Raw genomic sequence first — 56,213 nt, 5'->3', positions numbered from 1 at the left:
CGGCCGGCGAGGTCGTCGAGGTCAAGGACGGCTACGCCCGCAACTACCTGGTTCCGCGTGGCTACGCCATCCGCTGGACCAAGGGCGGTCAGAAGGACGTCGACGCCATCCGTCGCGCCCGCAAGATCCACGAGATCCAGACCCTCGAGGCCGCCAACGAGGTCAAGGGCAAGCTGGAGGGCGTTCAGGTCAAGCTGGCCGTTCGTTCCGGCGAGGCCGGCCGTCTGTTCGGCTCGGTGACCCAGGCCGACGTCGTCGAGGCCATCAAGGCCGCCGGCGGCCCGTCGGTCGACAAGCGCGCCGTCGCGATCGCCTCGCCGATCAAGACCGTGGGCACCCACAAGGTCTCGGTCAAGCTGCACTCGGACGTCCAGGCCAACCTGGACATCGCCGTCGTCGCCGCCTGAGCCACGACCACGCCTCGGTAGCGTCAGCTCCGCAGCAGTGGCCCGAGGGCCGGTCCCCCTTCGCGGGGGACCGGCCCTCGGTCGTTCGCCGAGCGGGGCCGCTCAGCTCCGCACCGCGCCGGTGACCAGCCACCGGCCGCCGCGGGCCCGCCAGGCCAGGAAGCCGCCGCGGACCAGCATGAAGAGGTTCATCGCCCACCAGAGCCCGGCGAGCCCGGTGCCGCTGGCCGGTACGGCGAGCGCGGCGGGCGCGAAGACCGCCAGCGTGGCGAGCATCGCCCGGGCCAGGAACGGGCCGTCCCCGGCGCCCATCAGGACGCCGTCCAGGACGTAGACCAGGCCGGAGACCGGCTGGCAGAGCGCGAGCAGCAGCAGGACGGTGTTCAGCTGGTGCTGCACCGCCGGGTCGGGGGTGAACAGCGGGACGTACAGCGGCCGGGCGAGCACCACCAGCAGGCCCAGCAGCACGCCGGAGCCGATGCCCCACTCGATCATCCGCCGGGTGGCGGCCCTGGTGCCCGGGACGTCCCCGGCGCCCAGGTGGCGGCCGATGATCGCCTGGCCGGCGATCGCGATGGCGTCCAGCGCGAAGGCGATGAACAGGAAGACCGTCATGGCGATCTGGTGCGCGGCGATCTCGTCGTCGCCGAGGCCGGCGGCCACCGCGGTGGCGATCATCAGGACGGCGCGCAGGCTCAGGGTGCGGACCATCAGCGGGCCGCCGGCCCGGGCGCTCGCCCGTATCCCGGCCGGGTCCGGCCGCAGCGAGGCCCGCTCCCGGCGGGCGCCGCGGACCACCACGAAGACGTAGACGGCGGCCATGCCGGTCTGGGCGACGACCGTGCCCCAGGCCGAACCGGCCACCCCGAGTCCGGCGCCGTACACCAGGGCGGCGTTCAGCCCGAGGTTGGCGGCGAAGCCGGCGACGGCCACGTACAGCGGCGTCCGGGTGTCCTGGAGGCCGCGCAGCACGCCGGTGGCGGCCATCACCATCAGGACCGCCGGGATGCCGAGCGCGCTGATCCGCAGGTACGTCACGGCGTACGGGGCGGCCGTCGGCGAGGCGCCGAGCGCGTCCGCCAGCTGCGGGGCCAGCAGCAGGGTCAGCGCGACCACTCCGACGGAGAGGGCCAGCGCCAGCCAGATGCCGTCGATGCCCTGCTGGACGGCGGCCCGGCGGTCCCCGGCGCCGATCCGGCGGGCGACCGCCGCGGTGGTGGCGTAGGCGAGGAAGACGAACACCCCGGTGGCGGTGGTGAGCGCGGCCGAGGCGACGCCGACGCCGGCCAGCTGCGCGGTGCCGAGGTGGCCGACGATCGCCGAGTCGGCCATCAGGAACAGCGGCTCGGCGACCAGGGCGCCGAAGGCGGGGACGGCGAGGGCGAGGATCTCGCGGTCGTGCCGGCGGCGGTCGGTGGTGAGGGTCATGGGAACCAGGCTACTCATCCACAGGTAAGTGACAAAACGCCATCAGGACACTTACTCGCACGAGCGAGCGACCGGGTCGTCCGGATGTGTGTCCACCGCCACCCGGCTGTGTGTGAAGAATTTCTCATGCACAGGCCCGGGACGGGGGAATCGCAGGTCAGCGGGTTGACGGTGGATCGATCGTCTGGTTATCCACAGGGCTTTCCACAGGGGCGTCCACAGGTTTGCGGCACTTCTCCACAGTCATCGGCCACTCGTCCACACCCCCTGTGGATAACCGCCTTGGCTGAAGGCCGTCCGGCGCCTTAGCGTGGGCCGTCCGTCCGACACTCCCACCCGCCCCGGCGTCCGATTTGTCGGTGCGGTGGCGTAGAAAATGCGGTGGCGCGGAGTCGGGTTCCGCACCATCCCAGCCACCGGCAAGGCCCGCTCCAACTCGCACCACTCGCTGAACGGGGAACACGCGTGACCGGCCCCCAGTACGACGACCACGACGCCCCGCCGCCGGAGGACGACTGGCAGGGCGCCGACGACCCCTTCCCGGTCGGCGCCTTCGCCGACGCCCCCTTCCCGGACGGCCCCGGCGACCGCCTGCCGGTCTCGCGCGGCCGCGGCCAGGGCCAGGGCCAGGGCGGCGGCTTCCAGAAGGGCGGCAAGGGCGGGTCCGGCGGTTTCCAGCGCGACGGCGGCAAGCGGCGCCAGGGCGGCGAGGACGAGCGCGGCGAGGGCGGCCTGGACGGCTTCGAGCGCGTCCCCCCGCAGGACCTCGCGGCCGAGCAGTCCGTCCTCGGCGGCATGCTGCTCTCCAAGGACGCCATCGCCGACGTGGTCGAGGTGCTCAAGCCGGCCGACTACTACCGGCCCGCGCACGAGCTGATCCACGGCGCGATCCTCGACCTGTACGCGCGCGGCGAGCCGGCCGACCCGATCACCGTGGCCGGCGAGCTGACCAAGCGCGGCGAGCTCCAGCGGGTCGGCGGACCGGGCTACCTGCACACCCTGGTCAACTCCGTCCCGACCGCCGCCAACGCCGAGTACTACGCGCAGATCGTGCACGAGCGCGCGGTGCTGCGCCGGCTGGTCGAGGCCGGCACCCGGATCGCCGGCATGGGCTACGCGGCCGAGGGCGACGTCGACGAGATCGTCAACGCGGCGCAGGCCGAGATCTACGCCGTCACCGAGCAGCGCACCAACGAGGACTACGCCCCGCTCGCCGACATCATGGAGGGCGCCCTCGACGAGATCGAGTCGATCGGCTCCCGCAACGGCCAGATGTCCGGCGTCCCGACCGGCTTCGCCGACTTCGACGCGCTCACCAACGGGCTGCACCCCGGCCAGATGATCGTCATCGCGGCCCGCCCCGCGATGGGCAAGTCCACCCTGGCGCTGGACTTCGCCCGGGCCTGCTCGATCCACAACAAGCTGCCGAGCGTGATCTTCTCGCTCGAAATGGGCCGCAACGAGATCGCCATGCGCCTGCTCTCCGCCGAGGCCCGGGTGGCGCTGCACCACATGCGCTCCGGCTCCATGACGGACGACGACTGGACCAGGGTGGCCCGGCGGATGCCGGACGTCAGCGAGGCCCCGCTGTTCATCGACGACTCCCCGAACCTGTCGATGATGGAGATCCGCGCCAAGTGCCGCCGGCTCAAGCAGCGCAACGACATCAAGCTGGTCGTCATCGACTACCTCCAGCTGATGCAGTCCGGCGGCTCCCGCCGGGCCGAGAACCGCCAGCAGGAGGTCTCCGACATGTCGCGAAACCTGAAGCTGCTGGCCAAGGAGCTGGAGGTGCCGGTGATCGCGCTCTCCCAGCTGAACCGTGGTCCCGAACAGCGCACCGACAAGCGTCCGATGGTCTCCGACCTGCGTGAGTCCGGCTCCATCGAGCAGGACGCCGACATGGTCATCCTGCTGCACCGCGAGGACGCCTACGAGAAGGAGTCCCCGCGCGCGGGCGAGGCCGACCTCATCGTCGCCAAGCACCGAAACGGCCCGACCGCCACCATCACCGTGGCCTTCCAGGGCCACTACTCCCGCTTCGTCGACATGACCCGCGACTGACCTCCGGTGCAGGGGACGGCGCCCGGTCCGGAGGCGGTGCGGAACTCCCGCAAAGACCGTTCACGAAGGGGTGGTGCGGAGCCCGCCCCGGACATGGACTAGCCTCCGGCGCGTGATGACACTCATATCCCGCTCTCGGCGAGAGGCCACCGGAGCAACCGGCGCCGGATCCGCACCCCCCTCGTCGAACCGGCTCGGCTGGCTGGACGCGCTGCGCGGCATCGCGGCGCTGGCCGTCGCGGCCCATCACTTCGAGATCCTGAGGATCGTCCCGTTCGGCGGCGAGATCGCCGGCCACTTCGACCTCGGCTTCTACGGGGTCATCGTGTTCTTCATCGTCAGCGGCTACATCATCCCGGCCTCGCTGGAGCGCCGTGGTGACGTCCGGGCGTTCTGGATCGGCCGGATCTTCCGGATCTACCCGGCGCTGATCGTGGCGATGCTGCTGTCCGAGTTCATCCTGCCGCCCGCCTACCAGGTCCTGACCTTCGACAGCTACCACCACGACAAGCTCTGGCTGGTGGGCAACGGCCTGATGCTGACGGACATGCTGGGCGTGTGGAACGGTTTCGGCGTGAGCTGGACGCTCACGTACGAGATGCTCTTCTACTTCCTCGTCAGCAGCCTCTTCGCGTTCGGCTGGCACCGGCGCAGCACGCCGATCGCGGTCGGGGCGGGGGCGGTCGCGCTGGTGATGGGCGTCTGGATCCCGTCGCACAGCCTGCAGAACAGCAACCAGGAGGTCTACAACCTCGTGACCGCCGCCCTGGCCGTCGTGGTCATGGGCGTGCTCTGCATGCTCAGCGGCAACGCGTCCCTGGCCCGGACCGGCGGTCTGCTGCTGGGCGGGCTCAGCCTGTACCTGGTGTGCACCAACGGCCGGGTGCCCGCGTTCGAGACCTTCACCATCCTCGCGACGATGTTCGCGGGCACGGTGATCTACCGGGCGCAGCACGGGCAGATCGAGCGCATCGAGGCCTGGCTGGCCATCGGCTTCGTGGCGGCGGCGGGCGCCCTGGTGGGGTGGATGTTCAACCGGGGCCCGATGGCCGACGCGACCTCGACCTTCACCTGGCAGGCGTGGACCTACGCCTACCTGGGGGCGTGGGCGTCGTTCGGCCTCTTCTTCCTGCTGCGCAAGCGGCGGATGCCGCGCGCGATGGTCTGGCTGGGCGCGGTGAGCTTCTCGCTCTACCTGCTGCACTGGCCGGTGAAGAGGTTCCTGCTGTGGCGGTTCGGCTGGGACCCCAAGTACTACTGGGCCAAGCTGCAGGAGCTGCCGTTCGCCGAGCGGTGGGCGTGGGTGGCCATGTACCTGGCGGTGCTGCTGGTGGTCTGCTGGGTGGTGTACCGGCTGGTGGAGATGCCCTTCCAGAACCTCGGCCGCAAGCTGACGAAGGCGATGAACCGGCGGTGGCCCCCGCAGTCCCTGGAGGCCCCCGCGGCGGTGGCCGCGGTCCCGGTGCCGGCCGTAGGAACGGCGGAGCCGGCCCTGGTGGGCGCGGGCACCGCCGGCGCCGGGGGCCCGGCGAAGACGGACTGACCGGCGCCGCCGCGTGCGGCCGGGGTCAGAGGGTGACGGTCGCGCGGAAGACGGTGGCGCCGGCGCCGTCGAGCCGGGTGGCGGTGCCGTCGGCCGGGAGGAAGGCGGACTCGCCCCGGGCCAGCTCCAGGACGGCGCCGTCCGCCGCGGTCAGCCGGGCGGCGCCGGCGGTGCAGAGCAGGATCTGCGGGGCGTCGCCGCCGACCGTCCGCTCCCGGCCGTCCAGCACGAAGCGGGAGAGCCGGAACTCGTCGATCGGCACGGGGTACAGCTCCTCGCCGGGCGTCCCGTCGACGGTGACCGGCAGCAGCGGCTCCGGCGAGCAGGCGGCGAACTCGACCACCCGGAGCAGCTCCGGAACGTCGATGTGCTTGGGGGTGAGCCCGGCCCGCAGCACGTTGTCGGAGTTGGCCTGGAGCTCCACGCACAGGCCGTGCAGGTACGCGTGCGGGACGCCGGCGCCCAGGTAGAGCGCCTGACCGGCGCGCAGCAGGACGTGGTTGAGCAGCAGTCCGGCGATCAGCCCGACGTCCCCGGGGAAGTCCCGGGCGATCCGGGTGTACGGCGCGTACGGGCCCTGCGGGTCCTCGGCGGCGGCCTTGCCGAGCGCCTCGGCGGTGTCCCGGACCGCCTCCGCGGCCTCGGGCCCGGACAGGGTGAGCACGGCGGCCAGCGCGGTGCTGAGCGCCTCGGACTCGTCCTCGGCGCCCAGCAGGGCGATCACCGGCGCCAGCGCGGGCACCCCGAGGCCGGCCAGCAGCGCGGCCGCGTCGGCGGGCCGGCGGAAGCCGCAGAGGCCTTCGAAGTCGCCGAGCGCGCAGATGAGTTCGGGCTTGTGGTTGGCGTCCCGGTAGTTGCGGTGCGGGGCGTCCAGCGGGATCCCCAGGGCGTTCTCGGCGGCGTACCCGGCGCGGGCCTGGTCGAGCGAGGGGTGGGCCTGGATGGAGATCGGGATGCCCGGGGCGAGGATCTTGAGCAGGAACGGCAGGGTGGGCCCGAACCGGGCGACCGAGGCGGCGCCCAGCTCGCCCCGAGGGTCGGCGGCGATCAACTCGTCGAGTCGGCGCGGCCCCTCGCCCCGGTCCGCCCGCGACGGGTCGCCGGGGTGGGCGCCCATCCACAGCTCGGCCTGCGGTTCGCCGGTCGGCTCCTGCCCGAGCAGCTCGGGGAGCGCGGTGACCGAACCCCAGGCGTACGGGCGGACGGTGTTGACGAGCTTGTCCATGGGCGCGGTCCTGCTCCTTGCTGCAGTGGCTGGTGGGCCTCGCCGCCGTCAGGCGGCTGCGGGCGGGGGCGGACGGGTTCGGGCATCCGGGCAAAGGCCGGGCATCGACCCTAGCCGACCTGCACCTCCGCCGGTGAAACGGCGGGCGCCGGTCGGGAGTGCCTCAGGAGGAAGGTCGGCCCGAGGACGCGGTAGTAGGATGCCAGGACCCAGTGTTTTCCACGGTGTCGTCCGGGCCGGCGGGGTGTCGGCCGGGACTGTGTCTTCCGATGAGTGCGGGCAATGGTGACCGGCACGTCCCGCCACCGGCCGAGAGGTTAGTACGTGACCGTCAACCAGCAGGGCTTCGCCGATCTCGGCCGGGTGCTGGTGATCATCCCCACCTACAACGAGGCGGAGAACGTCGAGCTCATCGTCGGCCGGGTGCGTGCCGCGGTGCCCGAGGTGCACGTCCTCGTCGCCGACGACAACAGCCCCGACGGCACCGGTGAGCTGGCCGACAAGCTGGCCGCCGAGGACCCCCAGGTGCACGTCATGCACCGCCGGGGCAAGGAGGGGCTGGGCGCCGCCTACCTGGCCGGGTTCCGCTGGGGCATCGACGAGGGCTACGACGTGCTCGTGGAGATGGACGCCGACGGCTCCCACCGGCCCGAGGAGCTGGACCGGCTGCTCACCGCGCTGCGCGGCGCCGACCTGGTGCTGGGTTCGCGCTGGGTCCCCGGCGGCCGGGTGGTGAACTGGCCGAAGTCCCGGCTGCTGCTCTCGCGCGGCGGCTCGACCTACTCGCGGCTGATGCTGGGCGTGCCGATCCGGGACGTCACCGGCGGCTACCGGGCGTTCCGCAAGGAGACCCTGCTCGGCCTGGGCATGGACCAGGTCGCCTCGGCCGGCTACTGCTTCCAGGTCGACCTGGCCTGGCGCACGGTGAAGGCCGGCTTCAAGGTCGCCGAGGTGCCGATCACCTTCGTCGAGCGGGAGCTGGGCGCGTCCAAGATGAGCCGGCAGATCGTGGTCGAGGCGCTCTGGCGGGTCACCTCCTGGGGCGTCGCCGACCGCGTCGCCAAGCTCACCGGCCGCCAGGGCTGACCACCGCGGCGAAGAGTCACCGCCCCGACACGCGACCGGGAAGGCGCGCCCCCGCCGGGCGCGCCTTCCGCGTTTTCCGTGCGCCGTGCTCCCATGCTGTAGGGCGCGAGGTCCGGCCGCCCGGTACGGTCCCCGGCCGGGCGGCTCCCGCCGTCACGGCCGTGCGCACCACCGACACCGAGCCGGAACGGGACCGGGACCGCCGAAGCAGAGGGAGCAGCCAGTGACGTCGTCCCCGTCCGAGGAGAACGCCGGCGCGGACCCGGTCGACGGGGCGCCCGCCGCCGGGGCGCCGGTCCGGCCGCTGGAGGTCGAGGTCTTCACCGGCCCCGAGTCGGCCTTCTTCGCCACCTCCACCCTGATCCTCGGCGAGCACACGGCGATCCTGGTCGACGCCCAGCTCACCCGCAGCGCCGGTCGCGAGCTGGCCGAGTGGGTGGCGGGCAAGGGCCGGCGGCTGCTCGCCATCGTGATCACCCACCAGCACCCCGACCACTACTTCGGCGCCGAGGAGGTGCTGCGGCTCTTCCCCGAGGCGCAGCTGCTGGCCGCGCCGCCGGTGGTCGACGGCATCCTGCGCACCGCCGCGGCGAAGGTCGCCCAGTGGAAGCCGGTGTTCGGCGACGACATCCCGGACCATCCGCTGGTCCCGGCCCCGCTGCTGCCCCAGCCGCTGATGATCGACCGGCAGGTGATCCCGGTGCTGCTGCTCGGACAGGCCGACTGCGACGGTTCCACGGTGGTGCACGTGCCGAGCGTCCGCACCGTGGTGGCCGGCGACTTCGTGTACAACGGCACCCACGTCTGGACCGCCGACACCACGCCGGAGCAGCGCGCCGACTGGGTCCGCAACCTGGGCCGGATCGCCGAGCTGGGCGTGGACCGGGTGATCGCCGGGCACCGGGCGCCGGAACAGGGCGACGACGCGGCCCGGGTGCTGGCCTTCACCGGGGAGTACCTGCAGGATTTCGACCGGCTGCTGGCCGAGCACCCGGACGACCCGGAGGCGCTGGTCGCGGCGGTGAACCGGCGGTACGGGGAGCTGACCCTGCCGGTCGTGCTGGAGCTGAGCGCCGCCGCCAACACGGCTGCCGCCGGGACCGGCGCCGCGGCCGAGCCCGAGGTCGAGGGCGAGCCCGAGGCGGAGGCCGGACCGGACACCGGGACCGGGGCCGGACCGGACACCGGAGCGCCCGCCGAGCGGGAGCCCGAGGACGGCGGGTCCACCGCCTGAGCGTCCGGCGGATACTGGCGGCATGACGCCCTACGACGTGATCGTCCCGGCCGGTGGCGCCGCCCGGCGGCTGGGCGGGGCGGACAAGCCCGGTCTGACCGTCGGTGGGACCACCCTGCTGGACCGGGTGCTCGCCGCCTGCGCGGAGGCCCGGACCACCGTGGTGGTCGGCCCGGTCCGGCCCACCGCCCGGCCCGGGGTCCGCTGGACCCGCGAGCGCCCGCCCGGCGGCGGGCCGGTGGCCGCCGTCGCGGCCGGTCTCGCCGAGGTGAGCGCCGATCTGGTGCTGCTGTTCGCCGCCGACCTGCCGTTCCTCGACCGGCGCACCGTCCACCGGCTGGTCGCCGCCCTCGACGGGGCCGGGCCGGACACCGCGGCGGCCGTGCTGGTCGACGCCGGCGGCCGTGACCAGCCGCTCGCCGCCGCCTACCGCACCGCCGCCCTGCGCGCCGCGCTGGCCGCCGCCGGCGACCCCGCCGGGCTCCCGCTGCGCCGGCTGACCGGCGCCCTGCCCACCCTGCGGCTGGCCGACACCGACGACGTCACCTACGACTGCGACACCTGGGAGGACCTGGAGCAGGCCCGCGAACGCGGCGGCGGCCCGGGCTGATCCCGGTCCGGACCGGCCGGCTCACGGGGCCGGGGCCCGGACGTGAGCGAAACGACGCGCGCCGCTCACCGGACAAACATCCCGGGTGCACCACCGATCGGGCAGCATGTTCGCATGGAGCGCACGCTGGATGACTGGATCGCCGAGGTCCGTGCCGAGCTGGACGTCGACCTGGAGGTCGACGTCCGCGGCCTGCTCGACCTGGCCCGGGTGGTCGCGCACGGGGTGGACCGGCCCGCGGCCCCGCTGACCGCCTTTCTGATCGGCTACGCGGCCGCGCGTCGCGGCGGCGGCCCGGAGGCGGTCGCCGAGGCGTCCCGGCGCACCGAGGCGCTCGCCGAGCGCTGGGCGGCGGCCCGGACGGACGACCCGGGACAGCCGTGAGCGTGATGGAGGAGCGCACCGCCTTCGCCCCGGCCCGCCCGGCCGGCTGGGCGGCGGCCCGGGAGACCGCCCGCCGGGCCGGCCGCCCCGTGCTGCCGTCGCTGAGCCTGCCGCTGGACGGCGTGCTCGGCCGCACCCTGGCCGAGCCGCTGATCGCGCTCAGCGACCTGCCGGCCTTCGACACCTCGGCGATGGACGGCTGGGCGGTCGCCGGCCCCGGCCCCTGGAAGGTGTCCGGCCGGCTGCTCGCCGGGCGCCCCGCCGACGGTCCGCTGGCCGACGGCGCCGCCGTGGAGATCGCCACCGGCGCCCAACTGCCGCCCGGTGCCACCGCCGTGCTCCGCCGTGAGCACGGTGAGCCGGACGGGATGCTGCTGTCCGAGCGGACCCCCGGTGCGCTGACCACCGGCCAGGACGTGCGGCCGCGCGGCCAGGAGTGCCAGCGCGGCGAGGTGCTGCTGCCGGCCGGGACCGAGGCCGGCCCGGCGGTGCTCGGCCTGGCCGCCGCCTGCGGCCACGACCGGCTGGCCGTCCACCGCCGCCCGGTGGTGGAACTGCTGGTGCTCGGCGACGAACTGCTCGGCTCCGGTCTGCCCCGGCCCGGCCTGGTCCGGGACGCGCTCGGCCCGCTGCTGCCGCCGTGGCTGCGCGCGGCCGGCGCCGAGACCGGTGAACCGCGCGCCGTCCGCGACGACTTCGGCCTGCTCCGGGACGCCCTGCGGCACTCCGTCGCCGATGTGGTGGTCACCACCGGCGGGACGGCGGCCGGCCCGGTGGACTTCCTGCACCGGGCGCTCGCCGAGTGCGGCGCCCGGCTGCTGGTGGACGGGGTCGCCGTCCGCCCCGGCCACCCGATGGTGCTGGCCGAACTCCCCGGCGGCCGGCACCTGGTGGGCCTGCCCGGCAATCCGCTGGCCGCGGTCGCGGGCACGGTGACGCTCGCCCTGCCGCTGCTGCGCGCGCTGGCCGGGCGGAGCATCGGCGAGCCGGTGCTGGCCGCCGCCGTCGACCCGCTGCCCGGCCACCCGGTGGACACCCGGCTGCTGCCGGTCCGCCGGACCGCCCGCGGGGTGGTCCAACTCCGCCACGACGGCCCGGCGATGCTCCGCGGCCTGGCCCGGGCCGAGGCGCTGGCGGTGGTGCCGCCGGGCGGAGCGGCGGCCGGTGACGAGATCGAACTGCTGGAGGTGCCATGAGTGTCCGACGCGTCCGCGAGCGGCTGGCCGGACCGACCACTCCCGGTACCGAGCCCTGGGCCGACTCCGGGATCGTGCTGCCCGCCCGGCGCTCCGCCCCGGCGGTGCGGCAGGTCGGCTCCCGGCTGCTGCTGGCGCTGGGCGTCCTGGTGGCCACCACGTTGATCGTCTGGCTGGACCGCGAGGGCTACAACGACAACGCCGGCGGCGGGCTGAGCTTCCTGGACTCGGCGTACTACGCCACGGTGACGCTCTCCACGACCGGGTACGGCGACATCACCCCGTTCAGCGACAGCGCCCGGCTCACCAACATCTTCGTGATCACTCCGCTGCGGGTGCTCTTCCTGATCATCCTGGTCGGCACCACCCTCGAAGTGCTCACCGAACGTACCCGTCAGCAGTGGCGGTTGAACCGCTGGAGGTCCACCGTGCGCGAGCACACCGTCGTGATCGGCTTCGGCACCAAGGGCCGCAGCGCCATCGACACCCTGCTCGGGCAGGGCGCGCGCAAGGACGAGATCGTGGTGGTCGACCCGCAGCGCCGGGTGGTCGACCAGGCCGCCCAGCAGGGCCTGGTGGGCGTGGTCGGCGACGCCACCCGGACCGACACCCTGCTGCGCGCCGGACTGCCCACCGCCGCCCGGGTGGTGGTCGCCCCAGAACGGGACGACACCGCCGCGCTGATCACCCTGACCGCCCGCCAGCTGACCCGCTCGGCGACCATCGTCGCGGCGGTGCGGGAGGACGAGAACGCCCCGCTGCTGCGGCAGAGCGGTGCCGACGTGGTGGTCACCAGCTCCAGTTCGGCGGGCCGGCTGCTCGGCATGTCGATGCTCAGCCCGCACGCGGGCGCGGTGATGGAGGACCTGCTCACCTACGGCAACGGCCTGGACGTGGTCGAGCGCCCGGTCACCCGGGCCGAGGCCGGGCACAGCCCGCGCGAACTCGACGACCTGGTGGTGGCGGTGGTGCGCGGCCGGCGGGTGATCAACTACACCGAGCCGGAGGCGCGGACGCTGCAGATCACCGACCGGGTGATCGTCATCAAGTCGGCGGACGGCGCGTAGGGTTGCCGCCATGACCGGTCAACCGCAGCTCCCGTTCGGCAGTTTCGACTTCTTCGCCCCCGCGCTGGAGGTGGCCGACCGGCTGGTCGCCCCGGTGGCCGGGGCGCTGGCGGACTGGGACGACCGGGAGGCCGCCCGGTCGGTGCTGTACGTCGAGACCGATCCGGAGAAGGCCGACACCGCGGTCTTCTGCGAGACCTACGACGTGCCGCTCGACGCCTCGGCCAACTGCGTGGTGGTCGCCGCCAAGCGCGGCGGGGAGACCACCCTGGCCGCCTGCCTGGCGCTGGCCACCACCCGGGTCGACGTGAACCGCACGGTCCGCAAGCACCTGGAGGCGCGCAAGGCCTCGTTCGCGCCGATGGACACCGCCGTCGAGGCGACCGGCATGGAGTACGGCGGCATCACCGCGGTCGGCCTGCCGGCCGGCAGGCCGCTGCTGGTCGACGCCGCGGTGGCGGCCAGCCCCTTCGTCCTGGTCGGCAGCGGACGGCGGCGCGGCAAGCTGATCCTGCCCGGACCGGCGCTGGCCGCGCTGCCCGGCGCCGTGCTGCTGCCCGACCTGGCCGGCTGACGGCGCGGGTCGCCCGCCCGCGGGGCGGCCGGCGCGCAGTAGCGTCGGGCCATGCATGCGATGACGATTCCTGAACCCGGCGGGCCCGAGGCGCTGGTCTGGGCGGAGGTGCCGGACCCGGTGCCCGGGGAGGGCGAGGTCCTGGTCGAGGTGGCCGCCACCGCCGTCAACCGCGCCGACCTGCTCCAGCGGCAGGGCTTCTACGACCCGCCGCCCGGCAGCCCGCGCCACCCCGGCCTGGAGTGCGCGGGCCGGATCACCGCGCTGGGCCCCGGGGTGTCCGGCTGGGCGGTCGGCGACGAGGTCTGCGCGCTGCTGGTCGGCGGCGGCTACGCGGAGCGGGTCGCGGTACCGGTCGGCCAACTGCTGCCGGTGCCGCCCGGGCTGACCCCGGAGCAGGCCGCCGCGCTGCCGGAGGTGGTCTGCACGGTGTGGTCCAACGTCTTCCTCACCGCGCACCTGCGGCCGGGCGAGACGCTGCTGGTGCACGGCGGCGCCAGCGGCATCGGGACGATGGCGATCCAGCTGGCCAAGGCGGTCGGCGCCCGGGTGGCGGTGACGGCGGGCGGCCCGGAGAAGCTGGCCCGCTGCGCGGAGCTGGGCGCCGACGTGCTGATCGACTACCGCACGCAGGACTTCGTCGAGGTGCTCCGGGAGGCCACCGGCGGCGCCGGGGCGGACGTGATCCTCGACATCGTGGGCGCCAAGTACCTGCAGCGGAACGTGGACGCGCTGGCCGTCAACGGGCGGCTGGTGATCATCGGGCTGCAGGGCGGGGTGAACGGCGAGCTGAACCTCAACACCCTGCTGCGCAAGCGCGGCGCGGTGATCGCGACCAATCTGCGCGGGCGGCCGCTGGCCGAGAAGTCGGCGATCGTGGCGGCGGTGCGCGAGCACGTCTGGCCGCTGGTCGCCTCCGGGGTGGTGAAGCCGGTGGTCGACCGGGTGCTGCCGCTGACGGAGGCCGCCGAGGCGCACCGGGTGCTGGAGGCCGGTGCGCAGGTCGGCAAGGTGGTGCTGCGGGTCTGAGGCCGGGCCCGGCCGGCGGGGTGGCGGGTCCGGGGGATCCGTGCTCCGCCGCTCCGGGCCGTCCGACATGCCCGGAATGCGGGTCTGTGTGAGTCTGGACGGGAGCTGTCCCGCCGCCGATCCCGCCCCGCGCGGTCGGCCGTCGCGGAAGGACCTCGACCGTGCCCGCACCTTCGTCCGCGTTCCTCGGGCCGCTGCCCGCAGCATCACCGTCCTCCCCCTCCCGCCGGTCGCCCGGGTGCCTCCGGGGCCGGGTCCGTCCGGGTGCCCGCCGTGCCGGGCGGCGGGCCCGGCGGCTGCTGCTGGTGGCGGTACTCGGTCTGGCCGTGCCGCTGGCGGTCGGCCCGGCGGCGGTGGCCCTGCCGGGCGACCGGCCGTCCCCGGCGGCGTCCGTGACGCCCGAGCCGTCCGCCGTCGCCGCGGAGCCCGGAGCTGAGCCCGGAGCGGGGTCCGAGGCGGGGTCCGAGGCGGAGCCCGCGGAGGAGCCCTCCGCCGAGCCCTCCTCCGCCGTCGCCCCGGTGCCCGAGGCCGCCGACGCGTCGGCCACCGCCACCGCCGGCACGGCCGCCGCATCCGCGTCCTCGTCCTCGTCCTCGTCCGCGATCGTGCCGGCCGGTGCGCCCGGGTGGCAGCGGACCGGGCATCCGCGCTCCGGCACCTCCCAGGCCGGATGGCAGCAGCGCCGGCAGCGGCACCACCCCGGATCGGCGCCCGAGCGGGCCGGGCAGGTGCCCGAGCAGGTGCCCGAGCAGGCCGTCGAGCAGAGTCCGGACCAGCCCGTCGAGCAGCTGCCGGAGCAGCCCGCGGCGACCGCGGCCGACCCCACCGCGGCCGACCCCGCCGCGGATGCCCCGGCCCCGGGTGGGCCCGCCGACGGCTCCGGGAGCGAGGCGCTGGCACTCGGCCTTCCCGGGCCGCAGACGGTCGCGGCCGGACCGGTCGTGCTGCCCACCCGCTGGGACGACGCCTCCACCCGGCAGTTCCCGCTCGGCGCCGGCCTCGGCCTGATCGGCTGCGGACTGGGCCTGATCGGCCTGCGGCTGCGGCGCGGCTGACCCGCGCGCCGCCGCGCATCCCGCCGCGCGCCCCGCCCCGGTACCCGGGCGGACTGAGTATCCGTACGGATACCGGCCCCCGCGTCCGGGGCGTAGCGTCGTTCCCGGGTGGCCGGGGCCCTCCACCCGGGCAATCCCAGTGAGGGAGAATGTGGTTCATGACGAATCCGATGAACGAGCGCTCGTCCCACGAGTTCCACCAGGCCATGGGCGGGCAGTCGCAGGACGGCCAGAAGGTGCTGATCGTCGGACCGGACGGGCTGCCGGTGGGCCAGGGGGCGATCGGCATGGCGGGCGGTGACGAGGGGGACGGCCCGCGTGAGCTGCCGGTGACCGAGATGGTCGAGCAGCCCGCCAAGGTCATGCGGATCGGCAGCATGATCAAGCAGCTGCTGGAGGAGGTCCGGGCGGCTCCTCTCGACGAGGCCAGCCGGGCCCGGCTGAAGGACATCCACGCCAGCTCGATCAAGGAGCTGGAGCTCGGCCTGGCCCCCGAGCTGGTCGCCGAGCTGGAGCGGCTGTCGCTGCCGTTCACCGAGGACTCGATCCCGACCGAGGCCGAGCTGCGGATCGCGCAGGCGCAGCTGGTGGGCTGGCTGGAGGGGCTGTTCCACGGCATCCAGACCGCGCTGTTCGCCCAGCAGATGGCGGCCCGGGCGCAGCTGGAGCAGATGCGCCGGGCACTGCCGCCGGGCCTGCACGGCGGGGAGCCGGAGGGCGACGAGCCGGGCGAGGGCCGCGGCATCCGCTCCGGTCCGTACCTGTAGGCCGTACCCGTACCGCCACGGCCCCCGAGTCGGGGGCCGTGGGGCACCGGGCGCCGCACGGCGTCCCGGTGCCGGACGCACCACCGGCCGGTACCCGGTCGCGACCTGGACACAGTGTCGGCCCTGGGCCGGTCGGCGTCGTCGTGAGCCGATACCCTGGGCCCCTGTCGCAGGCCGGGCGAGCGCCGCGACAGGGGTCGGGCGGGCCAGCGGGCCGGACCCGCACACGCACGGACGAGACCGAACGTCACGGTCGCGGCGGCAGTGCCGCACCGAGGGGGAGCAGAGGACCATGAGCGAGCACGGCAACGCGGCGGTCGAGGGCTACTCCCTGGGCAACGGGCGGTACGTGCTGCAGCGGGTGCTGGGTGAGGGCGGCATGGCCTCGGTGCACCTCGCGTACGACAGCGTGCTGGACCGTCAGGTCGCGCTCAAGAGCATGCACGCCGAGCTGGGCCGGGACGACTCGTTCAAGGAGCGGTTCCGCCGCGAGGCGCAGGCGGTGGCCCGGCTGGAGCACCCCAACATCGTCACGGTGTACGACAGTGGCGAGGACATCGCCCCGGACGGGTCCAGCACCCCGTACATCGTCATGCAGCTGATCGACGGCAAGGGCCTGCGGGACGCCATCAACGAGGCGGTCGCCCAGCAGGGCGCGATCCCGGCCGAGGAGGCGCTGCGGGTCACCGTCGGCGTGCTGAACGCGCTGGAGGCCTCGCACGACATGGGCCTGGTGCACCGCGACATCAAGCCCGGCAACGTCATGTTCGACCGCAAGGGCAACGTCAAGGTCATGGACTTCGGCATCGCCCGCGCGCTGGAGAGCGGGGTCACCTCGATGACCCAGACCGGCATGGTGGTCGGCACCCCGCAGTACCTCTCGCCCGAGCAGGCGCTCGGCAAGCCGGTGGACGCCCGCTCCGACCTCTACTCGGTCGGCGTGATGCTCTTCGAGATGCTCACCGGCCAGCTGGTCTTCGACGGCGACTCGGCGTTCTCGATCGCCTACAAGCACGTGCAGGAGGCGCCGCCGGCGCCGTCCACGCTCAATCCGCGGATCACCCCGGCGGTCGACGAGTTCGTGGCCAGGGCGCTGCGCAAGGACCCGGCGCACCGCTTCCCGAGCGCGGCGGCGATGCGCGACGAGGCGGAGCGGCTGATCGGCGCGGCCAAGGGCGGCGGCAGCCCGCTGGCGGCCAGCAACCCGCTGGTGATCACCGACGGTCCGCGGTCGGTGCACGCGGCGCCGCAGGCCCCGCAGACGCCGACGCCGTTCCCGCAGCCGCAGCCGTTCCAGACGCCGCCGCCGGCCTTCCAGACCCCGCAGACCCCGCAGCCGTTCGCGGCGCCGCAGCCGCAGCCGTTCCAGACCCCGCCGCCGGCCTTCCAGACCCCGCACACCCCGCAGCCGTTCCCGCAGCAGGCGCACACCCCGCCGCCGCACCCGATGCCGGCGCCGCCGTTCCAGCCGGCCCCGGCGTCCAGCAGCGGCGGCTGCTCGACCGCGCTGGTCATCATCGGCATCATCGTCGGCGTGATCGTGCTGGCGGTGATCATCATCGCGATCGTGGTCAACCGGGCCGAGCGGGACACCACGACCGGTCCCAACTCGCGGGTCTCGGGCCAGAGCGCCACGGTGCTGCGCCTCGACGGTCCGGCCGACCGGAATGGCCTGCTCTGACGCGTTCCGTCCGGATCGCGCGTGCCACAGGGGCCGGTCGGAGACGGTAGCGTTCGGGGATACGAGCGACAGGGCACCGCGATCCGAGCGAAGGCCCGGGGCGAGGAGCGATGGCACAGACGCAGCATCCGGGCGACGACGACGGGGCCTGGGCGACCGGTCCGGCCGGCGGGGCCGCGAGGCCCGAGCCCGGTAGCGACGCCGCCACCACCGCACTTCCGCCGTACGGTGGCCCGCAGACGCCCGGCCGGGGCACCGCGGCCCCGCTGGGCACGGTCGGGGACGGCCGCTACCGGCTGACCCACCGGCTCGGCCGGGGCGGCATGGCCGAGGTGCTGGCCGCCCAGGACGTCCGGCTCGGCCGGACCGTCGCGGTGAAGCTGCTCCGCGGCGAACTGGCGCAGGACGAGATCGCCCGGCTGCGCTTCACCAGGGAGGCGCACGCCGTCGCGGCGCTCAACCACCACGCGATCGTCTCGGTGTACGACACCGGCGAGGAGTACGTCGGCGAGGAGTCGACGCCGTACATCGTGATGGAGCTGGTCGAGGGCCGGACCGTCCGCGAGCTGCTGGTGGACGAGACGGCGCCGCCGGTCGACCAGGCGCTGATCATCATCGCCGGGGTGCTGGAGGCGCTGTCCTACAGCCACCGGCACGGCATCGTGCACCGCGACATCAAGCCGGCCAACGTCATCATCACGACCAACGGCGCGGTCAAGGTGATGGACTTCGGCATCGCCCGGGCGCTCACCGGCACGGCCTCGACGATGACCCAGACCGGCATGGTCATGGGCACCCCGCAGTACCTCTCGCCGGAGCAGGCGCTGGGCAAGCCGGTCGACCACCGCTCCGACCTGTACGCGGCCGGCTGCATGCTCTACGAACTGCTGGCGCTGCGCCCGCCGTTCACCGGTGACACCCCGCTGTCGGTGGTCTACCAGCACGTGCAGGACCAGCCGGTGCCGCCCTCGCAGGCCAACCCGCGGGTGCCGGCCGGACTGGACCCGCTGGTGCTGCGCTCGCTGGCCAAGAACCCGGACGACCGCTTCCAGGACGCCGACGAGTTCCGCGCGCACATCGAGCACGCGCTGCGCGAGCTGACCGGCGGCACCGGCGGCTGGGCCGTCGGTGCCGGGCCGCTCGGCGGGCCGGTCCACGGCGGTGGGCTGCCGCCGGTCGGCACGGACGAGACGGCGGTGCTCGGAGCCGGCGTCCCGGGTGATTCGACGACGGTGCTGCCCTACCAGGTGCCGGGCGGCCCGCACACGCCGGCCTCGCCCTACCCGGCGGCCGGCGGGCCGTACGGCGGCGATTCCGGCGACGGGCACGAGGGCGGCGGGCACGGGCACGGGCACGGCTCCGGCAGGCGCGGGCCGTGGCGCTGGGTGGCCGGGATCGTGGCGGTGGTGGTCGCGGCCGGTGCCGGCATCGCGCTGGCGCTCAGCGGCGGCGACGACGCCCCGAAGGGGACGCCGGGCGGGACCAGCCCGTCCGCCGGGGTGGTCTCGACGGCGCCGGAGGCCACCACGCCCAGCTCCGGTTCGACCACGACCCCCGCCCAGGGCGGCCAGAACAGCAAGCGTCCGCAGCAGCCGACGGATACGAACAACAACAACGGCAACAACAACGGCGGCGGCAACCAGAACCAGCAGCCGACCCAGTCGGGCGGCAAGCACAACACGCCGAGCCCGACGCCGACGCCGACCATGACCGGCGGCAAGCCGACGACCGAGCCCACGACGCCGACCGGGGCGGCCACCGCCCCGCCGACCACCGCCCCGACCACGGGGACGGGCGGCGGGACGACGGCCCCGGCCACGTCTCCGGCGACCAACCCGCCGCAGACCGGGGGCAGCGGCGGGGGCGGGGGCACGACGCCGCCGGCGGGCGGTGGCAGTACGCCGAAGCCGCCGGTGCAGCCCACCACCCAGCCCCCGGCCGCCGCCAACTGACCCGTCGGGTCAGTTGGCGAAGGCGTCCAGGACCTGCTCGTACTCCTGGCACCACCACGCCAACTGGCCCGCCGAGGCGGGGTAGAGCGGGTCGGCCCGGTGGTCGGCCCGCTGGTAGCGCCACTGGAGCATCCAGAAGTCGTTCAGCCGCTCCCACCAGACCCGGTGCGCCGCGGCGGCCAGGTGCTCGGCGGTGGCGGCGCCGGTGGCCCGGTAGGACTGCGACCAGTGCCGGACCCGGACGAGGTCGAGCACCCCGGTGACGCGGTCGTTGAAGAGCAGGGTGGCCGCCCGGACGGCCTCCTCGGCGCGCGGCTGCGGCCCGAGCTTGTCCCAGTCCAGGACGGCGGCGATCCGCTCGTCGTGGTGCAGCAGGTTGAGCCCGTGGAAGTCGCCGTGGGTCCAACCGGTGGGCGGGGCGGCCTGCGGGAGCGGACGGCGGTGGGCGTGCTCGGTGAGCAGCTCCAGCCGTTCGGTCAGCCGGCGTTCGACCAGGACGTCCAGCTCGCCGTGCGGCTGGTGATCACGGGCCCGGCGGCGCAGCTCGCGGGCGAGCACGGAGCTGTCGAGCGGGTCGGCGCTGCGGTAGCCGGAGGGTTGTGCGGCCGGCGCGCAGACCTCGTCGAGCGCGCCGTGCAGCCGGCCGAGCAGCGCGCCCAGCGAGGCGCACTGCGGCAGGGACAGCTCGGTGCCGTGCCGGTGCCGGCCGGCCACCCAGGGGAAGAGCGCGAAGAGCCGGCCGCCGAACGCGGCGATGGTGGTGGTGCGCCCGGCGAGGGCCAGCGGGGGAGCGACGGGCAGGCCCAGGGCGGCGAGCGCGTCCATCGTGCGGTGGTGGGCGGCGACGGCCTCGCGACCGGCGGTCGCGGCGTCCACGTAGCACTTCAGGAAGTAGCCGCCGGCCTCGGTGGTGACCCGGTAGCCGCGGTTCAGCAGGCCTTCGGCGACGGGTTCGGCGGTGAGCAGGCGGCCCACCCGGTAGCGGCGCAGGACCTCGGCGAGCGCCGTGCGGGGGACGGGCGGGCTGAGGGTTCCTATCGGGGGAGCGGTGAGGTCGGGACGGGCCGGTGCAAGGGCAAGGGTCTGGCTGAAAGTCACAGCCAGAGGTTAGGACCTCTCGGCGGGGGTCATTGACAGATCGTCAGTTCTGTGCATCGCCCCTATCCGTGCTGGTGGTCCGCCTGGTGCCGGGCCACGAAAGCGGCCGCCTGGGTCCGGCGCTCCATCCCCATCTTCGCGAGCAGACTGGAGACGTAGTTCTTCACCGTCTTTTCGGCGAGGTGCAGCTCGTTGCCGATCTGACGATTGGTCATCCCTTCGCCGATCAGGTCCAGGATGCGGCGCTCCTGCTTGGTGAGCTGGGCGAGCCGCTCGTCCTCCTTCTCGCCGCCGTCCCGCAGCCGGGCCAGCACCCGGCTGGTGGCGACCGGGTCGAGCAGCGAGCGGCCGGCCGCGACGTCCCGGACGGCGGTGATCAGGTCGGTGCCGCGGATCGCCTTCAGCACGTAGCCGGAGGCGCCCGCCATGATCGAGTCGAACAGCGCCTCGTCGTCCGAGAACGAGGTCAGCATCAGGCACTTGATCTCCGGAAGCCGGGAGCGGATCTCCCGGCAGACCTCGACCCCGTTGCCGTCCGGCAGCCGGACGTCCAGGACCGCGACGTCGGGGTGGACGGCGGGGATCCTGGTCAGCGCCTCGGCGGCGGTGCCGGCCTCGCCGACCACCTCGATGTCGTCCTCGACCGAGAGGAGTTCGTGAACGCCCCTGCGGACCACCTCGTGGTCGTCGAGGAGGAATACCCTGATTTGTCCCTTGTCAGTCACGCGCAAAGCCTCCCATATCACCCTACGAGAGACCTTCCGCCCGCACCGGACCGGGGTCGCGTTCCGGCCAGAGCGGTGGAAACCGATGCCGGTAACCCCCTTACGCGAGAGCCTTTGCCCGGATAACGTGCGCAGGTGTCCTGAAGGCGACCGAATTGAGAGCTGCGCCACACGCGCGTTTGTAGACCCCGAACAAGTAGGACGTCCTAGCGCAGACGCGCCGGGGGCGGACGCTGGGTAACGTTCTCGTGAGGGATGCCGTCGGAACAGGATCACCACCTGCCCCGCAGATGGGAGCGCACACCCACGCGCGCCCCGCGAGGCGGTGACCGGACCGGTCACCGGCGACCCCGGGCGGCCGGACAGACCGAGGAGTGAACGTGACCGTCAAAAGCACGGCCAAAAGCACGGCGAGGGCGCGCAAGAAGGCGGCCCCCGGCGTTCCTGGCACCCTCCGCACCACGGGTCAGGACGCCCAGCCGGAGCTCGTGCAGCTGCTCACGCCGGAAGGCGAGCGCGTCGAGCACCCGGAGTTCCCGCTCTCCGTGGAGCCGGACGAGCTTCGCGCCCTCTACCGTGACCTGGTGCTGGTGCGCCGGTTCGACGCCGAGGCGACCTCCCTGCAGCGCCAGGGCGAGCTGGGCCTGTGGGCCTCGCTGCTCGGCCAGGAGGCCGCGCAGGTCGGCTCCGGCCGCGCGCTGCGGCCCGGCGACTACGCCTTCCCCACCTACCGCGAGCACGGCGTCGCCTGGTGCCGGGACGTCGACCCGCTGAACCTGCTCGGCATGTTCCGCGGCGTGAACCACGGCGGCTGGGACCCGAACGAGAAGAACTTCCACCTCTACACCATCGTGATCGGCGCGCAGGCCCTGCACGCCGCCGGCTACGCGATGGGCATCACCAAGGACGGCGCCGACGACGCGGTGATCGCGTACTTCGGCGACGGCGCCTCCAGCCAGGGCGACGTCAGCGAGGCCTTCACCTTCGCCTCGGTCTACAACGCCCCGGTGGTGTTCTTCTGCCAGAACAACCAGTGGGCGATCTCCGAGCCCACCACCACCCAGACCCGGATCCCGCTGTACCGCCGCGCCTCCGGCTTCGGCTTCCCGGGCGTGCGGGTCGACGGCAACGACGTGCTGGCCTGCCTCGCGGTGACCCGCTGGGCCCTGGAGCACGCCCGCAGCGGCAACGGCCCGGTGCTGGTCGAGGCGTTCACCTACCGGATGGGCGCGCACACCACCTCGGACGACCCGACCCGCTACCGGCTCGCCGAGGAGACCGAGGCCTGGAAGGCCAAGGACCCGATCACCCGGCTCCGCGCCCACCTGGAGAAGGAGGGCCTGGCCGACGAGGCGTTCTTCGCCTCGGTCGAGGCCGAGAGCGAGCAGCTCGGGCTGCGGGTGCGCGAGGGCGTGCGCGGCATGCCGGACCCGGACCCCACCCTGATCTTCGACCACGTCTACGCCGAGCCGCACGCGCTGGTCGATGAGGAACGGGCCGAGTACGTCGAGTACGCGGCCTCCTTCGAGGCGGGGGAGAACCTCTGATGGCCGGTCAGCTCAGCATCGCCAAGGCGCTCAACGAGGCGCTGCGCAAGTCGCTGGAGAGCGACCCCAAGACCGTCCTGATGGGCGAGGACATCGGCAAGCTCGGCGGCGTCTTCCGGATCACCGACGGCCTGCAGAAGGACTTCGGCGAGGACCGGGTGATCGACACCCCGCTCGCCGAGTCCGGCATCGTCGGCACCGCGATCGGCCTCGCGCTGCGCGGCTACCGCCCGGTCGTGGAGATCCAGTTCGACGGCTTCGTCTACCCGGCCTTCGACCAGATCGTCTCCCAGCTGGCCAAGATGCACGCCCGCGCGCTCGGCCACGTCAAGCTCCCGGTCACCGTCCGGATCCCCTTCGCGGGCGGCATCGGCGCGGTCGAGCACCACAGCGAGTCGCACGAGGCGTACTTCGCGCACACCGCGGGTCTGCGGGTGGTCAGCCCGTCCAACGCGCACGACGCGCACTGGATGCTGCGCCAGGCCATCGCCTCGGACGACCCGGTGATCTTCCTGGAGCCCAAGCGCCGCTACTGGGACAAGGGCGAGGTCGGCGAGGCCGCCGACCTGGGACTGCACGACGCGCGGATCGTGCGCCCCGGCACCGACGCCACGCTGATCGCCTACGGGCCGATGGTCAAGGTCTGCCTGGAGGCCGCCGCGGCCGCCGAGGAGGACGGCCGCCGGCTGGAGGTCGTCGACCTGCGCTCGCTCAGCCCGGTCGACTTCGCCGCCCTGGAGGAGTCGGTCAAGCGCACCGGGCGCGGCATCGTCGTGCACGAGGCGCCGGTGTTCCTGGGCATGGGCGCCGAGCTGGCCGCCCGGCTCACCGAGCGCTGCTTCTACCACCTGGAGGCGCCGATCCTGCGGGTCGGCGGCTACTACGCCCCGTACCCGCCGTCCCGGGTCGAGGAGGCCTTCCTCCCCGACCTGGACCGCGTGCTCGACGCCGTCGACCGCGCCTTCGCGTACTGATCCCGGGGAGCGCCGATGACCACCGAAGTTCGCTCGCTCCGCGAGTTCAAGATGCCCGATGTGGGCGAGGGCCTCACCGAGGCCGAGATCCTCAGCTGGTACGTCAAGCCCGGTGACACCGTCACCGACGGGCAGGTCGTCTGCGAGGTCGAGACCGCCAAGGCCGCCGTGGAGCTGCCGATCCCGTTCACCGGGGTCGTCGAGCAGCTGTTCTTCCCGGAGGGCGCGACGGTCGACGTCGGCACCGTGATCATCTCGGTCGCGGTGGCCGGCGGGGCGGGGGCGCCCGCGGCTCCGGCCGCCGCGCCGGCACCCGCCGCCGCCCCGGCGGAGGCCGCCGAGCCCGAGCGGCGCGAGGTGCTGGTCGGCTACGGTCCGCGGACCGGAGGCAGCCAGCGCCGGGCCCGGCGCACCACGGCCGCCGCTCCGGCGCCCGTGGCGGCTCCGGCGCCGGTCGTGGCTCCGGCCCCGGCTCCCGTCGTGGCCCCGGCTCCGGCCGCGGCGCCCGTGCCGGCCGTCGCGGTGACCGGTGACCGGCCGCTGGCCAAGCCGCCGGTGCGCAAGCTCGCCAAGGACCTCGGGATCGACCTGCGGGCCGTCACCCCGACCGGTCCGGACGGCGTGATCACCCGCGAGGACCTGCACGCCCACGCGGCGGCCGCCGCGGCCCCCGCTCCGGCCGTGACGCCGGTCGTCGACCAGGCCGCCGAGCAGGCCGTCGAGCCGGTGGCCGCCCCCGCGGCCGTTCCCGGCGCGGGCGACGTCCGGGTGCCGATCAAGGGCGTCCGCAAGGCGACCGCGCAGGCGATGGTGGCCTCGGCCTTCACCGCCCCGCACGTGACCGAGTTCGTCCAGGTCGACGTCACCCGGACGATGAAGTTCGTCCGCCGCCTCAAGGAGAGCGGCGAGCTGGGCCGGGACGTCCGGGTCAGCCCGCTGCTGCTGGTCGCCAAGGCGCTGCTCACCGCGATCAAGCGCAACCCCGGGATCAACGCCCAGTGGGACGAGGCGGCCCAGGAGATCGTCATCAAGGGCCAGGTGAACCTCGGCATCGCCGCGGCCACCCCGCGCGGCCTGATCGTCCCCAACATCAAGGACGCGGGCGCGAAGACCCTCTCGGCGCTGGCGGTCTCGCTCGGCGAGCTGGTCGACACCGCCCGCCAGGGGAAGACGGCGCCCGGCGACATGCAGGGCGGCACGGTCACGATCACCAACGTCGGCGTTTTCGGCGTCGACAGCGGCACCCCGATCCTCAACCCGGGCGAGGCGGCCATCCTCGCCTTCGGGGCGGTCCGGGAGATGCCCTGGGTGCACAAGGGCAAGGTCGTTCCGCGCCAGGTCACCACGCTGGCCCTGTCCTTCGACCACCGGCTGGTCGACGGCGAGCTGGGCTCCAAGGTGCTGGCCGACATCGCGGGCGTCCTGGAGTACCCGAAGCGCCTGATCACCTGGGGCTGACCCGCCCCCGGCCACGTCGAAGGGGCCCTGCCCGCGCACCGCAGTGCGTCGGCGGGGCCCCTTCGTGCTCCTCCCGGCTCGGCCGGTCCCTCGTGCGTGACCCCACCGCCGTCGGCCGCTCGCCGCGGCCGGCGGTGGTGGAGCGGTGGGCGGATCTCAGGCCCAGGCGGTGTCGTCGTCGGTGCGGGCGGTGGCGTTCTCCGGCATGGTGCGGCTCCAAGGTTCTGCTGTCTGTGAGAGAAGACGTTCGAGCCCGGTCCGGGTTGCCGCTGCCCCGCGGCTCCGATGTCAGCCGTGGGTGCGCGGGCTGCCGGCCGCGGTCTTGCCCGGCGTGGCGGCGGCGCGGACGACCTTGACCGTCCGGGTGCTCTTCGCGCCGCTGCCGGACTCCGACCAGGCCGACAGGGTGACCGACACGGCGGACTGGGCGGCCGGGGCCTTCGCCGACAGGCCGATCCGGAAGAGCAGGCGGCTCGCGCGCCCGTCCTTGAGCGGCTGGAGCAGCGGGGAGGTGTCGACCCGGACGGCCTCGCCGCCGCAGCCGCCGTCGACGCCGAGCTTCTTCCAGGCGCCGTGCACGAACACCTCGACCGTCACGTCCTGGGCGCGCAGCCGCGCACCCTTGCCGGTGAGGGTGAGGGCCGGTGCGGCGAGGGAGAAGTCGCCGCCGGTGAAGTTGCCGATCTGGGTGCCGACCTCGATCTTCGACCCGCGGGTGAGCGTGCCCGGGGTCGAGAGGAACACGCTGTCGATCGGGCCGTGGTGCCGTACGGCGCGGGCCGCCGCCGGAACCTCGGGGTTGTTCGCCCGGTACGGGCCGGCGCAGGCCGAGGAGGACTCGGCGGCCAGCAGCTGGACCGAGCCGGCGATCAGGAGGGTGGCGACGACGGTGGCGACCCGGCGGCGACGGGTGGCGAGGGAGGAGTTCGCGGTGGAAGCGGACAGAACGGACATGCGCATGACAGGACCCCCGAGGTCTGTTGCTGGTGCTGGGTGAGTGGATGACGAAGGTGTACCGGCCTGCTCCTGTTGAGCAGTTGCGCCCCCCGGCCCGGCCGGTCTCGCTTCCCGCTTCCTTCATCCGTACAGACAGCGATCGCGACCAAAGGGTTGCGGTAGGTCCGCGGTTTCTTTCAGGAGTTTTTCGGGCGGCGTCGAGGCCCTCATGGTGGCGACCATCCACATGATCCGACTCATTGGGACGACTGGTGTGATTCCTGTCGTTCGGCCAGGTCAGTGACATTTCCGCCGTTCGGTGAGGACGACCCGCCGTCCGGGGTACGTCTTCGCGTCCACCACCCGGGCGACGCCGGGTGACCGGAACGTCGAGGACACACCCGTATGCCGCCTGGCAACCCTGGCCGGATCGTCCGGAGTCTGGCCGCGCTCGTGCTGGTGTCCACCGCCGTGCTCCCCGCCGCGCTCGAACTGGCCGGACCCCCGCCGTTCGGGGTGATCGGCCCCGGCGCCCCCGCCGACCGCGCGGTGCCGCCGCACACCGCGGTGCAGCGCGCCGACCTGCCCGCCGACGGCGGGGCCCCGACCGTCGACATACGGCGGACCGGGGACCCGGCCAACCGGATCACCCTGGTCCTGCTCGGCGACGGCTACGGCGCCGGGGAGCAGGACCTGTTCCGCGCGCAGGCGGACCGGGCCTGGCGCGCGCTGATGGACATCGAGCCGTTCCGCAGCTACCAGGGGTTCTTCAACATAAGGCGGGTCGAGGTGGTCTCCCCGGTCTCCGGCATCGCCGAGACCGAGAACCGCGGCCGACGCCCGGCCACCCCGCTCGGCATGCACTTCTGGTGCGAGGGCACCGCCCGGCTGCTCTGCGCCGACGAGGAGGCGACCGCCCGCTACGCCGGCCGCGGCCAGGGCCCGCAGTACCTCATCGCGCTCGCCAACTCCACCGAGTACGGCGGCGCTGGCGGCACCGGGGTGACCACCCTGGCCGGCGGCAGCCCGGACGCCGGGCGGATCATCCAGCACGAGATAGGGCACACCGTCGGGGACCTCGGCGACGAGTACGACAGCGCGCCGGACGACGCCGACTACCCCAACCTCTCCACCGACAGCGCCGAGGAGATGCGCCGCAAGCAGACCAAGTGGTGGCGCTGGCTGGGCGCGGAGTCCCCGGACGGCGCCGGGACGATCGGCGCCTACCGCAGCGCCAACGGCGTCTACCGGCCCACCCGGGACTCGGTGATGCGCACCCTCGGCGGGGCGTACAACCTGCCCTCCCGGGAGGCGATCATCGAGGAGGTCTACCGGCGGGTCCGGCCCACCGACGACCCCGTCCCGCCGCCCGGCGACGTCACCGGCCGGCCCCGGCTGGAGGTCCGGCCGCTCCCGCTGGCCGGCGCCCGGCAGCTGCGGGTGGACTGGACGGTGAACGGCGTCCCGGTCGAGCCGCAGGCGCCGGACCGCAGCTGGCTGGACACCGCGCGGCTGCCGCTGGCCCCCGGGCACAGCGCGACCGTCACGGCGACCGTCCGGGACACCACCGACTGGGTCCGTGACGAGGCCTTCCGGGACCGCTACATGACGCGCTCGGTCTCCTGGACGGTGGTGGGCTGAGACCCCGTTCGGGCGCTCCCGGGGACCGGGGACGGAGCGGATGGTTCGTATCCGTCCCCGGGACCCCGCTCTGTCCGTTCAATGATGGGATGACTAATCTGGGGCCACTATGACCGTGGAGCCCGCCAGTTCAGCCCGCCCCCTGTCCGCCCCCGCTCCCCGTGCCGGCGCCGGCCCCACCACCGGTCCCACCACCGCCCACCACCCGCCCGGTGGGCGGGCCGCCTGGTTCGCCTGGTCCATCGGCGTCAGCGTCTACGTCCTGGCCGTCATCCACCGCACCAGCCTCGGCGTCGCCGGACTGGACGCCGCCGACCGCTTCGGCATCGGCGCCTCCGCGCTCTCCACCTTCTCGATCCTCCAGGTCCTCGTCTACGCGGCCATGCAGATACCCGTCGGCCTGCTGGTCGACCGGTTCGGACCGCGCCGGGTGCTGCTGGTCGGTGTCGTGCTGCTCAGCGCCGGCCAGCTCGCCTTCGCCTTCTCCGGCTCCTTCGGCCCCGCCCTCGCCTCCCGGGCCGTGCTGGGCTGCGGCGACGCGATGACCTTCATCAGCGTGCTGCGGATCGCCGCCCGCTGGTTCCCCGCCGCCAAGAACCCGCTGGTCGCCCAGCTCACCGGCCTCGCCGGGATGAGCGGCAACCTGGTCACCACCGTCGTCCTCGCCCAGGCCCTGCACAGCGAGGGCTGGACGCCCACCTTCACCGCCATCGCGCTGCTCGGCGTCGCCGTCTTCGCCCTCGTGGCGCTCTTCCTGCGCGAGGCCCCGGACGGGCCCGCCACCGTGACGGCGCCCGCCGCGGCACCACGGCCCGGCGTCGGGCGGCAGATCCGGGAGACCTGGCGAGAGCCGGGCACCCGGCTGGGGCTCTGGATCCACTTCACCACCCAGTTCCCGGGCAACGCCTTCGGCCTGCTCTGGGGCCTGCCCTACCTCGTCGAGGCCCAGGGCATGACCCGCGCCGCGGCCGGCGGGCTGCTCACCCTGCTGGTGCTCTCCAACATGAGCTTCGGCTTCCTCTTCGGCCGCGTCCTGTCCCGCACCGCCCGGGCCCGGATGCCCATCGTGCTCACCGTCATCGGCGCCACCGCGCTGCTGTGGGCGGTGACGCTCGCCTGGCCCGGCGGCCACCCGCCGCTCTGGCTGCTGGTCACGGTCGTCCTGGTGATGGGCAGCAACGGCCCCGCCTCGCTCGTCGGCCTCGACTACGCCCGCGCCCGCAACCCCGTCGAACGCCTCGGCACCGCCTCCGGCATCGTCAACATGGGCGGCTTCATCGGCACGATGATCACCCTCTTCGGCATCGGCGTCCTCCTGGACACGCTCAGCCCGTCCGGCGCCGACACCTACGCGGCGAGCGCCTTCCGCTGGGCGTTCTGCTGGCAGTACGTGCCGCTGGCGGTGGGGACGCTGATGATCCTGCGGCTGCGGAAGAAGCTCGCGGCGGTGTCGGCGTAGGGTTTCTCACCTGCGGAAACGTGATTAGCCTTCCCTTTGGGAAGGTTAATCGTGCGCGAGTTGATGACACGGGTGTGTTCGATTCCGACGATGTGGCGGACGCGGCTCGGGTTGACCCGACCCAGCACCGTGCACACGTCCGCCGTGACGAACCACGGTTCGCCGTCGATCATCACGACCCTGATCGGCTGGCCCGTGACCGGGAAGCTCGACCGGACCAGCACCATCGTCTGTTCGTCGTCCATCGGGACGCCCCTCCTTCTTCCGGGTGACACTGCCCGGATCAACGAGGCCGAACGGACGGGGCTACTGGTCCCAACGTGACGCACGGGAGCACGAGGCGCACCCGCCCGGCGTGCACTCGTCTGTGGAAGCCGGGCGGGTGAAGAGGGCCACTATCGGGTGACGGAGAAGTTGGCCAGGACGCGGTCCGCGAGCTCCTTGTCGCCGTCGACGACCACGTGGCCCGGGCGGCCGCGGCCGCAGGCGAGGCGGACGTAGGTCTCCCAGTCGAGGGTGAGCTGGACGTCGGGGGCGAGGCTGATCGACTCGTCGACGGTGCCGCGCCCGGCGGAGTCGACCCGCACGGTGCGCAGGAACTCGACGGGTCCGGTGACGTCGACGACCAGCGCGGTGCCGGCCGGGGCGCCGGCCTGGTGGGCGACCGCCTCCGGCAGGCCCTGCAGCAGGACGTCACGGGCGACCAGGGCCCCGGGGGAGTCGAGGTTGCCGGGGACGCCGAGGGCGCGGCGGAGGTCCTGCTCGTGCACCCAGACGTCGAAGGCGCGCTGCCGCAGCAGCTCGTGGTACTTGATCTCGCCGCTCTGCGGGCCGCCCGGTCGACGGACCGGCTCGTTGGGCATCTGCTTGGCGTTCCGCAGTGCGCGGGAGCGGCGGATGATCGTGTACTCCAGCTCGCCGGTCATCTCCAGCACGGTGTGGCAGCGGCGCTTGTCGACGGGCAGTTCGAGGTAGCGGGCGGCTTCGGTGGTGACGTGGCGCAGGTCGCGCGGGAGGGAGTGGATCGGACGGGGGTCGCCGAGGAGTTCGGACTCGACGGCGATCACGTGCGAGACGATGTCGCGGACCGACCAACCTGGGCACTCGGTGGCCCGGTTCCAGGAGCCCTCGGGCAGGGGGGTCACCAGTTCGGATATCGCCTCGATGGACTGGGTCCACGCCTCGGTGTAAGCCTGCACGGTCTGGTTGTCCGTCACGGGAATCTCCGGCCCTCCGTCAGCTGCCTTGCCACGCGTGCCCGCGGTTTCCTGGGTCGGCCGGGAATTCCGGCTTCCGGGCGCACACGCTAACCGCACGTTACGCTGCCGGGTGAGAGCAGGGCAGCGCTTTCGGGTGACGATCGTAGGACTCTTGCCGTGGACGGTGGTACTGTGCGCGCTTCATTGATCCAACTCGCGGTCTCCGACGCCGAGCCCCCGGCCGAGCGGAGGGCCCGCGCGGCCGCGCTGGTGCGGGCGCAGCGGGGATCGGACCTGGTGGTCCTGCCCGAGCTGTGGCCGCTCGGCGGCTTCGCGTACGACCTCTGGTCGGACGGCGCGGAGTCGCTGGACGGGCCGACCTCGGACGCGATGGCGGCGGCCGCCAGGGCGGCTGGGGTGTGGCTGCACGCCGGTTCCATCGTCGAGCGCGACCCGGACGGGCCGATCTACAACACCTCGCTGCTGTTCGCCCCGGACGGCGAGTTGGTGCACACCTACCGCAAGATCCACCGCTTCGGCTTCGACAGCGGCGAGGCGGTGGTGATGGGGGCCGGGCAGGAGATCGTCACCGCGGCGACTGACGTCGGCACGCTGGGCCTGGCGACCTGCTACGACCTGCGGTTCCCGGAGCTGTTCCGGGCGCTGCTGGACGCCGGCGCGCAGGTGCTGGTGGTGCCGGCGGCCTGGCCGGAGCGGCGGCGGGAGCATTGGACGCTGCTGAACCGGGCGCGCGCGGTCGAGGAGCAGGCGTACGTGCTGGCCTGCAACACGGCGGGGACGCACGGCGGGGTCGAGCAGGCGGGGCACAGCATCGCGGTGGACCCGTGGGGCCGGGTGCTGGCCGAGGCGGGGGCGGGGGAGGAGGTGCTGACCGTGGAGTTCGATCCGGCGGAGGTGGCGAAGGCACGCGCCGAGTTCCCGGTGCACCGGGACCGGCTGCTCGGCATCCCGGCGCCGGTCCAGCGCTGAGGCGGCCGGCCCGGAGACGGTGGGCGGAAGGCCGTCCGGGGGCACCGGTCCCATGGTCGTCCGGCGCTCGACCGGCGCGCGTTCGGCGGCCGGGAGCGTACGGGGGCGCGCGGAGAGTATGGGGGGCTTGTACACGTCGGTGTCCAATTTGAGAAGATGAGCCCTCGTCGTGTTACCAGTCCGTACACCGCCGGTCTGTTCCGTCAGGCCGTCCCGCCCGCCCGAGGAGGTCGCGCGCATGTTCGGGACCGACGCGGGCGACCCCCGTCCGGTGATCCAGCGCAACAGCCTGCGCGAGCAGATAGCCGGCGCGCTGCGCGAGGAGATGATGGCCGGCCGGCTGGCGGCCGGGCGGAACTTCACCGTCAAGGAGATCGCCGAGCTGTACGGGGTCTCGGCGACCCCGGCCCGGGAGGCGCTGGTCGACCTCTCCGCCCAGGGACTGCTCCGCGCCGAGCACCACCGCGGCTTCACCGTTCCCGAGTTCGGCTGGGACGACTTCCGGGAGATCTTCGAGACCCGGGTGCTGATCACCGACAGCTACTACCGCCGACTGGCCACCGACCCCGGCCGGCAGGACGGGAGCCGGCTCACCTCGCTGCGCCGCCGGGCGGACGCGGCGGCCCGGGCGGCCCGGGCGGGCAACCTGGACGTGATGGTGGGCTGCGACCGCAGGTTCTGGCAGGAGGTCGGCGGGCTGATGGGCAACCGCCGGATCGCCGACTACCTGGACTGGCTGCGGGTGCAGTCGTGGATGTTCGCCGCGCGGTTCCTGCGGTCGACGCCCCAGCTGGCCGGGGTCTGCTGGGACGGCCACCTCGACCTGGTGGAGGCGATCGAGGCGCGCGACGTGCCGCGCTCGCACCGCGTCATCTGCGAGTACAACCTCTTCACCGTCGGGCTGCTGGCCGAGCTGGCCGGCGAGTCGGTGGAGACGGTGAAGGTGTTGCCGCTGCTGACCGGGCGCCTGCTCGCCGTCCCGGTCGGCCAGGACGCTCCGGCCGCGCCGCCCGACACCCCGGAGGACGCCGCGCCGGGGAAGGCCGGGGCGGGCACCGGGACCGCCGCCACCGAGGAGCCGCGTCCGGGGGAGCCCGCCCGACCGGCGGATCCGGGCCGCGCGACCGGCGGCGCCCGGGGACGGGAGCGCGAGCTGGGCCGGGAGCTGGGCCGCGAACTGGGCCTGGGACTCGGCCTGGTGCCGCAGCCGCGCTCGGTGCCGTACGGGCGGTTCGGTCGCCGGCCGTCCGATCCGCCGCCGGACCAACTGCCCGGGGGACGGCCCGATCCGCATCGCTCACCGGGCCGGTAGGGTGGGCGGTCGTCCGTCCCGGCCGCGCCTCGTGGCGGTGGTCCGGGCACCGACCCGCCCATCCGCCGTCCGCCGCCGCGCGGCCGGTTACCCGCGTCCGGAGAGGAAGAGCCGGCCATGGCCTGCGACCTCTGGCTCGTCCCGCTGGTGGACGTGCTGAGCCACAGCCCCGACAACCCCTTCCGGGACGACCTCGCGCTGTACAACCAGGTGCTGGCCTCCCGCGGCCTGCCCGAGATGCCGGTCTACCGGTTCGTGCCGGGGCTCAGCGGGGCGGTCGAGCCGATAGCCGCCTTCGACTACGACTCGCTGCACTTCCTGCGCCGGGCCTATCTGCTGGGTCTGACCGGCCTGGACATCACGCCGGTGGACGCGCTCGGCGGCGACTACGAGCAGCTGCTGGAGATGTTCGAGAGCAGCGCCGAGCAGTCGCACCTGGTCTGGCACTTCGACCACGCCGGCGCGTACGTGCCGATCGAGTTCGCCGCCCCGCTGGTGGAGGAGTCGCTGCTCGCCGCGGGCGGTCCGCTCGGCTCCAGCCACGGGCTGCTGCGCGAGCTGCAGGCCGTCGCCCCGGCGCTGGGCATCGACCCGCTCGACCCGCCGGCACCGACCCGGCCGCTCGGCCCGACCGGCCTGGAGCAGCCGTTCGGCCCGCCGCTGGACGACCTGCACCCGTTCGCCCGGGAGCGGCACGCCTGGGCGGGCCTGTACGCGGCGGCGACCCGGAGCCTGCACCAGGGCTCGATGGTCGTCTTCGCCTGAGCCCGAGCCCGAGCCCGAGCCCGAGCCCGAACCTGAGCCCGAACCCGAACCCGGGCCGATCCGAACCCGGGCCCGGGCCCAAGGCCTGGCCCGCCCCCGGCCCGCGCTACCGCAGCGGACCCTCCGGCGGCCGCTGGCGCGGCATGGTGGGCCTGGTCCCCGGCGGCGGCAGCACCCGCACCTGGGCGCCGACGCCCGGCTCGGTGCGCCCGCCCCAGCTGCCGGCGACCTGGGTGGGCAGCTGGGTCATCCCGGCCCGGAACTCCAGCATCCACTCCGAGGTCTCGGTGCGGACCATGTCCGAGACGTCCTCGCAGAACCGCCGCAGCACCCCGAGGCACCGCTCGGCGGCCTCGCCCGCGGTGCCCTCGGTGGGACCGAGCACCTCCCGGACGCACTCCGAGGCCCAGTCGAACTGGAAGGCCTCCAGGCGCCGCTGCAGCGCCTGCGCGGTGGAGACGTCGCGCATCCAGCCGGAGGTCAGCCCGAACACCCGGTCCGCGCCGTAGCAGGCGGCGGCCAGCGCCAGCCCGACGTAGCCCCAGCCGGTGGCGTTGTCGACGGTCCCGGTGAGGTCGACCAGCGGGGCGGTGATCCCGCCGACCGCGAAGCCGGCCGAGGCGAACCTCAGCAGCCGGGCCCAGCGGCGCTTCCAGACCCGGTCCCTGCGGTACCACTCGACGGCCTCGACCGCCCGCTCCTCGGACCAGCGGTACAGCTCCTCCAGCCGTTCCGCGGGCTCGCCCCAGTCGCCCAGGGGGAACTGGCGGGTGCTCAGATCGGACCGGCGGCGGGTCGAGGGCCGGCGCGCCACGGTCGTGGCGGGCTGGTCCTCCTCACCGATCTCCTTGCCCCAGGCACTCTCCTCGGGCTGCATTTCCGGCTGGCTCACCTGTGGGGCTCCCTGTGGCGGGCGGACTGCTGGTCTCGCTGGTTCCGACTCTGCGCGGACCGACGTGTCCTCGGCCTGACGACCCGTGGAACGACGGACAACGCGCCGGCCACACCGCCGCTCCGGGGCGTGCTGCCGATGCCCGGGGCGGCGTCACCGGCGGCCGCCGGCGGTGGTCCAACAGCACTTCTTACCGCCAAATGGCTTACCGTGTGGGCGCTTCGCCAATGATCGTTACCGGATTCGGCCACCGGATCCCGAGGTGAGAGGGTTGCGGCGGTCGGCGGGATTTCACCCGTCCGAGCGAGGGTCCGGTGACCCGCTGTCCTGACCCGGACACCGCGCGCCGATCCCGGGGGGTCCGAATTGGAGGATCCTCCCAGGCTCTGAGGGTGCCGGATCCGCCCGGCTGTCTCTTCCTACGGGACCGGAGAGCGGCCGGAACCGGCCACCGACTACCCTTGCCCAGCGTGAAGGTCCTCGTCATCGGCGGCGGCGCCCGCGAACACGCCCTGTGCCGCTCTCTGTCCCAAGATCCCGCCGTGACCGAGCTGCACTGCGCCCCGGGCAACGCCGGGATCGCGCAGGTGGCGACGGTCCACCCGGTCGACCAGCTCGACGGCGCTCAGGTCACCGCGCTCGCCACCGCGCTCGGTGCCCAACTGGTCGTGGTCGGCCCGGAGGCCCCGCTGGTCGCGGGTGTCGCCGACGCCGTGCGCGCGGCCGGCGTCGCGGTGTTCGGCCCGTCCGCCGAAGCCGCCCGGCTGGAGGGCTCCAAGGCGTTCGCCAAGGACGTGATGGCCGCCGCCGGGGTCCCGACCGCCCGCTCCTACGTCTGCACCACGGCCGCCGAGGCCGCCGAGGCGCTGGACGCCTTCGGCGCCCCGTACGTGGTCAAGGACGACGGCCTGGCCGCCGGCAAGGGCGTCGTGGTCACCTCCGACCGCGACGAGGCGCTGGCCCACGCCGCCGCCTGCGGGCAGGTGGTGATCGAGGAGTACCTGGACGGCCCCGAGGTCTCGCTGTTCGCGATCACCGACGGCAGCACCGTCCTGCCGCTCCAGCCGGCCCAGGACTTCAAGCGCGCCCTGGACGGCGACCAGGGTCCCAACACCGGCGGCATGGGTGCCTACTCGCCGCTCCCCTGGGCGCCCGAGGGCCTGGTCGAGGAGGTCCTGGCGACCGTCCTGCAGCCCACCGTGGACGAGCTGCGCCGACGCGGCACCCCGTTCTCCGGCCTGCTCTACGCGGGCCTGGCGCTGACCTCGCGCGGCACCCGGGTGATCGAGTTCAACGCCCGCTTCGGCGACCCGGAGACCCAGGTCGTGCTGGCCCGGCTGCGCACCCCGCTGGCCGGCGTCCTGCACGCCTCGGCGACCGGCACGCTGGACCAGCTGGAGCCGCTGCGCTGGGACGAGGGCGCCGCGGTCACCGTGGTGATCGCCTCCGAGGGCTACCCGGCGGCGCCGCGCACCGGCGACCCGATCGAGGGCCTGGCCGAGGCGGAGGCCGCCGACGGCACCGCGTACGTGCTGCACGCCGGGACGAAGGCGGCCGAGGACGGCCGGGTGCTGAGCGCCGGAGGCCGCGTCCTGTCGGTCACCGCGACCGGCGCCGGGCTCGCCGAGGCGCGCGAGCGGGCCTACCGGTCGGTGGAGCGGATCTCGCTGGCGGGCGGCCAGCACCGCGGCGACATCGCGCTGAAGGCCGCGCAGTAGCGGCCGCGCACCCCCTCCTCCCCCTCCGGGCCCCCGGCGAGCGATCCGCGCGCCGGGGGCCCGGGCGTTCGCCGGCCCGCGGGCGACCCCCGGCGCGGTCCGCGAGCCCCGCGGGCCCCGTGGACAACCCCCATGGACGCAGCGCCGCCGGGCGTTTCGGGGCCGAGCGGGGCCGGAGCGCTCTTCGGGCGCGGCACACCGTTCGGCGGCCGGAATCCAGCCCATCGAGTGACAGCGGCCGCATCCGGCTGACGTAACCGGGTGCCCGGCCTTATGGTGCGCTGGACCACGGCACCACAGGTCGGGCCGCTTCCGCCCGCCGCCGGGTAGCGGCGGTCGTGCGGGGGGATGCTGGACGGCGTCCGGCCGGACCGGACACGCCCGGCCCGTCCGATGCCGCCCCGGGCGGCCGTCCGGAATCCGGGCGGCGTCACCGGGACGAGTGGAACCGGGGCGATCCGGAACACCACCCGGACACGGGCGTCGAAAATGTCAGAAGCGCCACGCAGCATGTACTACCGGGGCTCGGACGCCACCGTTTCCCGGTCGGAACCGATCGTTTCGAACGGCTCAGGGGCCCTCACCGGGCACCCGAGGGCTCCGAAGGGGGTGCCGCACCGTATGGCCGCTGTCGACACCGCGCGCGCTCACGCCCACGCGGTCCTGCGCATCCGAGGACTCGCCCTGGCCGCCGCCGCGCTGCCCGCCGCCGCCGCGGTGGTCCTGCTCGCCGGCCGGCTCACCGGCCGGATCGGCGCCCCCGGCTCACCCGACGCCGCCGGCTGGGACATCGCCCGCTGGACGGTCTGCGCGGTGGCCGCGCTCACCCTGCTGGTGGCCGCCGCGGCCGCCCGCGGATACCGCCGGGCCGTCCCGCCGCAGACCCCGGCCGTCCCGCTCGGCCGTGCCCAGGCCCCCGAGCTGTACCGGCTGATCGACGACCTGGCCGACCGGCTGGAGGTCCCCGCGCCCTCCGCCGTCGCGCTCACCCCGGACTGCGACAGCTGGCTGGAGGACGTCCCCGCGGCCCGGCCCCGCCGCCGCGCCCGCGCCGCCCGCGTCGAACCGCCCGCGCCGGTCCTGGTGATCGGCTCGCCCTTCCTCTGGTGGATGCGGGCCGGCGAGCTGCGCGCCCTGCTCGCCCCGGTGGTGGCCGGCACCGCGGCCGCCGCCGACCCCGAGATCGCCGCCGCCCGCCGCTTCCTGCGCGCCCTCGACGCCAGCCTGGACACCGGTTCCGCGGCCGGCCCGGCCGGTGCCCCCGGCCCCGGCACCCCCCGCCCGCCCCGGCGCGGCCCGGCCGCGCTCACCGACCGGATCACCCGCCGGCTGCTCGGCGCCTGCCGCGGCCACGCCGCCGAGCTGGAGCGGTCGGTCGCCGGCTGGGCCTCCGAACAGGCCCGCGGGGTGGACTACGGCCTGCGGATCGCCGCCCAGGAGCAGGTCGGCCTCGCCTACGCGGGCTGGGACCGGCTGCTCACCCGGGTCGCGCTGCCCGCCTGGCGGCTCGGCCGGCACCCCGCGCACCTCAACGCCGGCGTGGTCGCCGCACTCACCGAACTCTCCCGGCGCGACCGGCTGGCCGACGGCTACGGCAGCCGGCTCGGCGACCGCCCGGCCTGCGACCTGCTGGAGGAGCCCGGCACGGTGGACGCCGCCGTCTCCCGGCTCGCCGCCGAACTGTTCTTCGGCGCGCCCGCCTCCGGCGGCCGGCGCGAGCTGGAGTGGGCCGACTACCCGGCCGACGTCGTGGACGCCGGCTGGCGGGCCCGCGCCGCCGCCCTGCAGTCCGCCCTGGACCTGCTCGCCCCGCAGGCCCGCCCCGGTGCCCCGACGCTGACCCGGCTGCTGAACCGGCTCGCCGCCGGCGACGGCGAGCGGCTGGCCGCCGCGCTGGTCGCCCAGCCGGCCCGCACCGCCGCCCCCGCACCACTGCTCGAACCGGTCCGCACCGCGCGGGACGTGCTGGTGGACCACGTCACCGCGATGGTCTGCTGCGCCGCCGTGGACACCGCGGGCGCCGTCCCCGGCCTCGACTGGCTGGACGGCCCGGTGCTGCTGCTCGGCGGGGTGCGCCGCACCGACCTCGCCGAACCGGTCGCCCAGGCCGTCGAGCAGGGCCAGGACGGACCGCTGCGGGCCTGGCTGGACGCCGCCGACGTCCGGCTGGAGAAGCCCGTCCGGCTCTGACCGGCACCGCCGGGAGGGGCGCGCAGCCCCTGCGCGAGCGCCCCCGGTCGACCCGGCCGCCCCGGGTCTTCGCAGGCCGGAGGCCCTCCGCCCGCCGGCCCGGAAGATTCCCGCCACTAGTTGCTACCGTAGGGTGACGCAGCGCCAGCACGGTGTGGTGTATTAGTCCGCACGCACATCCGGGAGGCACATGCCAGCCCGGCGGAGGTGCACCTGGGAGGGGCGCGCGTGGGGACCGAAGCCAACCGCCGCTGGGAGTCCGGGACGCACGCGCACAGCGTCTCCGACCCCTTCGGCCAGGGCCCGCTGCCCTGGCTGCGCAGCCCGGACCAGTACCTCGCCGGCGCCGAGGGCGACGTCCCCTGGTACGTCTCGGTGGACGCCCCCGGGCAGCGTCCGCTGGCCGCCGGGGTGCGCGGCAAGCCCGCGGTCGGCACCCCGCTGAGCGCCAACGACGAGGAACAGCAGATCAAGGGCTTCGCCTCGGCCGGCGTGGTCCGCCCCGGCGGCTCGGTGGACCTGCGGGTCACCGTCAACCCGCCCCGCGAGTTCACCGTCGACGTCTTCCGGATCGGCCACTACGCGGGCGACGGCGCCCACCACATGACCTCCAGCCCGCTGATCGCCGGCATGGTCCAGCCGGCCCCGATGGTGGCCGGCCGGACCGTCTCCTGCCACCACTGGTGGCACACCTGGCGGCTGCAGATCCCGAACCACTGGCGGCCCGGCGCGTACGTCGCCGTGCTCACCACCGCCGACATGCTGCACCGCAGCCACATCCCCTTCACGGTCCGGGACTTCGAGGACCAGACCCGCGCCGCCGAACTGCTGCTGGTGGTCCCGGACGTCACCTGGCAGGCGTACAACCTCTTCCCCGAGGACGGCCGCAGCGGCGCCAGCCTCTACCACGCCTGGGACGGCGGCCGGCTGGTCGGCGAGACCGAGGCGGCCGTCACCGTCTCCTTCGACCGCCCGCACGCCACCGCCGGGCTCCCGCTGCACGTCGGCCACGCCTACGACTTCATCCGCTGGGCCGAGCGCTACGGCTACGACCTCTCCTACGCCACCGCCACCGACCTGCACGCCGGACTGGTCGACGCCTCCCGGCACCGGGCGCTGGTCTTCCCCGGCCACGACGAGTACTGGTCCGAACCGATGCGCCGGGCCGCCGAAGGGGCCAGGGACGGCGGCACCTCGCTGGTCTTCCTCTCCGCCAACACCATGTACTGGCGGGTCGAGCTGAGCCCCGGCCCGTCCGGCGAGCCCAACCGGATGCTCAACTGCCGCAAGCGCCAGAAGGTCCGCCCCGACGACCCGGCCGCCGGGGCCCCCGGCGCCGCCAGCGCGCTGTGGCGCGACGCCGGCGAGCCGGAGCAGCGGCTGCTCGGCCTGCAGTACTCCGGCCGGGTCGCCACCGCCGTCCCGCTGGTCGCCCGGCACACCGCGCACTGGTTCTGGGCCGGCACCGGCCTGCACGAGGGCGACGGGCTGCCCGGACTGGTGGCCGGCGAGGCGGACCGCTACTACCCCAAGGTCGCCCTGCCCGGTCACACCGAACGGGTGCTGCTCGCCCACTCCCCGTACCAGGACCCGGCCGGGCGCACCCGCTACCAGGAGACCTCGCTCTACCGGGCACCCAGCGGCGCCTACGTGTTCGCCTCCGGCACCTTCGCCTGGTCGCCGGCGCTGGACCGTCCGGGGCTCACCGACGAGCGGATCCAGCGCGCCACCGCCAACCTGCTGGACCGCCTCTGCAAGAACGACTGAGCGGCCCTCGGGCCGGTCCGCCCGGGCGGTCGTGACAGACTCGACCCCAGTGACCTCCCCTTTCGCGCCGCACCGCCCGCGAACGACCCCTGAGGACTGAGACGACCTTGAGCGGATTTGTCACCAAGCCCGAGCCGGTCCAGGTACCCGGCCTGGTCCACCTGCACACCGGCAAGGTGCGCGACCTGTACCGCACCGAGTCGGGTGACCTCGTGATGGTCGCCAGCGACCGCACCTCCGCCTACGACTGGGTGCTGCCCAACGAGATCCCGGACAAGGGCCGCATCCTCACCCAGCTCTCGCTGTGGTGGTTCGAGCGGATCGCGGACATCGTGCCCAACCACGTGATCTCCACCGAGGTCCCGGCCGGCGCCCCGGCCGACTGGAAGGGCCGCACCCTGGTCTGCCGCAGCCTGGACATGGTCCCGGTCGAGTGCGTGGCCCGCGGCTACCTGGCCGGCTCCGGCCTGGAGGAGTACCGCGCCTCCCGCACCGTCTGCGGCATCGCCCTGCCCGAGGGCCTGGACGACGGCTCCGAGCTGCCCGCCCCGATCTACACCCCGGCGCTCAAGGCCGAGGTCGGCGAGCACGACGAGAACGTCCCCTACGAGGAGACGGCCCGCCGGATCGGCGCCGAGCTGGCGGCCCAGCTGCGCCAGACCACCCTGGCCGTCTACTCCCGGGCCCGGGACATCGCCCGCGAGCGGGGCATCATCCTGGCCGACACCAAGTTCGAGTTCGGTCTGCTGGACGGCGAGCTGGTGATCGGCGACGAGGTGCTGACCCCGGACTCCTCGCGGTTCTGGCCGGCCGACGCGTGGGAGCCGGGCCGCTCGCAGCCCTCCTTCGACAAGCAGATCGTCCGCGACTGGCTGACCTCCCCGGCCTCCGGCTGGGACCGCCGCAGCGAGCAGCCGCCGCCGCAGCTGCCCGCCGAGGTGGTCGAGAAGGTCCGCGGCAAGTACGTCGAGGCCTATGAGCGGCTGACCGGCCTCAGCTGGTCCTGACACCCGCGGAATGACACCGCCTGTCGCAGCCCTGCTGCGGCAGGCGGTTCTCTTTGGCATTCGTGGACAAAACCCCTATTCCGGGCGTCGGGTTCCGGCCGCTCCGGATACAAACATCCTTGCCCCTGTGTTAAATCCATGCTTACACTGCGATGGTGGACGTACGCGGTCGATTTGAGCCTGTCGAGTTGTCCAGGGTGCCGGAAGTGGGGGAGCTTTTCGGGAACTTAGGTTTAGGGGAATTTGACGGGGCGGTCGTCTCGCGAAGCGGGCGCAACGACAATTGGGCCGGCTTGACGTCCTCCGGGGCCCGGGTATTCGTCAAACGGCACGGTGAATTCGGCGGGGCGAGCTCGAGGGGTTTTGACCGGGCGCTTAGCTTCGAGGAAGCGGTCGCCGGCCAGTCGATTTCGACGGAACTCCGGTACCCGGCCGTTCTCGGTTATGACAGGGATTCGCTCCTGGTCGCCTTCGAATGGCTGGAGAATGCCCGGTCGGGGGCGGACCTGGCCTTCGACGGCGGCTTCGGTGAGGACCTCTCGGAGCAGGCCGGGCGCTGCATCGCACGCGTACACGGCCTCGACGTCGGTGGGATCGAGATCGACGACTCCGTGCCTCCCATGCCCCCGGAGAGCATCCTCGACGCCCTCCCGCTGAGCCAGTGGGTCGAGAGCAGCGGTGCGCAGTTGAAGGCCTTGGCGCTGCTCCAGTCGGACGCGGCCCTGATCGCCGCCTTGCGTGAACTGCGAGCCGCCGAGGCGTCCGCCGGTCTGCGACCGGGTCACTGCGACCTCCGGCTGGACCAGTTCCTCGTCGTGGACGAGGTGCTGCACCTCACGGACTGGGAGGAGTTCCGGCTGGCCGACCCGGCCCGGGACATCGGGAGCTTCGCCGGCGAATGGCTGTACCGGGCGGTGATGGCGATCCCCGAAGCCCTCGACGCCGAGCAGGGAGAGCCGGGCGACGACGTCTACACCCATGAAGCCGTCGTGGCCCAGGGGGTACGGGAGTTGGAGCGACTGCGGCCGCGGATCACGGCGTTCTGCCGCGGATACCGCGAGGTACGGGGTGAACCGGAGGCGGGGCTGGCCGAGCGGGCGGCACGCTACGCGGGTTGGCACCTGATCGAACGGATGATCGCATCGGCCACTCAGCGGAGCCGGACCTCCGCGCTGGACCTCGGTGCGGCGGGCATCGGCCGCAGCATCCTGCTGAAACCCGCGGCCTTCATCAGCATCCTGGGACTGGGGGGTCTGGTATGACCGAAACCGGGCACGTGATCTCGTCGGCCCTGACGGATGCCCTGCACCGGGTCGAGGTGGCCGGGGACGGCCTGCGGGCCGTCGTGGGCACCCACGAACTGACCGCCGAGAGCCCCCGTGCGCTGCAGCGGCAGCTGAGCACCACCCTGTACGAGGTGCTGCACACGGGCCGCGACCCGGAGCAGGGCGAGCGCCCGCGGACCCTCAGGGACACGGAGCTGGAAGCGCGGTTCGGCCGCGCCATGCCGCACCGGCGTACCAGGGTGCGGGCGACCCTGCTGCACGCCCCGGCGGACGGTTCGTACGTGATGAATCACGGGGGCCTCCGGCTGAAGGTTCCGGCGGCAGCGCTCATGGGCGAGCCGGAGGGCGCGGAGGGATCGCAGGTCGACGTGATGCTGCCGGCTGCTCGGCCCGCCCTGTCGACCGGATTCTTCCTGGCCGACGGATCCCGTGGAGCCGTGGACAGCCGGCCGGTGATCCGGGTGTACGTGCATCTGGAGGACGTGGACGCCGCCGTCGAGGCCTGGGGCCGGATCCTGTCGTCCCTGGAAGGGGCGGAGGTGCCCTACCGGGCCAAGGTGCTTTCGACCCGGAGGCTGTTGCCCCGGCGCGACGCCCTGGTCGTCTACCTCGGTCCCCGGGCCTGGCGCGTGGTGCCGGTGGTGGCCGCGGCGGTGGAGGGGCTGGCCGGGGTCGGAGCGGGTTCCTCTCCGATCACTCGGCGGCTGGCGCCCGGGGTGGGGTTCGCCTGGGAGCCGCAGGACGGCAGGCCCGCGATGCGCGGGCTGAGCTTCGGCGAGCATCGCATGCGGGTGCTGGCCGGGGCCCTGGTCAGCCACGCGCTGACCGGGGGCGGGGGCAGTCGCGAAGAGCTCGTCGCCACGCGTTTCGTGGAGGCCAATATCGACCCGGCAGATCCGGCGAGAAATATTGACTCCCCTGTTCTTGATGAAAATTTCCTGGCGGGTTGATAAGTCGTCCGAGAGGGGATGGATAATGGCGCGGCCGCCAGTGATTCCGGTCGAACAGAAGGTCGCGATCGTTCTCAGAGTGCTCTCGGGTGCAGAGTCGATGGCGCAGGCAGCTCGTCGTGCCAAGGTCTCCGAGCAATCGATCGCGAACTGGCGCAGGCAGTTTATCGACGGTGGTCGTACCGGCTTGGAGGGGTACAGTTCGCGATCCGTCCAGCGGGAGCGGCAGCTGCGCCAGGAGATCATGGAACTGAAAGCTGCGCTGGGGGAGGCGTACTTCGAACTGCGGATCCGGCGTGGAGTTGCCCGGCGCAGGCCGGGAACGTTGATTCAGAACGGCTGACGAATGTCCTTGCTGCAACTGCACCGATTCTCACTCGACAACGGTCTCCGCGTGGTCCTCCGGCCGGTTCGAGGGGTCCCCGCCGTTGGCGTGAGCGTCCACTACGACGTCGGGTTCAGGTCCGAGCCCGAGGGGCGGACCGGGTTCGCCCACCTCTTCGAGCACCTGATGAGCCAGGGCAGCGGAAACGTTCAGGGGATGGAGCACGGGACCCTGATCGAGGCGGCCGGCGGTTCGGCCGGTGGTTCGACCCACCACGACTACACGGACTACTACCAGGCCGTGCCCTCGGCCGCACTGGAGCAGGTGCTGTTCCTGGAGGCCGACCGCATGCGCGGTCCACGGCTGACGGCCGAGAGCCTGCGGATGCAGACCGAGATCGTCAAGGAGGAGATCAGGAGCAACGTGCTGAACCGGCCGTACGGGGGTTTCCCGTGGACGGTACTGCCCGGGATCCTCTACCGGACCCACCCGAACGCGCACAACGGCTACGGGGAGTTCTCCGATCTGGAGCAGACCACGGTCGATGAGTGCGAGCAGTTCTTCGGCCAGTACTACGTTCCGGCCAACGCCCTCCTGACCGTCGTCGGTGACATCGACGTCCCGGCTGCCGAAGAACTGGTCCGGCGGCACTTCGACGATGTGCCCGGCGGCGTGCGGCCGGTCCCCGTGCGGCTCGATGAGCCCCGGCCGGTCGCCACGAGGGAGGGAACCTGCCGGGATCCGCATGCGGCACTGCCGGCGGTCGCCGTGGGGTACCGGCTGCCGGATCCACGCACCGAACTGGACTCCTACCTCGCGCACATGGTGCTCGCCACGACGCTCACCAGATGGGAGTCCTCGCGCCTGAAGCGGCAACTGATCCACCAGGGGCGGCTGGCGGTGGCCGTGAGTGCCAGCTGCGGCTTCTTCGGGCCGCTGGAGGCACGTGCCCCGGACACGTTCGTCACCGCGGTGACGCACCCGACCACCACGCCGACGGACCGGATCCTCGAGGTGCTGGACGGCACGCTGGCGGACCTCGGCGCCCGTGGTCCGAGCGAGGACGAACTGGCCCGGGCGACCGGCTGGCTGGCCGCGACCTCCCTGCGCCGCAACGACGACCTGCTCGCCCGGACGCGAGCCGTCGGTGCGTTCGAGCTGTTGCACGGACGGGCCGAGCTGGTGGACGAACTGCCGGACCGGCTCCGTGCGGTCACCCCCGTGCAGGTTGCCGAGGCCGCTGCCGGACTGAGGCCCGACTCCCGGGCCGTGCTGACCCTCCTGACCGGTCCCCGTACCGTCCACACCTGAGGAGCACCGCCCGTGCGCCCCACCACGAAGGTCCCCCGTCAGCTCCCTCCGCTGGGAGTCCACCGAGCCTTCCGGCTGCCGGAGACGGCTGACGCCGTCCTGCCCGACGGCCTGCGGGTGATCTGCCTGCGCAGCCCGTCCGTGCCCATGATCGAGCTCGTCCTCCGCATCCCCTTCCTCTGCGCCACGCAGAACGACGCGGCCACCGCGGAGGTCCTGGCCACCACACTGCTCCGGGGGAGCCCCGGTCGTGGGCAGGACGACGTGGACACCGAGCTGGCTCGGGCCGGCTGCTCACTGCGCGCGGTGCGCAGGTCCGACCGGTTCGAGATCTCCGGGTCCGGGCCCTCGGCGGCGCTGGAGACCCTGGTCGGAGTTCTGGCGGACGCCCTCACGGGCGCGTCGCACGCCGAAGCGGAGGTCGACCGGGCCCGGAGACGGCTGGCCGAACGGCTGCCGCTGCTGCGGGCCCGCCCGAGCACCGTGGTCGCGGAGGCGCTGCGCGTGCACTGCCGGGGGGACTCACCCGGCTCGCGGCTCATCCCGGCCGAGGCTGCGGTGGCGTCGGTGACCGCCGACGGCGTGCGGTCCCTGCACCGGGCCGGTGTGGTTTCGGCGGGGGCGCAGCTGGTCCTGGTGGGGGACCTCGATCCCGAGCGGACCGTGGCGCTGCTGGCCGCACGGCTGGGCCAGTGGCGGTCGCGCGAGCCGGTCGAGGCCGTGGTGCCGAGGGCACCGGAACTCTGGCAACGGCCGGTGCGGCTGGTGGACCGGCCCGGGGCCGTCCAGTCGCTGATCAGGCTCGTGGCACCGGCCCTTCCCCGGACGGATCCGGGTTTCGCCGCACTCAGCCTGGCGAACGTGGTGTTCGGCGGTTCCTTCTCCTCACGTCTGCTGTCCAACATCCGTGAGCGTGGGGGGTACGCCTACTGGGCGGGTTCCCGCTTCGACGACATCCTGGACACCATGGTGATCGCGGTGAGCGCCGACACCTCCACGGACACCACGGCCTCGGCGGTCGCGGAGATCCGGGCCGAACTGCGGAGGATGGCCACCGAGCCGGTCACCGACGACGAACTGCGGCGGGCCAGGGACTACCTGCTCGGAGCGAGTGCGCTCGCGATGTCCTCGCAGGTCCGGCTGGCCGCGGCGGTGTCCACCACGGTCGGTGTCGGCCTGTCCCCGCAGTGGCTGGCTTCGTTCGCGGACGAGGTCCGAGCCGTGACCGGACGGCAGGTGCGGGAGTCGGCCGAGCAGATGTTCGCATCGGCCGCCTTCACCGGTGTCGTGCTGGGTGACGCCCGGTTGCTCGCGGGGCCACTCGGCGAGCACCTTGACATGGTCCTGGCCTGACAGGAAACCCCCGGCCCCGAGAGACCGGGACTTCCTGTCAGCCCTGCGCCTGCCCGTTCGTCCGCAGCCTTTCCAGCGACTCGATCACCTCGGTGAGCGGGGCCGCGGGCGAGCCGTCCAGCTGCCGGCTGCTCACGCTCAGGCCCTTGTGCGGAGGCACCATGACGATGTTGGCACGGCTCTGCAGCTCTGCCAGGTGCTTCAGGTAGACCGGTGAGGTCACCGCGTCCGGGGGAAGCGCCGGGGCGATCACGAGGGGAGCCCGGGTGGTCTGCAGCGCCATCTGGGAAGGCGTGTCGGGCAGGCCGATCGACAGCCGGGCGATGTAGTGAAGGCTCGCCGGGTACACGGCGATCGCGTCGGGCCACTGCGCCAGGTCGACGTGGAGGGGAGACGCTTCCGGCTCCTCCGACCAGACGTCCTGTAGCACCTCGCGGCCCAGGATCGGCGTCAGCGCGTTCCGCGTGACGAAGCGCTCGGCTGCCCGGGTCAGCACCACCCGCAGGTCCAGATCAGGGTAGGACAGGCGCAGCCAGTTGATCCAGAACGGGAGCGAAGCCGCCCCGAGTGCGCCGCTGCCGACCAGTAGCAGCCGCCGAGCGCCGAAGGCCGGTGCTCCGGAGGCGCCGGCGCCGCCCGGTACGCGGTCCTGATCCGCCGCAGACATGAAGGTCCTTTCATCAGCTCGCCAAGGGGGCGCCAGGCGCGAGCACAGGTCCGGGTGCCTGCCGCTGGTCGGCAGGCACCCGGCATGGTGAGCGGTTGGTCAGCAACCGAAGTAGTAGGTCTCCACCACGGTCGGCGTCACCGTGCAGATCGGCGTGGTGGCGGGGGCCTCGTCGGCCGCGCTGGCGCCGAACTCCTCGGCGTCGGTGTAAGCGGCGTAGCCGGCGATCAGTTCCTCGGTGGTGTTGATCTCCATGCGTCCTCCTGAAGGGAAGGCGGGGTCGGCCCTCTGCAGGCCGTCCGGTGCCCGCGCTTCGATTATTAGCGGAGAGCGGGCAGCCAAAGCTGGGGGTTGTTTGTTGCTGAACCAGCCCTGAGCTGCGCCTTTGCCGTGGCCGCACTACTTACCCGGCCTCCGGGGCGATGTGGGACCGCTGCCGTTCGCGACGCTGCGGCAGGATGTGCGGTCGGCAACCGGCGCAGTATGGGAGGAACGCGTGCGGGAGACGGCAGTGACCGGCGACATGGTTCAGGAGTTCGGAACGGGGTTCCTGCGGACCACGATCCACCGGACGGATCAGGGCTATCTATGGATCCGACGTGCCGGGCCGCTTCGGGGGTCGGCGCTGGTCGGACCCTCTGACGAGATCCGAACGGCGATCACCGCGATGGCGGCCGGGGAGGTCGCTCTCGTGCTGCCACGGACCACCACGTCGGGAGTGCTCGGGTACGAGGTCACCGGTGAGGTCCCGTTGGTGCGGATGGTGCTGACCGCGCGGACGGAGGCGGACCATCGTGGCCTCGTCCCGGTGCTCCGCGGAGTGGGTGGGGCGCTGCGTCGGCTCCATGCCGAGGTCGACCCGCTGCTCGCCGCTCCTGGGCCGCCCGGCCCGGCGCGACTGGCGGCTTGGATGGACCGGGGGAACGGCCCGGGCGCTGCCCGGGAGCTCCACGTGTTCATGCGGCGGCGGCTGGGGACCGCGCGGTGGCAGCGGGTGCGGACCTGGTGCGACCGACTGGCCGGCGGGGAGGCGTCGGACGTCTTCCTGCACGGTGCTCCGGGTTCGGGGACGACCGTACTGGGTGGCGGCGGCCGGCGCTCCGCACTGCTGACGGGGGAGGACCACGCCCGCGGGCCCCGGGGTTTCGACGTCGGCTGGCTGCTCGGCGAACTCGCCGAGCTCAGGATCTTCAGGTCGCGCGCGGTAACGGGGGGGACTCCCCGGTCGGCGGCCGAGGACCGGCTTTCCGCGGCTCTGCTGGAGGGGTACGGGAAGCTGACGGGGGAGGGGGAGGCCGTGGGGCAGGCGGCGGTCCTGAGGATGCTCACACATGCCCATGACTTCGCGACGTATGTGAGATGGGACGCAGAGCTGGAGCACTACGGTGACGCCCTCACCTCGCTCATCGACGAGGGCGGTATGGGCCTGGTCCCGTCCGGAATCTGAGCTCCGACCTGGAACGCCGAAGGGCCCTCTCGATCGAGAGGGCCCTTCGTACTGGAGCGGACGACGAGATTCGAACTCGCGACCCTCACCTTGGCAAGGTGATGCTCTACCAACTGAGCCACGTCCGCAGGGGTTGAACTATGTAATTGTGCTGTGCTCGCGCACTGCGAGCGGACGACGAGATTCGAACTCGCGACCCTCACCTTGGCAAGGTGATGCTCTACCAACTGAGCCACGTCCGCACGGTGCCTTGTGGGGCACCGGCCGCCTCTTCGGATCTCTCCGTTGCGGCGACGAGGAATACTCTACAGCATCCGAAGGGGTGGTCGTCCCGCCCTCCGCGGGCGGACGGGACGACCGGTGACCGCGGGAGTTCAGTTCTCCTCGGCGAACGCCTCGTACACGTGCTTCGGGATGCGGCCGCGGGCCGGCAGCTCCATGCCGCGGGACTGGGCCCAGGCGCGCACGGCGGCCGGGTCAGGGGTGAGGGCGGTACGGCGGAAGGACTTCCCGGTACGGCTCTGGCGGCGGCCGGCGGCGACGAACGGGGCGAGGGCCTTCCGCAGCTTTTCCGCGTTGTCCACGGACAAATCGATCTCGTACGACTTCCCGTCCACGCCGAAGTGGACGGTTTCCGCGGCGGCGCCGCCGTCCAGGTCGTCGGAGAGCGTGACAACTACACGCTGAGCCATGGGTGTCAATCCTCTCGGGCAATTCGGCCGACAAGGGCGCGGGTGCGCTCCCGGGCCTGATGTGCACCCCTCGCGCAAGTGCATACGGGCAGGCCGGATGGCCGTGCCGGATACGCAGCACTCACCGCGGCAGGTGGCCCTATTCTGCACCCGAAGCGGGGAGAAATCGAAGAGTCCGGCTTTCTTTTCCGGATATTCACGTGTCTTCGCCGGGGTGCCGGATACCGGGTGCACTCGGCTGGCCGATCTGTCCGGAGTGCCGGTATTCGGGTGCTCTTCGGCCGTTCCCGCGGCGGCCGTGGAATCCGTCGAAAAGGGGCGTGCGGCGGGGGGTTCCGGGCCGATGGAGGCCTTGCGGCGTAAGGGTCGTGAGTCTACGCGCGTCACTACGCCCGGCCAGCAATCCCGCCCGAAACCCCTTGTAGTCTGGAGTTCCCCCGCCTCACGAAGACACCACCGGGAGTGCCAGTGGCACGCGTCGTAGTCGACGTCATGCTCAAGCCGGAGATCCTCGACCCCCAGGGACAGGCGGTGCAGCGCGCACTGCCCCGTCTCGGATTCACCGGGATCGCCGACGTCCGCCAGGGCAAGCGTTTCGAGCTGGAGCTGGAGGGCCCGGTCGACGACGCCGCGCTCGCCCGCATCCGCGAAGCCGCCGAGACCTTTCTCGCCAACACCGTGATCGAGGACTTCACGGTCCGCGTCGAGGAGGAGGGCAAGTGACCACCCGCGTCGGCGTCGTCACTTTCCCCGGCTCCCTCGACGACCGCGACGCCCAGCGCGCGGTCCGCCTCGCCGGCGCCGAGCCGGTCGCCCTCTGGCACCGTGACAAGGATCTCCACCAGGTCGACGCCGTCGTCCTGCCGGGCGGATTCAGTTACGGCGACTATCTGCGCTGCGGCGCGATCTCCCGCTTCTCGCCGGTGATGGACACCATCATCGAGCAGGCCAGGGCGGGAATGCCGGTTCTCGGTATCTGCAACGGCTTCCAGGTGCTGTGCGAATCGCACCTGCTGCCCGGCGCGCTCACCCGCAACGACTCGCTGCACTTCATCTGCCGCGACCAGAAGCTGCGGATCGAGAACAACGGCACCGCCTGGACCCGCGATTACGCGGTCGGCCAGGAAATCGTCGTGCCGCTGAAGAACGGCGAGGGCCGCTTCGTCGCCGACGAGCACGTCCTGGACGAGCTGGAGGCCGAGGGCCGGGTGGTCGCCCGTTACCTCGACGTCAACCCCAACGGTTCGTACCGCGACATCGCCGGCATCACCAACGCGGCCGGCAATGTCGTGGGCCTGATGCCGCACCCCGAGCACGCCGTGGAGCCGCTCACCGGTCCCACCACCGAGGGCCTGGGCTTCTTCACTTCCGTCCTGAAGCAGCTGGTGAACGCCTGATGAGCCTCGACACCGTCAAGAACGCCGAGCAGACCCCGGACGCCGCCCAGCCGTGGGCCGAGCTCGGCCTCAAGCAGGACGAGTACGCGCGCATCCGGGAGATTCTCGGCCGCCGCCCGACCGGCGCGGAACTCGCGATGTACTCGGTCATGTGGTCCGAGCACTGTTCGTACAAGAGCTCCAAGGTCCACCTGAAGCAGTTCGGCGAGAAGAAGCCCGAGACGGACGCGATGCTCGTCGGCATCGGCGAGAACGCCGGTGTGGTCGACGTCGGCCAGGGTTACGCGGTCACCTTCAAGGTCGAGTCGCACAACCACCCGTCGTACATCGAGCCCTACCAGGGCGCGGCCACCGGCATCGGCGGCATCGTCCGCGACATCCTGGCGATGGGCGCCCGCCCGGTCGCCGTGATGGACCCGCTGCGGTTCGGCGCGGCCGACCACCCGGACACCCGGCGCGTGCTGCCCGGGATCGTCGCGGGCATCGGCGGCTACGGCAACTGCCTGGGCCTGCCGAACATCGGCGGCGAGGTCGTCTTCGACTCCTGCTACCAGGGCAACCCGCTGGTCAACGCGCTGTGCGTGGGCGTCATGAAGCACGAGGACATCCACCTCGCGCAGGCCTCCGGCGCCGGCAACAAGGTCATCCTGTACGGAGCCCGCACCGGCGGCGACGGCATCGGCGGCGTCTCGGTGCTCGCCTCCGAGACCTTCGACGACAGCAAGCCGGCCAAGCGCCCGGCGGTCCAGGTCGGCGACCCGTTCCAGGAGAAGCTCCTCATCGAGTGCACCCTGGAGATCTTCCGCGAGAAGCTCGTCAAGGGCATCCAGGACCTCGGCGGCGCCGGTCTGTCCTGCGCCACCTCCGAGCTGGCCTCGGCCGGCTCCGGCGGCATGCGGATCGACCTCGACACCGTGCACCTGCGCGACCACACGCTCTCGCCGGAGGAGATCCTCATGAGCGAGTCGCAGGAGCGCATGTGCGCCATCGTCGAGCCCGAGAAGGTCGCCCGCTTTCTGGAGATCTGCGAGAAGTGGGACGTCATCGCCAACGTCATCGGTGAGGTCACCGACGGCGAGCGGCTGGAGATCTTCTGGCAGGGCGAGCTCGTGGTGGACGTGCCGCCGCGCACCGTCGCCCACGAGGGCCCGACCTACCAGCGTCCGTACGCCCGCCCGAGCTGGCAGGACGCGCTGCAGGCCGACGCCCCGACCGCCGAGCGGCTGGCCCGCCCGACCACCGGTGAGGGCCTCAAGGCCGACCTGCTGAAGGTCGCCTCGCACCCGAACCAGGCCTCCAAGTCCTGGATCACCGACCAGTACGACCGCTACGTGCTCGGCAACACCGTGCTCTCGCACGGCGAGGACTCGGGCATGATCCGGATCGACGACGAGACCAACCTCGGCGTCTCGGTCGCCACCGACGGCAACGGCCGCTTCACCAAGCTGGACCCGTACACCGGTGCCCAGCTGGCCCTCGCCGAGGCGTACCGCAACGTCGCGGCCGGCGGTGCCAAGCCGCTCGCGGTCTCCGACTGCCTCAACTTCGGCTCCCCCGAGGACCCGGACGTGATGTGGCAGTTCGCCGAGGCCACCCGCGGTCTGGCCGACGCCTGCCTGACCCTCGGCACCCCGGTGACCGGCGGCAACGTCTCGCTGTACAACCAGACCGGCGAGGTCGCCATCCACCCGACCCCGGTGGTCGCGGTGCTCGGCGTCATCGACGACGTCACCCGCCGCACCCCGGTGGCCTTCGCCGAGGAGGGGCAGCTGCTCTACCTGCTCGGCGACACCGCGGACGAGCTGGGCGGCTCGGCCTGGTCGCAGGCGGTCCACGAGCACCTGGGCGGCCTGCCGCCCAAGGTCGACCTGGAGCGCGAGCGGCTGCTCGGCGAGATCCTGATCTCCGGCTCGCGCGACGGCATGATCGACGCCGCGCACGACCTGTCCGACGGCGGCCTGGGCCAGGCCCTGGTGGAGAGCTGCCTCAAGGGCGGCCGCGGCGCGCGGATCGTCGTGCCCGAGGGCATCGACCCGTTCGTGTTCCTGTTCTCCGAGTCGGCCGGCCGCGCCGTCGTGGCGGTGCCGCGCAGCGAGGAGCTCCGGTTCAACGACATGTGCACCGCGCGGGGCCTGCCGGCCACCCGGATCGGTGTGGTCGACGGTGACGCCCTGGACGTCCAGGACCAGTTCAGCGTCTCGCTGGCGGAGCTGAAGGACGCCCACACCGGCGTCATCGAGGCCCTGCTGGGCTGAGTGCCCGAGCACGTCCCCCGGGGGCGGACGGTTCCGAGCGGAACCGTCCGCCCCCGGGCGTATGTTGGGGGCCATGCCTGCCAAGTCCCGTACCTACCAGCCCGCCAAGGTGCGGGCCGCGCTGTCGGCGCAGAGCGAGGCCCTGCGCGCCGCCGTCCACCGGCTGACGGCCGCCGAGCTGGACCGCCCGACCCGGCTGGGGGAGTGGCGGGTGCGCGAGCTGCTGGCGCACCTCGCCGTCCAGATCGCCTGGCTGCCCGCGCACCTCGACGACCCGCTGGAGGGCCGGCCGCCGCTGGACCTGCCGCAGTGGACCGCCCGGGTCGGCGCGATCGCCCCGCTGCTCGACGAGCAGGCCAGGGCGCGGACGGCGGAGGAGTTCGCGGGTGACCCGGCCTCGGTGGCGGCGGCCTTCGACCGGGCCGTGGAGGCGCTGCTGGCCGCCCTGGCGCGGCCCGGGACGGCCGATCCGGCCCGGCGGTTCGAGATCCGGCTCGGCTCGATGCTGCTCACCGAGTTCCTGGTGACCCGGCTGGTCGAGACGGTGGTGCACGCCGACGACCTGGCCGAGGCGCTCGGCCCCGAACCCTTCCCGCACGACCGGCAGGCGGTGGCCGCCGTCACCCGGATGCTCGCCGACGCCTTCGCCGAGCGGGTGCCCGGCGGCGCGGTCGAGCTGCGGGTGCCGCCGTACGCGGTGGTGCAGGCCGTCGAGGGGCCGCGGCACACCCGGGGCACCCCGCCGAACGTGGTCGAGACCGACCCGCTGACCTGGATCCGGCTGGCCACCGGCCGCACCGGCTGGGCGGACGCCGCCGAGGCCGCCGCGCTGTCCGCGAGCGGCGAGCGCAGCGACCTGCGGGCCCACCTGCCCCTGCTCGGCTGAGCCCGGACGCCCGGGCCGGTTCAGGGCACCGACGGTCCGCCCAGGTAGCGGCCGTCGGTGCCGTACGGCCAGGCGTTGGGCTTGCAGCCCTTGAGACCGTAGATCTGCTGCATCATCGCGGGCGCCGGCTTGCCAGGGCCGGGGCAGGACTCGTGGCCGTGGCCGATCCGGTGGCCGACCTCGTGGTTGACCACCAGGGCCCGGTACTCGTCGATCGGGCCGTCGAACTGGGGTGAGCCGGTGGTCCAGCGCTTGACGTTGACCAGCACCTGGTTGCCGACGTTGCAGTTCACCTCACCGCGGGTGTCGAGCCCGGCGGCGCCGCAGATCCGGTCGACGGTGGCGGGGGAGGCGATCTTCACGGTGAAGTCGTAGTCGCCGTCGGCGACCAGCTGGAAGCCGTTCCTCCGGTCGTTGGTCCAGCCGCGCCGGTCGGCCAGGATGCCCTGGATCTGGGTGGCGGAGGCGGCGGCGTCGATGCCGATGCCGTTCTCGACCTCGACCCGGTAGCGGCGGATCCGGCCCTGGCCGACCGGGTCGGCGGAGCCCCGGGCGAGGGTGAAGGCACCGGTGCCCTGGGCGGGGGCGCTCTGCGAGCCGCTCGGCTGCGGGGTGGGGGAGGGGCCGGGGGACGTCGGCGCGGGGGTCGTGGCGGCCGGGGTCGTCGGGGCCGCGGGCGGGGCCGAGGACGGCGGCGGGGCGGCGCTGGTCGGTGCCGGGGCGCCCTCGGGCGGGGCGATCCGGGCCCGGGCGGTCCGGTCGGCGTCGGGCAGCACGTCCGGGTGGTTCAGCACGAAGAGGGTGCCGCCGAGGATCGCCACCGCGGTGACCAGGGCGGTGAGCATGCCGGGCCCGAGCCGGCGGCGCGACGGGCGCCGGCGGCGCGGGGAGGCCGCGGTACGGGGCCGGCGGGCGGGTCTGGGTGCGGGCACGCTGGGGGCTCTCTGTCGACCGGTGGGGTCGCGAACCCTCGAACCGATGTGCGCGCCCCCTCGCGGGTTCACCCTGGCACGGCGGAGCGGTGGATGTCCACGGACCCCGGGTCGTGCGGAACGGCCGACGCCGTCCCCGGCTGCCCGTCGGGGGCACCGGGGACGGCGTCGGCGGCGGTCCGGCCACCGGGGCCGGGGGTCAGCCCAGCGTGGCGGCGGCGGTCGGCGAGCTGTCCCGCAGGAACTGCTGGCAGCGCTCCGCCTCCTCCTTCTCCTCGATCGCGGCGGCGGCCCGGCCGAGCGCGTGCAGTGCCCGCAGGAAGCCGCGGTTCGGCTCGTGCTCCCACGGCACCGGGCCGTGGCCCTTCCAGCCGCTGCGCCGCAGCGCGTCCAGCCCGCGGTGGTAGCCGGTGCGGGCGTAGGCGTAGGACTCCACGACCCGGCCGGCCGTGTAGGCGTCGTCGGCGAGCTGTGCCCAGGCCAACGAGGAGGTCGGGAACTTCGCCGCGACCTCGGCCGGGGAGGCGCCGCCGGCCAGCAGCTCCAGCGGAGCGGGCTCGGCGGGCAGGTGCGTCGGGGGCGGACCCCCGAGGAGGTTCTCGTGAATGGTCATGCCCCCCAGTGAACCACCGGGGGGCACGGACGCAGGACCTCGTTCACCTCGTTCGAGGTGCGGGCCTCACTTCAGGCGGTTGCCGGCCGAGCGCAGCTGCTGGGCGGCCTCGAGCACGCGGGCGGCCATGCCGGCCTCGGCCAGCTTGCCCCAGGTGCGCGGGTCGTAGGTGTTCTTCTTGCCGACCTCGCCGTCGACCTTCAGCACGCCGTCGTAGTTGGCGAACATGTGGCCGGCCACCGGGCGGGTGAAGGCGTACTGGGTGTCGGTGTCCAGGTTCATCTTCACGACGCCGTTCTCCAGCGCGGTGGCGATCTCCTCGGCGCTGGAGCCGGAGCCGCCGTGGAAGACGAAGTCGAACGGGTCGGTCTTGCCGTACTGCTTGCCGATCGCGTCCTGCAGCTCGCGCAGCAGCTCCGGCTTCAGCACGACGTTGCCCGGCTTGTAGACACCGTGCACGTTGCCGAAGGAGGCGGCCAGCAGGTAGCGGCCCTTCTCGCCCAGGCCCAGCGCCTCGGCGGTGCGGACGGCGTCGTTGACGGTGGTGTACAGCTCGTCGTTGATCTCGTGCGTGACACCGTCCTCCTCGCCGCCGGTCGGGGTGATCTCGACCTCAAGGATGATCTTGGCGGCGGCGGCCTGGGCGAGCAGCTCCTGGGCGATCGCCAGGTTGTCGCTCAGGGTCTCGGCGGAGCCGTCCCACATGTGCGACTGGAAGAGCGGGTTCTGGCCCTTGGCCACGCGCTCGGCGGAGACCGCCAGCAGCGGGCGGACGTAGCCGTCCAGCTTGTCCTTCGGGCAGTGGTCGGTGTGCAGCGCGACGGTGACGTCGTACTTGGCGGCGACGATGTGCGCGAACTCGGCGAGCGCGACGGCGCCGGTCACCATGTCCTTGTTGTGCTGGCCGCCCAGGAACTCCGCGCCGCCGGTCGAGATCTGGATGATGCCGTCACTCTCGGCCTCGGCGAAGCCGCGGAGCGCGGCGTGCAGGGTCTGCGACGAGGTCACGTTGATCGCCGGGTAGGCGAACTTGCCCGCCTTGGCCCGGTCCAGCATCTCGTTGTAGACCTCGGGAGTTGCGATGGGCATGCGAATCCGCTCCTGTCGGGTGTGCGGCGC

50 protein-coding genes, 2 tRNA genes and 1 pseudogene (1 of these 53 running past the window's edge) are annotated in these 56,213 nt (G+C 73.4%); 37 read left to right on the top strand and 16 right to left on the bottom strand.

The genetic code is table 11. From position 1 onward, the window contains the following. On the top strand, positions 1–407 hold the 3' portion of the coding sequence (gene rplI, locus ACFVUH_RS09010; RefSeq protein WP_355362547.1) for a 50S ribosomal protein L9. It extends 40 nt beyond the left edge of the window; only the last 407 of its 447 coding nucleotides appear in the window; its start codon lies beyond the left edge, outside the window; its stop codon occupies positions 405–407. 102 nt (positions 408–509) lie between these two features. Here the strand turns inward: rplI and ACFVUH_RS09005 are convergent, their stop codons facing one another. Next, on the bottom strand, positions 510–1,835 hold the full coding sequence (locus ACFVUH_RS09005; protein ID WP_355362549.1) for an MATE family efflux transporter: 1,326 nt from the start codon (positions 1,833–1,835) through the stop codon (positions 510–512). Positions 1,836–2,426: 591 nt separating this feature from the next. Here ACFVUH_RS09005 and dnaB point away from each other — a divergent pair. Continuing rightward, positions 2,427–3,899, top strand: a complete 1,473-nt coding sequence (gene dnaB / locus ACFVUH_RS09000; RefSeq protein ID WP_387912337.1) for a replicative DNA helicase — start codon at positions 2,427–2,429, stop codon at positions 3,897–3,899. Between the two features lie 115 nt (positions 3,900–4,014). Continuing rightward, positions 4,015–5,442, top strand: coding sequence for an acyltransferase family protein (locus ACFVUH_RS08995; protein WP_387912102.1), 1,428 nt, complete (start codon positions 4,015–4,017; stop codon positions 5,440–5,442). A 25-nt stretch (positions 5,443–5,467) separates the two neighbouring features. Here the strand turns inward: ACFVUH_RS08995 and manA are convergent, their stop codons facing one another. Further along, complete coding sequence (gene manA / locus ACFVUH_RS08990; RefSeq protein WP_355362553.1) at positions 5,468–6,667, bottom strand: mannose-6-phosphate isomerase, class I; 1,200 nt, start codon at positions 6,665–6,667, stop codon at positions 5,468–5,470. A 324-nt stretch (positions 6,668–6,991) separates the two neighbouring features. Between manA and ACFVUH_RS08985 the strand changes: the two genes are divergently transcribed. The 12 genes and pseudogenes from ACFVUH_RS08985 (at position 6,992) to ACFVUH_RS08930 (ending at position 19,302) form a co-directional block, all read left to right on the top strand. Continuing rightward, complete coding sequence (locus ACFVUH_RS08985; protein WP_387912099.1) at positions 6,992–7,753, top strand: polyprenol monophosphomannose synthase; 762 nt, start codon at positions 6,992–6,994, stop codon at positions 7,751–7,753. Between the two features lie 223 nt (positions 7,754–7,976). Beyond that, positions 7,977–8,987 carry an MBL fold metallo-hydrolase gene (locus tag ACFVUH_RS08980; RefSeq protein WP_387912097.1) on the top strand — a complete coding sequence of 337 codons (1,011 nt, stop codon included), beginning with the start codon at positions 7,977–7,979 and terminating at the stop codon, positions 8,985–8,987. Between the two features lie 22 nt (positions 8,988–9,009). After that, positions 9,010–9,597, top strand: coding sequence for a molybdenum cofactor guanylyltransferase (locus ACFVUH_RS08975; protein WP_387912095.1), 588 nt, complete (start codon positions 9,010–9,012; stop codon positions 9,595–9,597). A 96-nt stretch (positions 9,598–9,693) separates the two neighbouring features. Continuing rightward, positions 9,694–9,981, top strand: a pseudogene (locus ACFVUH_RS08970) (DUF6457 domain-containing protein); the annotation flags it as partial. A gap of 5 nt (positions 9,982–9,986) precedes the next feature. Further along, on the top strand, positions 9,987–11,177 hold the full coding sequence (locus ACFVUH_RS08965) for a molybdopterin molybdotransferase MoeA (RefSeq protein WP_387912336.1): 1,191 nt from the start codon (positions 9,987–9,989) through the stop codon (positions 11,175–11,177). Next, positions 11,174–12,244, top strand: a complete 1,071-nt coding sequence (locus ACFVUH_RS08960) for a potassium channel family protein (protein WP_355362559.1) — start codon at positions 11,174–11,176, stop codon at positions 12,242–12,244. Before ACFVUH_RS08965 ends, ACFVUH_RS08960 begins: the two co-directional genes overlap by 4 nt. A 10-nt stretch (positions 12,245–12,254) precedes the next feature. Next, complete coding sequence (locus ACFVUH_RS08955) at positions 12,255–12,818, top strand: YbaK/EbsC family protein (RefSeq protein WP_387912093.1); 564 nt, start codon at positions 12,255–12,257, stop codon at positions 12,816–12,818. 51 nt (positions 12,819–12,869) lie between these two features. Next, positions 12,870–13,847: an NAD(P)H-quinone oxidoreductase gene (locus ACFVUH_RS08950; protein ID WP_387912091.1), complete on the top strand. Its 978-nt coding sequence runs from the start codon at positions 12,870–12,872 to the stop codon at positions 13,845–13,847. Between the two features lie 305 nt (positions 13,848–14,152). Continuing rightward, positions 14,153–14,902 (top strand): hypothetical protein, encoded by a 750-nt coding sequence (locus ACFVUH_RS08945; RefSeq protein WP_387912090.1) that lies wholly within the window; start codon positions 14,153–14,155, stop codon positions 14,900–14,902. 158 nt (positions 14,903–15,060) lie between these two features. After that, positions 15,061–15,669: a bacterial proteasome activator family protein gene (locus ACFVUH_RS08940; RefSeq protein WP_387912088.1), complete on the top strand. Its 609-nt coding sequence runs from the start codon at positions 15,061–15,063 to the stop codon at positions 15,667–15,669. Between the two features lie 292 nt (positions 15,670–15,961). Then, on the top strand, positions 15,962–17,350 hold the full coding sequence (locus tag ACFVUH_RS08935; protein WP_387912087.1) for a protein kinase: 1,389 nt from the start codon (positions 15,962–15,964) through the stop codon (positions 17,348–17,350). Between the two features lie 110 nt (positions 17,351–17,460). Next, positions 17,461–19,302 (top strand): protein kinase, encoded by a 1,842-nt coding sequence (locus ACFVUH_RS08930; protein WP_387912086.1) that lies wholly within the window; start codon positions 17,461–17,463, stop codon positions 19,300–19,302. 9 nt (positions 19,303–19,311) lie between these two features. Here ACFVUH_RS08930 and ACFVUH_RS08925 read toward each other — a convergent pair whose 3' ends face one another. After that, positions 19,312–20,400, bottom strand: a complete 1,089-nt coding sequence (locus ACFVUH_RS08925) for a phosphotransferase enzyme family protein (RefSeq protein WP_387912085.1) — start codon at positions 20,398–20,400, stop codon at positions 19,312–19,314. Positions 20,401–20,462: 62 nt separating this feature from the next. Continuing rightward, entirely contained in the window at positions 20,463–21,125 is a 663-nt protein-coding gene (locus ACFVUH_RS08920; protein WP_350543164.1) for a response regulator transcription factor, read from the bottom strand. A gap of 380 nt (positions 21,126–21,505) precedes the next feature. Here ACFVUH_RS08920 and pdhA point away from each other — a divergent pair, with 380 nt between their 5' ends. Genes pdhA through ACFVUH_RS08905 form a run of 3 tightly spaced genes read left to right on the top strand, consistent with a single transcriptional unit; the run spans position 21,506 to position 25,104 of the window. Continuing rightward, on the top strand, positions 21,506–22,672 hold the full coding sequence (pdhA, locus tag ACFVUH_RS08915) for a pyruvate dehydrogenase (acetyl-transferring) E1 component subunit alpha (protein WP_380688789.1): 1,167 nt from the start codon (positions 21,506–21,508) through the stop codon (positions 22,670–22,672). Then, positions 22,672–23,646: an alpha-ketoacid dehydrogenase subunit beta gene (locus ACFVUH_RS08910; protein WP_387912083.1), complete on the top strand. Its 975-nt coding sequence runs from the start codon at positions 22,672–22,674 to the stop codon at positions 23,644–23,646. The genes pdhA and ACFVUH_RS08910 overlap by 1 nt, the downstream gene beginning before the upstream one ends. Positions 23,647–23,661: 15 nt before the next feature. Next, positions 23,662–25,104, top strand: a complete 1,443-nt coding sequence (locus ACFVUH_RS08905; protein WP_387912082.1) for a dihydrolipoamide acetyltransferase family protein — start codon at positions 23,662–23,664, stop codon at positions 25,102–25,104. 288 nt (positions 25,105–25,392) lie between these two features. On the opposite strand, the gene ACFVUH_RS08900 is transcribed toward ACFVUH_RS08905, so the two are convergent. Next, the gene (locus ACFVUH_RS08900; protein WP_387912080.1) at positions 25,393–26,058 is read right to left on the bottom strand and encodes a hypothetical protein; all 666 of its coding nucleotides are present in this window, start codon (positions 26,056–26,058) and stop codon (positions 25,393–25,395) included. A 387-nt stretch (positions 26,059–26,445) separates the two neighbouring features. Here ACFVUH_RS08900 and ACFVUH_RS08895 point away from each other — a divergent pair, with 387 nt between their 5' ends. Both ACFVUH_RS08895 and ACFVUH_RS08890 read left to right on the top strand, forming a co-directional pair. After that, a complete protein-coding gene (locus ACFVUH_RS08895; protein WP_387912079.1) occupies positions 26,446–27,681 on the top strand; it encodes a M64 family metallopeptidase in 1,236 nt (411 codons plus the stop codon). A gap of 109 nt (positions 27,682–27,790) precedes the next feature. Beyond that, positions 27,791–29,140 carry a nitrate/nitrite transporter gene (locus ACFVUH_RS08890; RefSeq protein ID WP_387912078.1) on the top strand — a complete coding sequence of 450 codons (1,350 nt, stop codon included), beginning with the start codon at positions 27,791–27,793 and terminating at the stop codon, positions 29,138–29,140. Here the strand turns inward: ACFVUH_RS08890 and ACFVUH_RS08885 are convergent. Both ACFVUH_RS08885 and ACFVUH_RS08880 read right to left on the bottom strand, forming a co-directional pair. Further along, positions 29,029–29,385: a BRO family protein gene (locus ACFVUH_RS08885; RefSeq protein ID WP_387912077.1), complete on the bottom strand. Its 357-nt coding sequence runs from the start codon at positions 29,383–29,385 to the stop codon at positions 29,029–29,031. The two genes, ACFVUH_RS08890 and ACFVUH_RS08885, sit on opposite strands and share 112 nt — an antisense overlap. A gap of 150 nt (positions 29,386–29,535) precedes the next feature. Further along, positions 29,536–30,357 carry a maleylpyruvate isomerase family mycothiol-dependent enzyme gene (locus tag ACFVUH_RS08880; RefSeq protein WP_387912075.1) on the bottom strand — a complete coding sequence of 274 codons (822 nt, stop codon included), beginning with the start codon at positions 30,355–30,357 and terminating at the stop codon, positions 29,536–29,538. A gap of 174 nt (positions 30,358–30,531) precedes the next feature. Between ACFVUH_RS08880 and ACFVUH_RS08875 the strand changes: the two genes are divergently transcribed. The 3 genes from ACFVUH_RS08875 to ACFVUH_RS08865 all read left to right on the top strand — a co-directional run bounded on the left by ACFVUH_RS08875 (position 30,532) and on the right by ACFVUH_RS08865 (position 33,406). Further along, the gene (locus tag ACFVUH_RS08875; RefSeq protein WP_355362588.1) at positions 30,532–31,329 is read left to right on the top strand and encodes a carbon-nitrogen family hydrolase; all 798 of its coding nucleotides are present in this window, start codon (positions 30,532–30,534) and stop codon (positions 31,327–31,329) included. Between the two features lie 238 nt (positions 31,330–31,567). Continuing rightward, complete coding sequence (locus ACFVUH_RS08870) at positions 31,568–32,641, top strand: GntR family transcriptional regulator (RefSeq protein WP_387912073.1); 1,074 nt, start codon at positions 31,568–31,570, stop codon at positions 32,639–32,641. A 117-nt stretch (positions 32,642–32,758) separates the two neighbouring features. Further along, the gene (locus ACFVUH_RS08865) at positions 32,759–33,406 is read left to right on the top strand and encodes a hypothetical protein (protein WP_355362592.1); all 648 of its coding nucleotides are present in this window, start codon (positions 32,759–32,761) and stop codon (positions 33,404–33,406) included. Positions 33,407–33,512: 106 nt separating this feature from the next. On the opposite strand, the gene ACFVUH_RS08860 is transcribed toward ACFVUH_RS08865, so the two are convergent. Then, positions 33,513–34,298 carry an SLATT domain-containing protein gene (locus tag ACFVUH_RS08860; protein WP_355362594.1) on the bottom strand — a complete coding sequence of 262 codons (786 nt, stop codon included), beginning with the start codon at positions 34,296–34,298 and terminating at the stop codon, positions 33,513–33,515. A 470-nt stretch (positions 34,299–34,768) separates the two neighbouring features. Between ACFVUH_RS08860 and purD the strand changes: the two genes are divergently transcribed. From purD to ACFVUH_RS08815, 9 genes are all read left to right on the top strand, one after another. After that, positions 34,769–36,016 carry a phosphoribosylamine--glycine ligase gene (gene purD / locus ACFVUH_RS08855; protein ID WP_387912072.1) on the top strand — a complete coding sequence of 416 codons (1,248 nt, stop codon included), beginning with the start codon at positions 34,769–34,771 and terminating at the stop codon, positions 36,014–36,016. Between the two features lie 621 nt (positions 36,017–36,637). Next, positions 36,638–38,206: a hypothetical protein gene (locus ACFVUH_RS08850; protein ID WP_387912071.1), complete on the top strand. Its 1,569-nt coding sequence runs from the start codon at positions 36,638–36,640 to the stop codon at positions 38,204–38,206. Positions 38,207–38,434: 228 nt separating this feature from the next. Next, positions 38,435–39,973, top strand: a complete 1,539-nt coding sequence (locus ACFVUH_RS08845; protein ID WP_387912069.1) for a N,N-dimethylformamidase beta subunit family domain-containing protein — start codon at positions 38,435–38,437, stop codon at positions 39,971–39,973. A gap of 107 nt (positions 39,974–40,080) precedes the next feature. Then, the gene (locus ACFVUH_RS08840; RefSeq protein WP_387912067.1) at positions 40,081–40,980 is read left to right on the top strand and encodes a phosphoribosylaminoimidazolesuccinocarboxamide synthase; all 900 of its coding nucleotides are present in this window, start codon (positions 40,081–40,083) and stop codon (positions 40,978–40,980) included. A 206-nt stretch (positions 40,981–41,186) separates the two neighbouring features. Further along, positions 41,187–42,242 carry a class V lanthionine synthetase subunit LxmK gene (lxmK, locus tag ACFVUH_RS08835; protein WP_387912065.1) on the top strand — a complete coding sequence of 352 codons (1,056 nt, stop codon included), beginning with the start codon at positions 41,187–41,189 and terminating at the stop codon, positions 42,240–42,242. Then, positions 42,239–43,216 carry a T3SS effector HopA1 family protein gene (locus tag ACFVUH_RS08830; protein ID WP_387912064.1) on the top strand — a complete coding sequence of 326 codons (978 nt, stop codon included), beginning with the start codon at positions 42,239–42,241 and terminating at the stop codon, positions 43,214–43,216. Before lxmK ends, ACFVUH_RS08830 begins: the two co-directional genes overlap by 4 nt. After that, positions 43,194–43,559, top strand: a complete 366-nt coding sequence (locus ACFVUH_RS08825; RefSeq protein ID WP_355362608.1) for a transposase — start codon at positions 43,194–43,196, stop codon at positions 43,557–43,559. The genes ACFVUH_RS08830 and ACFVUH_RS08825 overlap by 23 nt, the downstream gene beginning before the upstream one ends. Before the next feature lie 3 nt (positions 43,560–43,562). Then, positions 43,563–44,852, top strand: a complete 1,290-nt coding sequence (locus tag ACFVUH_RS08820; protein WP_387912063.1) for a M16 family metallopeptidase — start codon at positions 43,563–43,565, stop codon at positions 44,850–44,852. 12 nt (positions 44,853–44,864) lie between these two features. Then, the gene (locus ACFVUH_RS08815) at positions 44,865–46,205 is read left to right on the top strand and encodes a M16 family metallopeptidase (protein WP_387912061.1); all 1,341 of its coding nucleotides are present in this window, start codon (positions 44,865–44,867) and stop codon (positions 46,203–46,205) included. Positions 46,206–46,242: 37 nt separating this feature from the next. Here the strand turns inward: ACFVUH_RS08815 and ACFVUH_RS08810 are convergent, their stop codons facing one another. Both ACFVUH_RS08810 and ACFVUH_RS08805 read right to left on the bottom strand, forming a co-directional pair. After that, positions 46,243–46,872: a flavoprotein gene (locus ACFVUH_RS08810; RefSeq protein ID WP_387912059.1), complete on the bottom strand. Its 630-nt coding sequence runs from the start codon at positions 46,870–46,872 to the stop codon at positions 46,243–46,245. A 99-nt stretch (positions 46,873–46,971) separates the two neighbouring features. Next, on the bottom strand, positions 46,972–47,127 hold the full coding sequence (locus ACFVUH_RS08805; RefSeq protein ID WP_355362616.1) for an LxmA leader domain family RiPP: 156 nt from the start codon (positions 47,125–47,127) through the stop codon (positions 46,972–46,974). 169 nt (positions 47,128–47,296) lie between these two features. Between ACFVUH_RS08805 and ACFVUH_RS08800 the strand changes: the two genes are divergently transcribed. Further along, on the top strand, positions 47,297–48,319 hold the full coding sequence (locus ACFVUH_RS08800) for a hypothetical protein (RefSeq protein WP_387912057.1): 1,023 nt from the start codon (positions 47,297–47,299) through the stop codon (positions 48,317–48,319). Between the two features lie 52 nt (positions 48,320–48,371). Here the strand turns inward: ACFVUH_RS08800 and ACFVUH_RS08795 are convergent. From ACFVUH_RS08795 to ACFVUH_RS08785, 3 genes are all read right to left on the bottom strand, one after another. After that, positions 48,372–48,447: transfer RNA gene (locus ACFVUH_RS08795), tRNA-Gly, on the bottom strand. 41 nt (positions 48,448–48,488) lie between these two features. Next, positions 48,489–48,561 (bottom strand) — tRNA-Gly (locus tag ACFVUH_RS08790). A gap of 132 nt (positions 48,562–48,693) precedes the next feature. Continuing rightward, on the bottom strand, positions 48,694–49,011 hold the full coding sequence (locus ACFVUH_RS08785; protein ID WP_355362620.1) for an Lsr2 family protein: 318 nt from the start codon (positions 49,009–49,011) through the stop codon (positions 48,694–48,696). Between the two features lie 468 nt (positions 49,012–49,479). Between ACFVUH_RS08785 and purS the strand changes: the two genes are divergently transcribed. The 4 genes from purS (at position 49,480) to ACFVUH_RS08765 (ending at position 53,549) form a co-directional block, all read left to right on the top strand. After that, positions 49,480–49,734, top strand: coding sequence for a phosphoribosylformylglycinamidine synthase subunit PurS (gene purS / locus ACFVUH_RS08780; RefSeq protein ID WP_030304493.1), 255 nt, complete (start codon positions 49,480–49,482; stop codon positions 49,732–49,734). Next, complete coding sequence (purQ, locus tag ACFVUH_RS08775) at positions 49,731–50,408, top strand: phosphoribosylformylglycinamidine synthase subunit PurQ (RefSeq protein ID WP_355362623.1); 678 nt, start codon at positions 49,731–49,733, stop codon at positions 50,406–50,408. Before purS ends, purQ begins: the two co-directional genes overlap by 4 nt. After that, on the top strand, positions 50,408–52,663 hold the full coding sequence (gene purL, locus ACFVUH_RS08770; RefSeq protein WP_355362625.1) for a phosphoribosylformylglycinamidine synthase subunit PurL: 2,256 nt from the start codon (positions 50,408–50,410) through the stop codon (positions 52,661–52,663). Before purQ ends, purL begins: the two co-directional genes overlap by 1 nt. Before the next feature lie 73 nt (positions 52,664–52,736). Further along, positions 52,737–53,549 carry a sterol carrier family protein gene (locus ACFVUH_RS08765; protein WP_355362627.1) on the top strand — a complete coding sequence of 271 codons (813 nt, stop codon included), beginning with the start codon at positions 52,737–52,739 and terminating at the stop codon, positions 53,547–53,549. Positions 53,550–53,569: 20 nt separating this feature from the next. Here the strand turns inward: ACFVUH_RS08765 and ACFVUH_RS08760 are convergent, their stop codons facing one another. The 3 genes from ACFVUH_RS08760 to fbaA all read right to left on the bottom strand — a co-directional run bounded on the left by ACFVUH_RS08760 (position 53,570) and on the right by fbaA (position 56,183). After that, complete coding sequence (locus ACFVUH_RS08760; protein ID WP_387912055.1) at positions 53,570–54,481, bottom strand: DUF3152 domain-containing protein; 912 nt, start codon at positions 54,479–54,481, stop codon at positions 53,570–53,572. 199 nt (positions 54,482–54,680) lie between these two features. Next, a complete protein-coding gene (locus tag ACFVUH_RS08755; protein WP_355362631.1) occupies positions 54,681–55,094 on the bottom strand; it encodes a DUF3151 domain-containing protein in 414 nt (137 codons plus the stop codon). Positions 55,095–55,160: 66 nt separating this feature from the next. Beyond that, positions 55,161–56,183, bottom strand: coding sequence for a class II fructose-bisphosphate aldolase (gene fbaA / locus ACFVUH_RS08750; RefSeq protein ID WP_355362633.1), 1,023 nt, complete (start codon positions 56,181–56,183; stop codon positions 55,161–55,163). Positions 56,184–56,213: the final 30 nt, after the last annotated feature.

The organism is Kitasatospora sp. NPDC058032, from assembly GCF_042885845.1.
Taxonomy (GTDB): Bacteria; Actinomycetota; Actinomycetes; order Streptomycetales; family Streptomycetaceae; genus Kitasatospora.
The sequence above is the reverse complement of the archived record's forward strand: the minus strand, read 5'-3'. Positions and strand labels throughout refer to the sequence as shown.

Coding starts and splice junctions, on each gene's coding strand:
- ACFVUH_RS08820 (WP_387912063.1), top strand. CDS start 43,563: ATGTCCTTGCTGCAACTGCACCGATTCTCACTCGACAACGGTCTCCGC.
- purL (WP_355362625.1), top strand. CDS start 50,408: ATGAGCCTCGACACCGTCAAGAACGCCGAGCAGACCCCGGACGCCGCC.
- ACFVUH_RS08905 (WP_387912082.1), top strand. CDS start 23,662: ATGACCACCGAAGTTCGCTCGCTCCGCGAGTTCAAGATGCCCGATGTG.
- ACFVUH_RS08785 (WP_355362620.1), bottom strand. CDS start 49,011: ATGGCTCAGCGTGTAGTTGTCACGCTCTCCGACGACCTGGACGGCGGC.
- ACFVUH_RS08955 (WP_387912093.1), top strand. CDS start 12,255: ATGACCGGTCAACCGCAGCTCCCGTTCGGCAGTTTCGACTTCTTCGCC.
- manA (WP_355362553.1), bottom strand. CDS start 6,667: ATGGACAAGCTCGTCAACACCGTCCGCCCGTACGCCTGGGGTTCGGTC.
- ACFVUH_RS08895 (WP_387912079.1), top strand. CDS start 26,446: ATGCCGCCTGGCAACCCTGGCCGGATCGTCCGGAGTCTGGCCGCGCTC.
- ACFVUH_RS08830 (WP_387912064.1), top strand. CDS start 42,239: ATGACCGAAACCGGGCACGTGATCTCGTCGGCCCTGACGGATGCCCTG.
- ACFVUH_RS08975 (WP_387912095.1), top strand. CDS start 9,010: ATGACGCCCTACGACGTGATCGTCCCGGCCGGTGGCGCCGCCCGGCGG.
- ACFVUH_RS08950 (WP_387912091.1), top strand. CDS start 12,870: ATGCATGCGATGACGATTCCTGAACCCGGCGGGCCCGAGGCGCTGGTC.
- fbaA (WP_355362633.1), bottom strand. CDS start 56,183: ATGCCCATCGCAACTCCCGAGGTCTACAACGAGATGCTGGACCGGGCC.
- ACFVUH_RS08755 (WP_355362631.1), bottom strand. CDS start 55,094: ATGACCATTCACGAGAACCTCCTCGGGGGTCCGCCCCCGACGCACCTG.
- ACFVUH_RS09005 (WP_355362549.1), bottom strand. CDS start 1,835: ATGACCCTCACCACCGACCGCCGCCGGCACGACCGCGAGATCCTCGCC.
- ACFVUH_RS08930 (WP_387912086.1), top strand. CDS start 17,461: ATGGCACAGACGCAGCATCCGGGCGACGACGACGGGGCCTGGGCGACC.
- ACFVUH_RS08890 (WP_387912078.1), top strand. CDS start 27,791: ATGACCGTGGAGCCCGCCAGTTCAGCCCGCCCCCTGTCCGCCCCCGCT.
- ACFVUH_RS08870 (WP_387912073.1), top strand. CDS start 31,568: ATGTTCGGGACCGACGCGGGCGACCCCCGTCCGGTGATCCAGCGCAAC.
- ACFVUH_RS08805 (WP_355362616.1), bottom strand. CDS start 47,127: ATGGAGATCAACACCACCGAGGAACTGATCGCCGGCTACGCCGCTTAC.
- ACFVUH_RS08910 (WP_387912083.1), top strand. CDS start 22,672: ATGGCCGGTCAGCTCAGCATCGCCAAGGCGCTCAACGAGGCGCTGCGC.
- ACFVUH_RS08900 (WP_387912080.1), bottom strand. CDS start 26,058: ATGTCCGTTCTGTCCGCTTCCACCGCGAACTCCTCCCTCGCCACCCGT.
- ACFVUH_RS08935 (WP_387912087.1), top strand. CDS start 15,962: ATGAGCGAGCACGGCAACGCGGCGGTCGAGGGCTACTCCCTGGGCAAC.
- ACFVUH_RS08885 (WP_387912077.1), bottom strand. CDS start 29,385: ATGGACGACGAACAGACGATGGTGCTGGTCCGGTCGAGCTTCCCGGTC.
- ACFVUH_RS08995 (WP_387912102.1), top strand. CDS start 4,015: ATGACACTCATATCCCGCTCTCGGCGAGAGGCCACCGGAGCAACCGGC.
- ACFVUH_RS08825 (WP_355362608.1), top strand. CDS start 43,194: ATGAAAATTTCCTGGCGGGTTGATAAGTCGTCCGAGAGGGGATGGATA.
- ACFVUH_RS08960 (WP_355362559.1), top strand. CDS start 11,174: ATGAGTGTCCGACGCGTCCGCGAGCGGCTGGCCGGACCGACCACTCCC.
- ACFVUH_RS08940 (WP_387912088.1), top strand. CDS start 15,061: ATGACGAATCCGATGAACGAGCGCTCGTCCCACGAGTTCCACCAGGCC.
- ACFVUH_RS08850 (WP_387912071.1), top strand. CDS start 36,638: ATGGCCGCTGTCGACACCGCGCGCGCTCACGCCCACGCGGTCCTGCGC.
- ACFVUH_RS08865 (WP_355362592.1), top strand. CDS start 32,759: ATGGCCTGCGACCTCTGGCTCGTCCCGCTGGTGGACGTGCTGAGCCAC.
- ACFVUH_RS08810 (WP_387912059.1), bottom strand. CDS start 46,872: ATGTCTGCGGCGGATCAGGACCGCGTACCGGGCGGCGCCGGCGCCTCC.
- ACFVUH_RS08965 (WP_387912336.1), top strand. CDS start 9,987: ATGGAGGAGCGCACCGCCTTCGCCCCGGCCCGCCCGGCCGGCTGGGCG.
- ACFVUH_RS08765 (WP_355362627.1), top strand. CDS start 52,737: ATGCCTGCCAAGTCCCGTACCTACCAGCCCGCCAAGGTGCGGGCCGCG.